At 57.1% G+C, this 57,359-nt stretch carries 53 protein-coding genes (2 of these 53 cut by a window edge); 24 read left to right on the top strand and 29 right to left on the bottom strand.

All coding sequences use genetic code 11. The features are described 5' to 3' along the window. The 3 genes from DSL70_RS14430 to DSL70_RS14420 all read left to right on the top strand — a co-directional run. Positions 1-383, top strand: the final stretch of a protein-coding gene (locus tag DSL70_RS14430) for an efflux RND transporter periplasmic adaptor subunit (RefSeq protein WP_205563270.1). 715 nt of this gene lie to the left of the window's left edge; the window shows 383 of its 1,098 coding nt (coding positions 716-1,098); its start codon lies off the left edge, out of view; its stop codon occupies positions 381-383. Further along, the gene (locus tag DSL70_RS14425; RefSeq protein WP_119308639.1) at positions 383-3,604 is read left to right on the top strand and encodes an efflux RND transporter permease subunit; all 3,222 of its coding nucleotides are present in this window, start codon (positions 383-385) and stop codon (positions 3,602-3,604) included. The genes DSL70_RS14430 and DSL70_RS14425 overlap by 1 nt, the downstream gene beginning before the upstream one ends. A 160-nt stretch (positions 3,605-3,764) precedes the next feature. Beyond that, entirely contained in the window at positions 3,765-4,574 is an 810-nt protein-coding gene (locus tag DSL70_RS14420; protein ID WP_245418224.1) for a PadR family transcriptional regulator, read from the top strand. Between the two features lie 134 nt (positions 4,575-4,708). Here DSL70_RS14420 and DSL70_RS14415 read toward each other — a convergent pair whose 3' ends face one another. From DSL70_RS14415 to rpiA, 7 genes are all read right to left on the bottom strand, one after another. After that, entirely contained in the window at positions 4,709-5,566 is an 858-nt protein-coding gene (locus tag DSL70_RS14415) for a CDP-alcohol phosphatidyltransferase family protein (RefSeq protein WP_119308825.1), read from the bottom strand. 102 nt (positions 5,567-5,668) lie between these two features. Beyond that, positions 5,669-6,370, bottom strand: coding sequence for a phosphatidylserine decarboxylase (locus DSL70_RS14410; protein WP_119308638.1), 702 nt, complete (start codon positions 6,368-6,370; stop codon positions 5,669-5,671). Between the two features lie 266 nt (positions 6,371-6,636). Continuing rightward, positions 6,637-7,287, bottom strand: coding sequence for a gamma-glutamylcyclotransferase family protein (locus DSL70_RS14405; RefSeq protein WP_119308637.1), 651 nt, complete (start codon positions 7,285-7,287; stop codon positions 6,637-6,639). 71 nt (positions 7,288-7,358) lie between these two features. Continuing rightward, a complete protein-coding gene (locus DSL70_RS14400; RefSeq protein ID WP_119308636.1) occupies positions 7,359-7,922 on the bottom strand; it encodes a GNAT family N-acetyltransferase in 564 nt (187 codons plus the stop codon). Between the two features lie 7 nt (positions 7,923-7,929). Continuing rightward, positions 7,930-9,309: a glutathione-disulfide reductase gene (gene gor, locus DSL70_RS14395; protein ID WP_119308635.1), complete on the bottom strand. Its 1,380-nt coding sequence runs from the start codon at positions 9,307-9,309 to the stop codon at positions 7,930-7,932. 276 nt (positions 9,310-9,585) lie between these two features. After that, positions 9,586-10,131 (bottom strand): DUF2059 domain-containing protein, encoded by a 546-nt coding sequence (locus DSL70_RS14390; RefSeq protein WP_119308634.1) that lies wholly within the window; start codon positions 10,129-10,131, stop codon positions 9,586-9,588. A gap of 48 nt (positions 10,132-10,179) precedes the next feature. Beyond that, on the bottom strand, positions 10,180-10,878 hold the full coding sequence (gene rpiA / locus DSL70_RS14385) for a ribose-5-phosphate isomerase RpiA (protein ID WP_119308633.1): 699 nt from the start codon (positions 10,876-10,878) through the stop codon (positions 10,180-10,182). A 326-nt stretch (positions 10,879-11,204) separates the two neighbouring features. Between rpiA and gph the strand changes: the two genes are divergently transcribed. After that, positions 11,205-11,882 carry a phosphoglycolate phosphatase gene (gph, locus tag DSL70_RS14380; protein ID WP_119308632.1) on the top strand — a complete coding sequence of 226 codons (678 nt, stop codon included), beginning with the start codon at positions 11,205-11,207 and terminating at the stop codon, positions 11,880-11,882. 104 nt (positions 11,883-11,986) lie between these two features. On the opposite strand, the gene DSL70_RS14375 is transcribed toward gph, so the two are convergent. After that, a complete protein-coding gene (locus DSL70_RS14375; RefSeq protein ID WP_119308631.1) occupies positions 11,987-12,643 on the bottom strand; it encodes a GntR family transcriptional regulator in 657 nt (218 codons plus the stop codon). A gap of 279 nt (positions 12,644-12,922) precedes the next feature. Then, the gene (gene fumC / locus DSL70_RS14370) at positions 12,923-14,314 is read right to left on the bottom strand and encodes a class II fumarate hydratase (protein ID WP_119308824.1); all 1,392 of its coding nucleotides are present in this window, start codon (positions 14,312-14,314) and stop codon (positions 12,923-12,925) included. 312 nt (positions 14,315-14,626) lie between these two features. On the opposite strand from fumC, the gene DSL70_RS14365 reads away from it, so the two are divergent. Then, complete coding sequence (locus DSL70_RS14365) at positions 14,627-15,220, top strand: DoxX family protein (protein WP_119308630.1); 594 nt, start codon at positions 14,627-14,629, stop codon at positions 15,218-15,220. 92 nt (positions 15,221-15,312) lie between these two features. On the opposite strand, the gene DSL70_RS14360 is transcribed toward DSL70_RS14365, so the two are convergent. Beyond that, positions 15,313-15,687 (bottom strand): DsrE family protein, encoded by a 375-nt coding sequence (locus DSL70_RS14360; protein WP_119308629.1) that lies wholly within the window; start codon positions 15,685-15,687, stop codon positions 15,313-15,315. Positions 15,688-16,107: 420 nt separating this feature from the next. On the opposite strand from DSL70_RS14360, the gene DSL70_RS14355 reads away from it, so the two are divergent. Together DSL70_RS14355 and nudI are read left to right on the top strand one after the other, a co-directional pair. Beyond that, positions 16,108-17,724: a fumarate hydratase gene (locus DSL70_RS14355; RefSeq protein WP_119308628.1), complete on the top strand. Its 1,617-nt coding sequence runs from the start codon at positions 16,108-16,110 to the stop codon at positions 17,722-17,724. A gap of 125 nt (positions 17,725-17,849) precedes the next feature. Then, entirely contained in the window at positions 17,850-18,275 is a 426-nt protein-coding gene (gene nudI / locus DSL70_RS14350; RefSeq protein ID WP_119308627.1) for a nucleoside triphosphatase NudI, read from the top strand. Positions 18,276-18,435: 160 nt separating this feature from the next. Here the strand turns inward: nudI and DSL70_RS14345 are convergent, their stop codons facing one another. Then, entirely contained in the window at positions 18,436-19,611 is a 1,176-nt protein-coding gene (locus DSL70_RS14345) for an autotransporter outer membrane beta-barrel domain-containing protein (RefSeq protein ID WP_162916710.1), read from the bottom strand. 758 nt (positions 19,612-20,369) lie between these two features. Between DSL70_RS14345 and DSL70_RS14340 the strand changes: the two genes are divergently transcribed. Further along, positions 20,370-20,972, top strand: a complete 603-nt coding sequence (locus DSL70_RS14340) for a L,D-transpeptidase (RefSeq protein WP_119308625.1) — start codon at positions 20,370-20,372, stop codon at positions 20,970-20,972. A gap of 115 nt (positions 20,973-21,087) precedes the next feature. On the opposite strand, the gene DSL70_RS14335 is transcribed toward DSL70_RS14340, so the two are convergent. Continuing rightward, a complete protein-coding gene (locus DSL70_RS14335) occupies positions 21,088-21,444 on the bottom strand; it encodes a gamma-butyrobetaine hydroxylase family protein (RefSeq protein ID WP_119308823.1) in 357 nt (118 codons plus the stop codon). Positions 21,445-21,670: 226 nt separating this feature from the next. Between DSL70_RS14335 and moaA the strand changes: the two genes are divergently transcribed. Continuing rightward, the gene (gene moaA, locus DSL70_RS14330; protein WP_245418222.1) at positions 21,671-22,702 is read left to right on the top strand and encodes a GTP 3',8-cyclase MoaA; all 1,032 of its coding nucleotides are present in this window, start codon (positions 21,671-21,673) and stop codon (positions 22,700-22,702) included. An 87-nt stretch (positions 22,703-22,789) separates the two neighbouring features. Further along, complete coding sequence (locus tag DSL70_RS14325; protein ID WP_119308624.1) at positions 22,790-23,797, top strand: DMT family transporter; 1,008 nt, start codon at positions 22,790-22,792, stop codon at positions 23,795-23,797. Between the two features lie 101 nt (positions 23,798-23,898). On the opposite strand, the gene apbC is transcribed toward DSL70_RS14325, so the two are convergent. Then, a complete protein-coding gene (gene apbC, locus DSL70_RS14320) occupies positions 23,899-25,044 on the bottom strand; it encodes an iron-sulfur cluster carrier protein ApbC (protein WP_245418221.1) in 1,146 nt (381 codons plus the stop codon). 279 nt (positions 25,045-25,323) lie between these two features. Here apbC and mobA point away from each other — a divergent pair, with 279 nt between their 5' ends. The 8 genes from mobA to DSL70_RS14280 all read left to right on the top strand — a co-directional run bounded on the left by mobA (position 25,324) and on the right by DSL70_RS14280 (position 33,769). After that, positions 25,324-25,980, top strand: a complete 657-nt coding sequence (gene mobA, locus DSL70_RS14315; RefSeq protein WP_119308821.1) for a molybdenum cofactor guanylyltransferase MobA — start codon at positions 25,324-25,326, stop codon at positions 25,978-25,980. Next, positions 25,973-26,542: a molybdopterin-guanine dinucleotide biosynthesis protein B gene (gene mobB, locus DSL70_RS14310; RefSeq protein ID WP_119308622.1), complete on the top strand. Its 570-nt coding sequence runs from the start codon at positions 25,973-25,975 to the stop codon at positions 26,540-26,542. The genes mobA and mobB overlap by 8 nt, the downstream gene beginning before the upstream one ends. A 273-nt stretch (positions 26,543-26,815) precedes the next feature. Continuing rightward, a complete protein-coding gene (locus DSL70_RS14305; protein WP_119308621.1) occupies positions 26,816-27,589 on the top strand; it encodes a transporter substrate-binding domain-containing protein in 774 nt (257 codons plus the stop codon). A gap of 472 nt (positions 27,590-28,061) precedes the next feature. Further along, positions 28,062-28,862 (top strand): ABC transporter substrate-binding protein, encoded by an 801-nt coding sequence (locus tag DSL70_RS14300; RefSeq protein WP_119308620.1) that lies wholly within the window; start codon positions 28,062-28,064, stop codon positions 28,860-28,862. A 67-nt stretch (positions 28,863-28,929) separates the two neighbouring features. Then, on the top strand, positions 28,930-29,637 hold the full coding sequence (locus tag DSL70_RS14295) for an ABC transporter permease (RefSeq protein WP_119308619.1): 708 nt from the start codon (positions 28,930-28,932) through the stop codon (positions 29,635-29,637). Further along, complete coding sequence (locus tag DSL70_RS14290) at positions 29,637-30,494, top strand: ABC transporter permease (RefSeq protein WP_162916708.1); 858 nt, start codon at positions 29,637-29,639, stop codon at positions 30,492-30,494. Before DSL70_RS14295 ends, DSL70_RS14290 begins: the two co-directional genes overlap by 1 nt. 237 nt (positions 30,495-30,731) lie before the next feature. Then, positions 30,732-32,804 (top strand): glycine--tRNA ligase subunit beta, encoded by a 2,073-nt coding sequence (gene glyS / locus DSL70_RS14285; RefSeq protein WP_119308618.1) that lies wholly within the window; start codon positions 30,732-30,734, stop codon positions 32,802-32,804. Between the two features lie 92 nt (positions 32,805-32,896). Continuing rightward, positions 32,897-33,769, top strand: coding sequence for an NAD(P)-dependent oxidoreductase (locus DSL70_RS14280; RefSeq protein WP_119308617.1), 873 nt, complete (start codon positions 32,897-32,899; stop codon positions 33,767-33,769). A gap of 225 nt (positions 33,770-33,994) precedes the next feature. Here the strand turns inward: DSL70_RS14280 and DSL70_RS14275 are convergent, their stop codons facing one another. Continuing rightward, a complete protein-coding gene (locus tag DSL70_RS14275; RefSeq protein WP_205563281.1) occupies positions 33,995-34,471 on the bottom strand; it encodes an Lrp/AsnC family transcriptional regulator in 477 nt (158 codons plus the stop codon). 172 nt (positions 34,472-34,643) lie between these two features. Continuing rightward, positions 34,644-35,306, bottom strand: coding sequence for a uracil-DNA glycosylase family protein (locus tag DSL70_RS14270; protein WP_119308819.1), 663 nt, complete (start codon positions 35,304-35,306; stop codon positions 34,644-34,646). 230 nt (positions 35,307-35,536) lie between these two features. Here DSL70_RS14270 and DSL70_RS14265 point away from each other — a divergent pair, with 230 nt between their 5' ends. Next, positions 35,537-37,018, top strand: a complete 1,482-nt coding sequence (locus tag DSL70_RS14265; RefSeq protein WP_245418220.1) for a sensor histidine kinase — start codon at positions 35,537-35,539, stop codon at positions 37,016-37,018. Between the two features lie 81 nt (positions 37,019-37,099). Here the strand turns inward: DSL70_RS14265 and DSL70_RS14260 are convergent, their stop codons facing one another. Then, positions 37,100-37,954, bottom strand: coding sequence for a DMT family transporter (locus DSL70_RS14260; protein WP_119308614.1), 855 nt, complete (start codon positions 37,952-37,954; stop codon positions 37,100-37,102). A 317-nt stretch (positions 37,955-38,271) separates the two neighbouring features. Next, the gene (gene cobT / locus DSL70_RS14255; protein WP_119308613.1) at positions 38,272-39,285 is read right to left on the bottom strand and encodes a nicotinate-nucleotide--dimethylbenzimidazole phosphoribosyltransferase; all 1,014 of its coding nucleotides are present in this window, start codon (positions 39,283-39,285) and stop codon (positions 38,272-38,274) included. Between the two features lie 259 nt (positions 39,286-39,544). On the opposite strand from cobT, the gene cobS reads away from it, so the two are divergent. Together cobS and DSL70_RS14245 are read left to right on the top strand one after the other, a co-directional pair. Then, entirely contained in the window at positions 39,545-40,408 is an 864-nt protein-coding gene (gene cobS / locus DSL70_RS14250) for an adenosylcobinamide-GDP ribazoletransferase (RefSeq protein ID WP_119308612.1), read from the top strand. Positions 40,409-40,571: 163 nt separating this feature from the next. After that, positions 40,572-41,258, top strand: a complete 687-nt coding sequence (locus tag DSL70_RS14245) for a retropepsin-like aspartic protease family protein (protein WP_119308611.1) — start codon at positions 40,572-40,574, stop codon at positions 41,256-41,258. 35 nt (positions 41,259-41,293) lie between these two features. On the opposite strand, the gene dusA is transcribed toward DSL70_RS14245, so the two are convergent. Continuing rightward, entirely contained in the window at positions 41,294-42,250 is a 957-nt protein-coding gene (gene dusA / locus DSL70_RS14240; RefSeq protein WP_245418219.1) for a tRNA dihydrouridine(20/20a) synthase DusA, read from the bottom strand. Positions 42,251-42,867: 617 nt separating this feature from the next. On the opposite strand from dusA, the gene DSL70_RS14235 reads away from it, so the two are divergent. Next, positions 42,868-43,653, top strand: coding sequence for a sulfotransferase family protein (locus tag DSL70_RS14235; protein WP_119308609.1), 786 nt, complete (start codon positions 42,868-42,870; stop codon positions 43,651-43,653). A 146-nt stretch (positions 43,654-43,799) separates the two neighbouring features. On the opposite strand, the gene DSL70_RS14230 is transcribed toward DSL70_RS14235, so the two are convergent. Genes DSL70_RS14230 through DSL70_RS14220 form a run of 3 tightly spaced genes read right to left on the bottom strand, consistent with a single transcriptional unit; the run spans position 43,800 to position 47,224 of the window. Beyond that, entirely contained in the window at positions 43,800-45,269 is a 1,470-nt protein-coding gene (locus tag DSL70_RS14230) for a cobyric acid synthase (RefSeq protein ID WP_119308608.1), read from the bottom strand. Positions 45,270-45,308: 39 nt separating this feature from the next. Further along, a complete protein-coding gene (locus tag DSL70_RS14225) occupies positions 45,309-46,094 on the bottom strand; it encodes a cobalt-precorrin-6A reductase (RefSeq protein ID WP_119308607.1) in 786 nt (261 codons plus the stop codon). Beyond that, positions 46,091-47,224, bottom strand: coding sequence for a cobalt-precorrin-5B (C(1))-methyltransferase (locus DSL70_RS14220; protein ID WP_119308606.1), 1,134 nt, complete (start codon positions 47,222-47,224; stop codon positions 46,091-46,093). The genes DSL70_RS14225 and DSL70_RS14220 overlap by 4 nt, the downstream gene beginning before the upstream one ends. A gap of 64 nt (positions 47,225-47,288) precedes the next feature. Between DSL70_RS14220 and cobA the strand changes: the two genes are divergently transcribed. Both cobA and DSL70_RS14210 read left to right on the top strand, forming a co-directional pair. After that, the gene (cobA, locus tag DSL70_RS14215) at positions 47,289-48,146 is read left to right on the top strand and encodes a uroporphyrinogen-III C-methyltransferase (RefSeq protein ID WP_119308605.1); all 858 of its coding nucleotides are present in this window, start codon (positions 47,289-47,291) and stop codon (positions 48,144-48,146) included. 13 nt (positions 48,147-48,159) lie between these two features. Next, positions 48,160-49,491 carry a cobyrinic acid a,c-diamide synthase CobB gene (locus tag DSL70_RS14210; protein WP_119308604.1) on the top strand — a complete coding sequence of 444 codons (1,332 nt, stop codon included), beginning with the start codon at positions 48,160-48,162 and terminating at the stop codon, positions 49,489-49,491. Between the two features lie 19 nt (positions 49,492-49,510). Here DSL70_RS14210 and cobM read toward each other — a convergent pair whose 3' ends face one another. From cobM to cbiQ, 8 genes are all read right to left on the bottom strand, one after another. Next, on the bottom strand, positions 49,511-50,287 hold the full coding sequence (gene cobM, locus DSL70_RS14205; protein WP_119308603.1) for a precorrin-4 C(11)-methyltransferase: 777 nt from the start codon (positions 50,285-50,287) through the stop codon (positions 49,511-49,513). Then, positions 50,284-52,146, bottom strand: a complete 1,863-nt coding sequence (cobJ, locus tag DSL70_RS14200; RefSeq protein ID WP_119308602.1) for a precorrin-3B C(17)-methyltransferase — start codon at positions 52,144-52,146, stop codon at positions 50,284-50,286. The genes cobM and cobJ overlap by 4 nt, the downstream gene beginning before the upstream one ends. Further along, on the bottom strand, positions 52,134-52,853 hold the full coding sequence (gene cobI, locus DSL70_RS14195; protein ID WP_119308601.1) for a precorrin-2 C(20)-methyltransferase: 720 nt from the start codon (positions 52,851-52,853) through the stop codon (positions 52,134-52,136). Before cobI ends, cobJ begins: the two co-directional genes overlap by 13 nt. Before the next feature lie 8 nt (positions 52,854-52,861). Then, the gene (gene cbiE, locus DSL70_RS14190) at positions 52,862-54,127 is read right to left on the bottom strand and encodes a precorrin-6y C5,15-methyltransferase (decarboxylating) subunit CbiE (protein ID WP_119308600.1); all 1,266 of its coding nucleotides are present in this window, start codon (positions 54,125-54,127) and stop codon (positions 52,862-52,864) included. 17 nt (positions 54,128-54,144) lie between these two features. Further along, on the bottom strand, positions 54,145-54,825 hold the full coding sequence (locus DSL70_RS14185) for a precorrin-8X methylmutase (protein ID WP_119308599.1): 681 nt from the start codon (positions 54,823-54,825) through the stop codon (positions 54,145-54,147). A gap of 59 nt (positions 54,826-54,884) precedes the next feature. Further along, positions 54,885-56,084: a sirohydrochlorin chelatase gene (locus DSL70_RS14180; protein ID WP_119308598.1), complete on the bottom strand. Its 1,200-nt coding sequence runs from the start codon at positions 56,082-56,084 to the stop codon at positions 54,885-54,887. A gap of 232 nt (positions 56,085-56,316) precedes the next feature. After that, a complete protein-coding gene (locus tag DSL70_RS14175; protein ID WP_119308597.1) occupies positions 56,317-56,964 on the bottom strand; it encodes an energy-coupling factor ABC transporter ATP-binding protein in 648 nt (215 codons plus the stop codon). Next, positions 56,948-57,359, bottom strand: the 3' portion of a protein-coding gene (cbiQ, locus tag DSL70_RS14170) for a cobalt ECF transporter T component CbiQ (protein WP_119308596.1). Its footprint extends 410 nt past the window's final position; 412 of the gene's 822 nt are visible here — the last part of the coding sequence; its start codon lies beyond the right edge, outside the window; its stop codon occupies positions 56,948-56,950. The genes DSL70_RS14175 and cbiQ overlap by 17 nt, the downstream gene beginning before the upstream one ends.

The raw sequence follows: 57,359 nt of genomic DNA, 5'->3' as shown, positions 1-57,359 counted from the left end.
TTGTCGAAGTCGAGATCCCCAATCCCGACCGCTCGCTGCGCGACGGCGTGACGGCCATTGCCAATCTCGCCCTGCCGCCAATCAAGGCCCATCTGATGAGCCCGGCATTGCTGACCCTGTCAGACGAGGGCATTGTCGGTGCCATGCAGGTTGTTGGCGATACAGCCCTGTTCGCGCCGGTCAATATCGTTTCCAATGACGAAAATGGCGTCTGGCTCACGGGGCTGCCCGACGAAGTGGACCTCATCACAGTTGGTCAGGAATATGTCAAATCCGGCCAGAAGGTGGTGCCCGTTCCCGCTGACGTGATGTCTGAGAACGGCACTGCGAACAAGACGGCCAGCAAGGCAGATGGCAAGACCAGTGGCGGGGAGCCGAACTGATGCAGAGCGCTCTTGAAACCATTCTGCGCGCCCGACGGGTCGTCATGACCCTGATGGTCGTGCTGCTTCTGGGCGGCATCCTCAGCTATATCAATGTGCCCAAGGAAGCGAACCCGGACATCGATATTCCGATCTTCTATATCTCGGTTTCACAGCAGGGTATTTCGCCCGAGGATGCCGTACGGCTCCTGGTCAAGCCGATGGAGAACAAGCTGCAGAGCCTTGACGGCCTCAAGGAAATGACCAGCTTTGCCTCGGAAGGTCATGGCGGGGTTCTGCTTGAATTCACGGTTGATTTCGACAAGGAATCGGCGCTTGCCGACGTGCGCGACAAGGTTGATCAGGCCAAGGCCGAGATGCCATCTGACGCAGATGAACCGACCATCTCCGAAATGAACATGTCGCAGCAGCCAACCCTGTATGTGACCCTGTCCGGCTCGGTGCCGGAACGGACGCTCTATCAGCATGCGCGCCAGTTGAAGGACGAGATCGAAGGCATTTCCTCAGTGCTGGAGGCCAATCTTTCCGGCAACCGCGATGAACTGCTGGAAGTGGAAATCGACCAGTTGCGGCTGGAATCCTACAATGTCACCCAGACCGAGTTGATCAATGCGGTAACGCTCAACAACCAGCTCGTGCCGGCAGGCTTTCTGGACAATGGCATGGGGCGGTTCAACCTCAAGGTTCCGGGCCTCATCGAGAGCGCACAGGATGTCTATTCCATTCCCATCAAGCAAAGCGGTGAAGGAGTGGTTACGCTCGGCGATATCGCCACGATCAAGCGGACCTTCAAGGACCCGACCACGATCACACGGGTGAATGGCAAGACCGCAATTACCATCGAAATCTCCAAGCGTCTTGGCACCAACATCATCGAGAACAACGATGCGGTGCGGCAGGTGGTCAAGGATGTGACCAGCGACTGGAACCCGGCCATCAAGGTTGGCTTCCTGCTGGATCAGTCCGAGCCAGTCAACGATACGCTGGGCTCACTCGAATCCTCCATCATGACGGCCATTGCCCTTGTCATGATGCTTGTGCTGGCGTCCCTTGGCTTCCGGTCGGCCCTGATGATCGGCATCGCTATCCCGACCTCCTTCATGATGGGTTTCCTCGTGCTGTCGCTGCTGGGCATGACGCTCAACACCATGGTGATGTATGGCCTCGTGCTGACCGTGGGCATGCTCGTTGATGGCGCCATCGTCATCGTGGAATATGCCGACCGCAAGGTTGCCGAGGGCATGCAGCGGCAGGAAGCCTATATCCGTGCAGCAAAACTGATGTTCTGGCCGATTGCTGCTTCGACCGGTACGACGCTGGCAGCCTTTCTGCCCATGCTGCTGTGGCCGGGCATTATCGGCGAGTTCATGAGCTACCTGCCGATCATGGTGATCATCGTCCTGTCCTCTGCCTTGCTTTCGGCCATGGTGTTCCTGCCTGTCATTGGTGGCTTCATCGGCAAGAAGAGTGCAACGCAGGAAGAAATCGAGAATGCCAAGCATCTTTCCGGCGGTCGCCATTTCAACCCCAAGGAAGTGACCGGCATGACCGGCGTCTACGCCCGCTTCCTGCATGTGCTGGTGCGCCACCCGGCGGGCAACATCATCGCCATCGTCGGTGTTGTCACGATCATGGCGTCGATCATCAGCCCGTTCTTCCTCGGACGGGAATTCAAGGCCGAGCTGTTCGTCAATGAAGAACCCCGCTATGCGATGGTCTATGTTTCGGCGCGCGGCAACATGTCCGCACAGGAGAGTCGCGACATCGTGAAGCGCGTGGAGGATGAAGTCCTGCAGGTCAAGGGCATCAAGGACGTGGTTGCCACTTCGGCGCCATCCGGCACGAGCGGCGGCGGCAACAGCCTCAGTTCGGACAGCAGCCGCCCGTCCGATGCCATCGGCTCGCTGGCGCTTGAACTCTCCGACTTCTGCTGTCGCAGACCGGCCGAAGAGATCTTTACCGAGATCAGGGACAGGACGGCACAGTATCCCGGTATTCTGGTGGCGGTGGCCAAGACCGAAGAAGGCCCTCCGACCGGCAAGGACATCAACCTCGAGATCACCTCGAACAATTACGATCTGGTCTCCAGCATTACCGGCATCGTGCGCAAGCATGTCGACGGAATCAGCAATCTGGTTGATATTGAGGACGGCCGTCCCCTGCCCGGAATCGAGTGGGAACTCAAGATCGACCGCGAACAGGCGGGCCGTTACAACGCATCCATTGCCACGGTCGGCTCGATGGTCCAGCTTCTGACCAACGGCGTCATGATCGGCAAATATCGTCCTGACGATTCCGAGGACGAGGTGGACATTCGTGTGCGTCTGCCCAAAGAGCAGCGCAACCTTGACCATCTTGGCGAGCTGAAACTTCCGACCAGCAACGGCATGGTGCCGATCAGCAACTTCGTGCAGACCGAAGCCAGGCAGAAGGTATCCTCGATCACCCGCAAGGATGGTCTCTATGCCATGAGCGTCAAGGCGACCGTGGATCAGAGTGACGGCACAACGGTTGATGCCAAGGTGCGGGAACTGGATGAGTGGATCAAGGCACAGGAATGGCCCAACGGCGTACACTTCAAGTTCCGGGGCGCTGATGAAGACCAAAAGGAATCTGGCGAGTTTCTCGGCAAGGCGGCGCTTGCTGCCCTGTTCATCATGGCGATGATCCTGATCACCCAGTTCAACAGCTTCTATCAAACGGCGCTGACGCTTATGACCGTGGTCTTCTCGATCTTCGGCGTGCTGTTGGGTATCGTTGTTACCGGTCAGACCTTCTCCATCATCATGACCGGTACAGGGGTCATGGCGCTGGCAGGGATCGTGGTCAACAACGCCATTGTGCTCATCGACACCTACAACCGGTTCCGGTCAGAGGATGTGGAAGTGGTTGAAGCCGTGATCAAGACGGCGGCCCAGCGTATTCGCCCCATCCTGCTGACGACGATCACGACGATTGCCGGTCTGATCCCGATGGCGACAGGCATCAACCTGGATTTCTTCAACCGTGTGATTGCCGTAGGCTCGATCACTGCGGCCTGGTGGATCCAGCTGTCAACGGCGGTGATTGCCGGTCTTGGCTTCTCGACCGTTCTGACGCTGATCCTCATACCGGTGCTTCTGGCCTTCCCGACCGTAACCCTGAAACCGATGTTCGGCTGCATGGGACGGTTGATTGGCCTCGGACGCAACCGGCCGCACAGCCCGGAGGCAGCTGAATAGTCGGTTTTCTCCAGCCAAGCGGTTTAAAAAGACAAGGCCCGTCAGCGGATTCACTGATGGGTCTTTTTTTGTTCGAAAATATATTGAAGATATATCTTGATAGTTTGAACGAACCGCGCTATTTAAGATATATCTTAGTTATATCTATTTGGAGAAACCAATGAGAGAACAGAATTTTCAAGAGATGCGTAGCGGCGGGCGTTGGCGCAATAACTGCGACAACCGCGGTCCGCATGGACGCATGAACGCCAATGGACGCCGAGGTGATGGCCCTGATTATGGACTTGCTGATGGATTGGGCGACGCCTTTCAAGGCGGTCGCGGCAACAGATGGCGTGATGAAAGTCGCTGTGGTCAGGAAAGAGGAAGAGGCCCCGAGGTATGGGGCTCTCCCGAGGGCGGGCCTTTCCATCCCGGCTTCATGGGCGGCGGCCCACGAGGGCGCCACGGCGGTCCTGGCGGTCGATCTGGCGGCGGTGGCGACGGCCGTGGCCAGCGACGTGGACGGTTTCTTGGTCAGGGTGACATCCGCCTTCTGGCCCTCGCCCTTATCGAGCAGGAACCCCGCCACGGCTATGATATCATCAAGGAAGTGGAGACCCTGACCAATGGCTCCTACGCTCCCAGCCCGGGTGTGATCTATCCGACCTTGACCTATCTGGAAGAAGCCGGGCAGTGCAATGTCGAGACGGAAGGCAACAAGAAGCGGTATGCCATCACTCCGGAAGGATCTACCCAACTGGAAGAACAGCGCTCAGAGGTCACTCGCATCCTCGATCTTCTCAAGGCGATGGGAGACCGGGCAAGGCAGGAAAGCGAAAGCAGCCAGCGGGCAGCTCCCTCCTTGCCGCTCAGCGTCGAGACCGCCCTTCTCAATCTGCGCGAGACCGCGGCAGAGCGGATCAAGCAGGACCCTGCGGCTTCGAGCAAGATCGTTCAGAAGCTGTTGCAGTTGGCCGAAGACCTCTAGCCAAGCCGACGCAACACATACTCCGGTCAACCTGACCGGAGACAAGCAAAGGCCCCTTTTCGCTACTCCCGGCGCGAAAAGGGGCCTTTGTCGTATCAATCATGATGCTACAAGGAGAGAGTGCCGTTGCGCCTCTAGTCGTCCTTGTCGTCTTCGGCACAATCCTTGGCGTCGGCCACCATGCCATCGGTGATCGGATTGTCATCGGGCATCTGACGGTCATGCAGGAACCAGGAGCGCCGCGCAAAGGGGATCGATGCCAGATAGACCGCCACAAGCACCGTCATGGTGATCCACGGATAGGAAAAGAGGATGGCAACAGCGGCCACGACACCAAGGATCAGCGGCAGCACATTGGCGCGTGGAATGCGCAGACCGATGGTCTTGCCCGAATAGGTCGGCAGGGTCGAGACCACCAGCATGGCAATGAGGATGGTGTAGATCAGCACCACCGGCGCGGCCAGATCCGTATGGGGCAAGCCCGACAGCTCCAGATAGATTGGCGCAAGCACCGCCAACGCTCCGGCGGGAGCTGGCACACCGACAAAGAAATTCTTCTTCCACGCAGGCTGGTTACGATCATCAAGCGCCACGTTGAACCGCGCCAGACGCAGCACCATGGCGATGGCGAAAATCAGCGAGCCGATCCAGCCGATCGACTGGAAGGCATGCAGGATCCAGACATGGAGGATCAGGGCGGGCGCAACGCCGAAATTGACGAAGTCCGTCAGAGAATCGAGTTCTGCCCCGAAACGCGACGTGCCCTTCAGCATCCGCGCCACCCGACCGTCAACACCGTCGAGAAAGGCAGCCGCAGCGATGGAGACCAGCGCCGTTTCAAACCGGCCATCGATTGCCATGCGGATGCCCGTCAGACCGGCGCACAAAGCCATCAGCGTCACCAGATTGGGCGCGATCAACCGGAAGGGCACCGCCTTGAAGCGCCGTCTCGGGTTTTCATCCGGATCAAAAGCCTGAAACGGATTGTTGATGCCATGATCTTGATCGTCTGCCATTTGGAACTTTGTCCTGCGGTTGGTTATGGCCGGGCCAGCGTTGCGAAAATCCGCTCTGCCGCCCCTGCCCGTCAGCAATTACTGCTCTCTGTGAGCGCCAATGTCGCCCTGTTCGCCTTCCATGTTTGCCAGAATGGATTCACCGGCGATCATGGTCTGGCCGACAACAACTGTCGGCACAATGGAGGACGGCAGGTAGACGTCGACGCGACTGCCAAAGCGGATAAGGCCAAAGCGTTCGCCAACCGGCAGTTCCTCGCCCTCACCTGTCCAGCAGACGATGCGGCGGGCGATCAGACCGGCAATCTGGGTTACCCCGACGGGACCATATTCGGTGTCGAGAATCAAGCTGTTACGCTCATTGTCCTCACTGGCCTTGTCGAGTTCGGCGTTGAGAAATTTGCCCGGCTTGTAAGCCACCTTGCGCACCCTGCCCTTGATCGGCGCACGGTTGACATGAACGTTGAAGACATTCATGAAAACGGAGACGCGCATCATTGGCTGATCGCTGAGGCCCAGTTCCTTGGGAGGTGTTGCCAGCCCGACGCCGGAAACGATGCCATCGGCCGGAGAAATGACGAGACCCTTCTTCAGCGGGGTCACGCGGGCCGGATCGCGGAAGAAGTAGCAGCACCACAGCGTCAGGAACAGGCCGATCCAGAACAGCGCCGAGACGAACCAGCCGAGAATGACGGTGATAACGGCAAAGATCGCGATGAACTTGTGCCCTTCGGGATGAATGGGAACCACACTCTTGCGAATGGAATCAATAATCGTCATGGTGCTCGGCCTTCCTTCGGTCGGAGGGGGTGCGTGCGCCAGATGCAGCAAGGCAAGCTGCCAGCGTGGTGCATGGATGCGATGGCATGCGCAGCCCCGGTTTGAACAAAGCTTTTAGCGAAAGTTTCCGGCGCCGCCAAGTCACCATAAGCATTCTTTGCAAGTTCCTGACGCTGAGCTGCCGTCTCACGGCCACTTTCATCGGCTGCGTCCTGCCAATCGCGCCCCTCTTGCAGGGGCAGGGGACACGCCTTTCCAAGCCGGTATCAGGGCAGCAACTGGTCTGGTGTTACCATGGGAGCGCCGGTGGTTGAAACATAGAGATCCACCAGCCGCGCCTCTTCCAGCGACAATTCGACACTGCGCGGGTAGAAAGGCCTGTCCCTGTCCTTGAGAATCGGTGTGTGCCAGCCATCAGTTTCCTCGACGAACCGCATCATGCCGACTTCGCCGAACTTGTGCAGAAAACCCTGCATGACCGCATCGATATAGGATTGCAGAATGGGGAACTTGGGGTCGGCCTTGCTGGTGAGGGCTGGCTGACCAACATAGATATAGCAATCGATCTGGTCTGGCAGCGGTTGATCGGCCTGGAAATCAGCAAGGTCGATCTTCACACGACTATAGTGCGCTTCCCTGATGTCCACCTGCGGCAGGTGGCTCTTCTGATCAAAGACCAACAGCCCGTCACAATAGGCACCGGGTTTCGGGGTTACCGAAAGGGCGGCCGCTCCATGCATCCCGAAGGCGCGCCGTTCCGGGCTGGCTTCCCAGATCGACCAGTGGCGACGATAGCCCTTGAGCCGTCCGGCCACACCAAAGCTTTCGCCATTTCTTGTTTTGTCATTGACCAGAGAGCCATAGCCGAAATAGGCAACCCAATCGGAAGGGTTTGCCAGAAGATCTTCAAATGTCACGATAATCTATCCAGTATCAGGGCGGGTAATGGCAAGCGTGTCGTTGACTTGGCTGAAAAGCATCAAACCGTTTACAAGACCTGCCGCATCACCATTTTAAGCAGATTGCGTTTCAACAGGGGATCATATTTCACCTTGCGTTCCATCACCTCAAGCCCCTGTTTGCGATAAAAGCTGCAAGCGCGGGTGTTTTGCGCAAAAACCTCCAGCGTCAAATGGTTCTGCCCCACCTGACGCAGCTTGCCGCGGGCATCCTCCATCAGAGCCGCACCCACCCCTTGCCTCTGCCAGAGCGGATCGACACACAGGTCCGACAGGTAGGAGGTGGAACAATCCAGCGCACAGAAGCCGACGACGGCTCCATCAGCCTTGGCAAGGGTCAGCAGATCATGCGGATCAGCCTGACCGGCAGCATAATACATCATGAAGGCATGGAGTTGTGCCTCCATCTGCGTGATGTCATTGGCAGAAAAATCAAAGGAATTGCCGCCGATCACGCTGCACCATGCGTCAAGGCCGCAGCGGGTCGCCGCATCAACATCGGCTCCGCACAACGGACCGAAGGTCAAATCCCCAGCCGAGAGAGACAAGGATGTTCCTCGCCCCTCTTCGTTGATGCTGTGCGGCAATGGCATGCTCGGATCACCCGTCCTTGCGCACGCGCCGGGACGGTTCCTTCATGGTGACGAGCTCTTCGGCTGCTGTTGGATGGACGGCAACCGTTGCGTCAAAGTCGGCCTTGGTCGCGCCCATCTTGATGGCGATGCCGAGAAGCTGGGACATTTCGCCCGCATCGGGGCCAAGAATGTGACAGCCGACCACCTTGCCGCTGTCAGCAGCGACGATGATCTTCATCAGCATCTTTTCGTCGTTGCCCGCCAGTGTGTTCTTCATCGGGCGGAACTTGGCCGAATAGATGTCAAGATTGCCGAAAGCCTCCTTGGCTTGCGCTTCCGTCATGCCGACCGTGCCGATTTCGGGCTGGGTGAAGACGGCGGTGGCGATATTCTCGTAATCCGTGGTGGTGGGATTGTTGTTGAACAGGGTTTCTGCAAGCGCAGCCCCTTCCCGGATGGCGACAGGCGTGAGGTTGACCCGATCCGTCACGTCGCCGACGGCGAAGATGTGATCCACGTTGGTGCGGTTATACTCATCAACCTTGATGGCACCGTTGCGACCAAGCTCAACACCGACCTTGTTAAGGCCAAGACCGTTGGTATAGGGCGAGCGGCCGATGGCCGAGAGCACCTGATCGGCCTCAAGCGTCCGACCGGCAATCGTCTTGACCGTAAGCCCGTTGCCGTGCTTCTCGACGGACGCCAGATTGTCCTCGGTGATGATGGTGATGCCGCGCCCTTCCATTTCCTCGTGCAGGGTCGCACGGATTTCGTCATCAAAGCCACGCAGAATTTCCTCGCCCCGGTAAAGCACGGTGGTTTTCGCGCCAAGGCCATTGAAGATGCAGGCAAATTCAAGGGCGATATAGCCAGCGCCAACGACGACAACACGCTTGGGCATTTCGTCCAGATGGAAGACTTCGTTGGAGGTGATGAGATGTTCAGCGCCGGGCAGGTCCTGCGGCATGTTCGGACGACCACCGGTTGCCACCAGAATATATTTGGCGGTTACGTGACGCTCCTCGCGGGACAGCCAGATCCGGTGCGGTGCCTGAATTTCGGCACGAGACTGGATGATTTCGACGTTATGACGTTCGAGATTCTTGATGTAGAGGCCATTGAGGCGATCGATCTCGGCATCCTTGCGCTGGATGAGCGTCGACCAGTCGAACGAGGTTTCACCAACGGTCCAGCCGAACCCGGCGGCGTCGGCAAAATCGTGGGAAAATTTGGACGCATAGACCATGAGCTTCTTGGGCACGCATCCACGGATCACACATGTCCCGCCGACGCGATATTCTTCGGCTACGGCGACCTTGGCGCCGTAGGTTGCGGCCATGCGGGCCGCCCGGACACCGCCGGAGCCCGCTCCGATCACAAACAGATCATAATCATAGTCGCTCATAGTCTTGCCTCTTCAATTTTTGACAGCCGCAAGCATCCTGATGCAAGGACGAACGGATACTCTTTTTCATGCTGCACCAACAGTCTCCCGGCTTGAACATAATGAGACTGGGCAGGAATGAAAGAGCCCGCGGAAAATTAATTCTCAACTTGCGCACGCACAAACGTATTCTTACCAAGCACGGCGACAGCCCGCTCGAGCCCGTGGCATGAAAAAGGCACGGCTCCCGTTCCGGACCCGTGCCTTATCAAATCGTGTCAAACAACCACAATCCACCTATTCGGAGAATTTGTAGCCCTTGGTGTTCAGCTGTTCCTTGGCTGCCTTGACGATGAGGTTCGTCATGATCGCGGTAAACTCCTGAAGGCCGCGAACGGATTCGCCAAGAATGCGCGGCTGGTAGCTTGCGAACTTCTGACCGGTCGGGGTCTTGAAGAAGGCCAGCACTTCCTTGAGTTCGTCTTCCTTCAGATAGCGCGTCCAGGCGATGGCAACCGACTGGGCCATCTGGTCATTGTCGTCCTTGTACTGCTGTGCAATTTCGTCGACAGTGGCAATGATGTCCTTTTCAGCAGACGGATTTTCGCGGATCAGCCACCGTTTGGAATTCATCACGACGTTTCTAAGCGCGTCTGAATAGGCAGGCAGTGTGCCGGTCTGTTTCACGACCGCAATGGCAGCCTGCAAATGCGTATCAACCGCGATCGGCTGGGCTGCATTGGCGTCTGCGGTCGTTTTGGCGTCCTGAGCCAAGGCAGAAGCAGACATGCCTGCGCAGACCACAACAGCCGACAGCATGGAAGCAAGGGCAGATTTTTTCATGTTTCAGTCCTTTTGCGAAAATCCTAGACTTTTCTCAAATTAGATGTCTCAGCAGGCAGGCTCGATAATCGACACACCATCTGCGCCAGCCACAACGGCTTTGGAGGCGATACCAATGAACAACCCGGTTTCCACAACACCCGGAATCGCCCGCAAAGCCGCGTCCAGACCCTCTACATCAGAAATACGGCCAAATGTGGCATCAATGATATAATGCTTGCCATCTGTCACAAAATTCGAGCCATCAGCGGCCTTGCGCAGGCTCAGCGAGCCTTGCATGCCATAATGGTCGCACACCTTCTGGACGGCAATCGTCGTCGAACCCAGCCCGAACGGCATCACCTCGATCGGCAGCGGAAACGCGCCAAGGGTGTCGACGATCTTGGACTTGTCGGCAATGACAATCATGTTGGCTGAAGCGGATGCAACGATCTTCTCGCGCAGCAGCGCACCACCGCCACCCTTGATCAGACGCATCTGCGGGTCGATTTCATCGGCGCCATCTACGGTCAGATCGAGTTCGGGGGTTTCCTCGAGCGTCGTCAGCGGCACGCCGTTCTTCTTGCACAATTCGGCGGTTCTCTCGGAGGTCGGAACGCCAATCACCTTCATGCCGGCGGCGACCTTTTCCCCGAGCAGTTCAACAAAGTGAAGAGCCGTCGACCCGGTTCCGATACCGAGCTTCATTCCATCCTCAACAAATTCCAGTGCGGCGGCGGCGGCCTGTCTCTTAAGCTGTTCACTCATGACTATAAACTTCTTTCTATTCGGTCCTGCGGGCCCGCTGCCTCACGTCTGCCTGACAGCGGCTTGGCTCCACCCGGGGCGGTTGAGCGGCACATGCTATGCACTTGCCTGCGGCCACCCTGCTCCGCTCATATCACGCCGCCGGCAGGACGCCAAGTGCCCTAAAGGGACTTGCGGTCAAGTGTGGTCGCGTTTTTCGAATAATCTGGATTTTTTGGCCATGATTTGGCAAATTGCCGTCAACCGACACAAGGCGAGTGCCTTCTCAACCGGGAAGCCATTTGCCTCACTATGTTACCTTATTCGAATTTGACGGAAACCAATTCATGACCGCTGGCCCCTTTTCCTGCATCCTGTTTGATCTCGACGGCACACTGGTGGATACCGCACCAGACCTGACAGGCGCACTCAACCATGTTCTGGCGCAGCATGATCTGGCCCCCTTCACTGTCGAGAAGGTCCGCAATACGGTCGGCTTTGGCGCCAGGATCACGCTGGAACGCAGCTTCGCCCATTATGATCACCCGGTCACGGATGATGAGCTGGATCTCGCCCACGCGCTTTTCCTCGCCCATTACAGCAGCAATATCTGCAAGGACAGCCAGCTCTTTCCCGGCGTCATGGAGGTTCTTAGCAGCCTCAAGGCCGACGGCGTTTCGATGGGGGTCTGCACCAACAAGACCGAACATCTTTCTGTCGACCTTCTGGACCAGATTGGCGTCGCTTCCTATTTCGACACCATCTGCGGCTCGGACACAGTGCCCAACAAGAAACCCCACCCGGACCACATCTACACAGCCATCAGCCGGGCGGGCGGGGTTTGCGAGCGAACAATCATGATCGGCGACAGCCAGGCCGATGTCGAAGCAGCAAGAGCTGCCAACATCCCGGTGATCGTCATGAGCTATGGGTACACGGCCACACCTTCAAGCCAATTGGGTGCAGACCTCGTGCTGGACAGCTTCGCCGATATCCCGAGCGCCCTTGCCAATTGGCCAGCCTGAGGGCTTGGCCAGTCTGAGGGCTTGGCCCCGTGCAGGTCCAGACCTGACAATCTCGCCCAAGCCTCAGGCTGCCGCGATCAATCTGTAAGGCAGAATAGGTGCGATCAGGCAGTTTTCCGCCGCTTCTCGACCGAGGCAAGCAGCTGTCCCTTGACCTGATTGATATGGTCGGACAGCAGCCGCCCTGCCAGATAGGCGTCCCTCATGTGGGCGGCGTCGATCATGGCCTGATGCTGCCGATGGGCAAGATCCTGCGCATCGCGTGACAGGGTGAGATGCAGCCGCACATAGCGATCGGCATTGTCGTGAACGCGTTTCAGCAACTTGATGGTGGTGGGCTTGTTGGCGGCGCGATAGAGCGCGACGTGGAATTGCCAGTTGAGCGGCCCCCAGTCCTTGACGTCGGCCTTTCGCATCGCGTCGAGGCATTCCTGCGCTTCGGCAAGATCCTCGTCCGTTATGGCGGCCACGGAATGCTCAAAAAGCCAGACCTCGATCATGGTGCGGATTTCGAACAGTTCCTCGATCTCTGATGGCTCCAGCCGGGTGACCTCTGCGCCCTTGTGGGAGACCAGCGTGATCAGGCCCTCTGCTTCCAAAAGCCGCAAAGCTTCGCGCACAGGAATGCGGCTCACTCCCAGCTGACTGGCAATTGCCTCCTGCCGGATCTGTTCACCTTCCTTGATTGCGCCATTCTGAATACGCTTGCGCAATTCGTCTGCCACAATGCTGGTTGTGGTTCGTCTTTGTATTTGAGCCATTTGGCCTGTTCCGAGTCTTTAATACGGCTCTTTCGCGGGGGATTGCCGTTCTCATCTGCAAGGTTCGTTTAAAACCCGAACCGAATTCATAAGAAAAAACTATCATGAAAAATTCGGTCTGGTCGAGAAAAAACGTATCAATACAGACTGGCGAAACTGACTTCGAAGGACCGTTGCCTATCTCTTTGCAGACCGTTGAAAAGCCTTTACTGAAATAGGCAACCGGATTTGTCATGAGAGGTGCCAACCACCCCGCAAGGCGCAACTATAAGCCGGGGCTCATTGCGGAGCGATCATCTTCTCCGGACGGACCCAACGATCATAATCCTCTGCCGAGACGTAGCCCAGCCTGACGGCTTCTTCCTTGAGGGTTGTGCCGTTCTTGTGCGCTGTTTTGGCGATTTTGGTAGCGTTGTCATAGCCGATGTGAGGTGCAAGGGCAGTTACCAGCATTAGCGAACGTTGCATCAGGGCACTGATCTGCTCTTCGTTGGCCTTGATGCCGACGACGCACTTGTCGGTGAAGCTGGTGGCAGCATCGGTCAACAACCGGATGGACTGGATGGTATTGTAGGCTATGATCGGCTTGAACACGTTAAGCTCGAAATGCCCCTGCGACCCGGCCATAGAAACCGCAGCATTGTTGCCCATCACCTGAGTACAGACCATGGTCATGGCCTCGCACTGGGTCGGATTGACCTTGCCGGGCATGATCGATGACCCTGGCTCGTTCTCGGGCAGTGAAATCTCGCCAAGCCCGGACCGTGGACCGGAGCCGAGCAGACGGATGTCACTGGCAATCTTGAACAGGCTTGCGGCCAGCGTGTTGAGCATGCCATGGGCTTCAACCATGGCGTCGTGGGTTGCCAGTGCTTCGAACTTGTTGGGCGCAGTGATGAAGGGCAATCCCGTGTAGGTGGCGACTTCTTCGGCGAATTTCTCGGCAAATCCGATTTTTGCATTGAGGCCAGTTCCAACTGCCGTCCCACCCTGAGCAAGTGCATAGAGGGCAGGCAGAGCGCTGGAAACACGGCGAATGCCATTCTCAACCATCGCGGCATAGCCGGAGAATTCCTGTCCCAGCGTCAGTGGGGTGGCATCTTGCAAGTGGGTGCGGCCAATCTTGATGATATCCTTGAAGTTCCCGGATTTTTCAGCCAAGGCGGCATGCAGCTTTTCGAGCGCCGGAATGAGATGATTGCGGATTTGCTCGGCTGTGGCAATGTGCATCGCCGTCGGGAAGGTGTCATTGGAAGACTGGCTGCGATTGCAATGATCATTCGGGTGAACAGGATCCTTCGAGCCCAGAACACCGCCCAGCAATTCAATAGCCCGATTGGAAATCACCTCGTTGGCATTCATGTTCGACTGCGTGCCGGAGCCGGTCTGCCAGACCGAAAGCGGGAAGTGATCGTTGAGCTTGCCCTCGGCCACTTCTTCGGCGGCGCTGATGATGGCGTTACCGATACGGGATTCGATATTGTCGAGCGCCAGATTGGCCCGCGCAGCCGACAGCTTGATGATACCAAGGGCCCGGATGATCGGCGCAGGCATGGTTTCTTCCCCGATCGGGAAATTGATGAGCGATCGCGCCGTCTGGGCTCCGTAATATTTGTCTGACGGAACGTCCAGGGGGCCAAAGGAATCCGTTTCCACGCGTATTTCGTTCATCTCTTTCTCCATCAGTTTATGCAAACAGGCTGTTTTCCGACCTTTGTCGGCAAGGCCTGTCAAACAGATGGGGGCATGAAAGCTGCAATTTAAGGGCAGTGGCGGGTCTAATTTTATGTCTGAAAATTCACCAAGACTCCGCACCAGTAATATGGTAGGTTATTTTACCTATATTGATAATTCCTCCAGCTATTCGCTGGACAATATTTTTGAATTTTCAATATTAATCAAAACAACACACAATATCAACTTAAGAAGACAAAAAAATCCTCAATACAACTATAAGTACTTCATACAAACAATGAGGAAGCCATGTCAGAGTCAGAGACTACACCGAGAAACATTACTTCTGAGACGAGCGAAGAGAAACTATACTTCCCCTCCCTGGCCCCGCTTTATGCCAACCTTGCCCAGCCGCTTGCGTGGACGGCTCTGCGTGTCGCCATCGGATTGGCACTTGCCTATTCGGGGTGGAGCAAGATCATGGCGCCCATGGCCATGTCCGGCTTTGTTGAGAGCCTGGGATTCTATCCCGGCTGGCTGTGGTCACCGCTGATGGCGGTTGCCAATTTCGCTGGCGGTCTGCTGATCGCGATCGGACTGTTCACTCGCCCGGCTGCCCTCGCCAATGGCCTGATGCTGCTTGTGACCCTTTATTATCACATTACGCATCCCTATCCCCCGGTCTTCCTGACCGAAGCGGGAATCGCGGCCCTGAGCGGCACGCCAGAACTCTTTACCGGCGGTGGCCTTGGCATGCTCAAGGACGGGGGCGCATCCTTTCTGGGCATGATGCAGGAAAAAGCCGTGACCAATTCGCTATTCTGGGCTGGCGGAACCTTCCTCTATGCGGCTTTCGGCGGCGGGCGCCTGTCCGTTGACCGCGTCATGAAAAAGGTCTTCTAGCGGCCCGCGTAGTGAGTTGATCTCTCGACGCCCCACACGAACAAAAAAGCCGCCCCTGTTCGGGCGGCTTTTTCGATCTGCGTTCAATCGGCTCAGGTCAGCTGAAGACTGCCTTTTGCCCCCATCAGCATCGGGATGACCTCTTCTGCCGAGATAACCTGCATGCGCTCGTCGATTTCCTCCTCTGCGACGCCATTGTGTATCATGCAGGCCTTGCAGACCAGAATCTGGCCGCCCTGCTTGAAGAACTCTTCCTGAAGCGGCAAGGCTGGCTGAAACGGAGCACCGATATCAATACCTTCCAGGGCCCCCTTCTTTGCCAGATGAACGGCATCCACCATCAGCATGATCGTGGCACTGTGCCCCTGTGCCAGAGCTTGCACCCCCATGGTATAGGCTACGGTCACCTTGTTGGGATCGTCGGCATTGCTGAACAGGGTGCTGACATAATCGGTTTGTTTGGCCATTATTTTGTCCTTGCAGAATTTTGAAATGGGATTTGAGCGGTGGGAAAATGACGCCCCGTTGCCCGTGATGGAAATCGGTATTTTATTTATTTCTTATATTAGAATATTTCAAGAGAACAAATTGACACAGTGCGCTCGATTGTGAATTGCCGCAGAAAAGGCAGCCAACACGGGGCACATGTGCAGTCCTGCCCCGCGCTTGCGGGAGAATGTGGATGAAACTGACCAAAATTTGGCACCGCTTTTACCATAAGAAGGACTTGAAATTGGGTACAAAGCCTTGCACTCATTGATTTGCGGATTCTCCTTTGCACAGAGGTGATACCGATCAAAGACAGATCACCCCATTGATGCAATCAGATCACCATATAACGGAAACGGGTGGCACCCCGTCATCGGAACTGCAAACAAGGACCGACAATGAGCACTAAAGCATATAAGCTCTTTCCTATGGGAAAGGATGAAACCACTTATCGCAAACTGACCTCCGACTATGTTTCGGTCGAAACGTTCAAGGGCAAGGACGTCCTTGTGGTCCAGGAAGAAGGCATTCGTCTTCTGAGCGAAACGGCATTCATCGATATCGCCCATCTTCTGCGCCCTGATCATTTGGCACAGCTGCAAAAAATTCTGGAAGACGACGAAGCAACCAACAACGACAAATTTGTTGCGCTTGACCTGCTCAAGAACGCCTGCATTTCTTCCGCAGGCATCCTGCCGATGTGCCAGGACACCGGCACCGGTATCGTCGTCGGCAAGAAAGGCAAGAATGTATGGGTGGAAGGCGACGAGGAAGCCGCTCTCAGCCAGGGCGTGTTCGACGCCTATGACAAGAAGAACCTGCGTTACAGCCAGCTCGCTCCGCTGACCATGTTCGAGGAAAAGAACACAGCCAACAACCTGCCAGCACAGATCGACATTTTCTCCGAAGGTGAAGACGCCTACAAGTTCCTGTTCATGGCCAAGGGCGGCGGGTCTGCCAACAAGACCTTCCTTTATCAGGGCACCCCTTCCCTGTTGACCAAAGACCGTCTGCTGGCCTTCCTTGAAGAAAAGATCAAGACGCTTGGTACGGCTGCCTGCCCTCCATACCATCTGGCGATCACGGTTGGCGGTCTGTCTGCAGAACTCAACCTGAAGACCACCAAGCTGGCCTCCGCTCACTATTATGACGAACTTCCGACCGAAGGGTCCGAGATGGCAAATGCCTTCCGTGATCTGGAAATGGAAGAGGAAATCCTGAAGCTTGCTCGCAGCACCGGCATCGGCGCCCAGTTCGGCGGCAAATATTTCTGCCACGACGTTCGCGTCATTCGTCTGCCGCGCCATGGTGCATCCCTGCCGATTTCCATCGGCGTTTCCTGCTCGGCTGACCGTCAATGCAAGGGCAAGATCACCAAGGACGGCATCTTCATCGAAGAGCTGGAAACCAATCCGGCACAGTATCTGCCAGAAGTGGACGAGGAAGCACTGGGCGGCGACGTCGTCAAGCTCGACCTCAACCTGCCAATGGCTGAACAGCTCGCGGTTCTGACCAAATACCCGGTCAAGACCCGCCTCAGCCTTTCCGGGCCGCTCATCGTGGCTCGCGACCTGGCTCATGCCAAGATCCGCGCTCGTCTGGAAGCTGGCGAACCGATGCCAGAATATCTTAAGAACCATCCGGTCTATTATGCCGGTCCGGCCAAGACCCCTGCCAACTATGCATCCGGCTCCTTCGGTCCGACCACCGCAGGCCGCATGGACAGCTTCGTTGACCAGTTCCAGTCCTTCGGCGGATCCATGATCATGCTGGCAAAGGGCAATCGTTCCAAGGCTGTCACCAATGCCTGCGCAAAACATGGCGGTTTCTATCTCGGCTCCATCGGTGGTCCGGCTGCACGCCTTGCCAAAGATTGCATCAAGAAAGTCGAGTGCATCGAGTATCCTGAACTCGGCATGGAAGCTGTATGGCGCATTGAAGTGGAAGATTTCCCGGCCTTTATCGTCGTCGACGACAAGGGCAACGACTTCTTCGCTGAACTGAACCTGGGATAATCTCGGCATTTCATTCAGCCGGAATATCTCCCACGCGTCTTGCAGGCCCGATCTTCCAAGGTCGGGCCTGTTTTTGATTTAGCTTCTTCCCGCTAGAATCGCCTACTCCAGAGAGGAAACCTACCATGCGTACAAGAACGATCCTTTGCCCCCTCATCGAAAATGGTGGTGCCTATCTGCTCTGCAAGATGCCTTCGCATCGTGGTGTCTTTCCGGGCCAATGGGCTCTTTCGGGTGGTGGTCTGGAGGAAGGCGAAACCATCGAGGCAGGGCTTCGCCGGGAAATTCGCGAGGAGCTGGGTGAGCAGTTGATCATCGACCGCGTCACGCCATGGACCTTCCGAGATGATACACGAACCAAAGCCTATCCGGACGGCACGACCGAAGAAATCTACATGATCTACCTGATTTTCGACTGCCATGCGGCCAATCGGGAGATTGCGTTCAACGAAGAGTTCGAGTCGGTAGCCTGGGTCCGTCCAGAGGACCTCGCCAGCTATGACCTGAACGAGGCAACGCGGATCACGCTGAAGGCCAAAGGGCTGTTGTGAACACCCGGCGGCAACCATGACTATACGCTTTGAAATCCGCCTTCTCTTCATGTTTTGCTTTAAAAAACAGATGGAACGGGCTGCAACAATGCAATTTCCATGAGATCGATGTCAGTCCGACCTCACAGATTGTTTCATCCAACCGGGCGAACTTGTTGATCTAGAATCGATATCTGAAACCGAGATTGGCAGCGTGGTTCTGTTCCTTGGCGGTAAAGGACAAGGCATAGTTGGCAGACAGGCTGACATTGTTTTTCATCGTCAGGGTTAGCCCTGTCTGCAGCTTGGTCACGTCACGGATCGGCGCCTCGCCCATAGCCTGATAGGTGCTGCCGGAATCAAATGACATCATCGACGTTCCGGACAACTGCCCGAATCGATGAATCCAGTAGGCGCCGAAGCTTGGGGCAAGGGCATAGTCACCCAGGAAAAAGGCCGTCGAAAGATTGAACCCGAGCTTGGTATTGCCGCTCCAGTAGCTGCTTGCCTTGGTATAGATCGCCGCACCAGCCAGTCCCTTCTCGCGAGCATCATCCTGATAGGCCCAGTCAAGCTGGACGCCTGCACTGGGCTGGATCACCACGCCGGACAGCACGGTGCGATAGCCGACTTCAAAGGCATTGGTGATCCGATGGTTCGTATAGTCGGATGTCATCAGGCTTTTTGTCCCGCCAGAGACGACGGACCGTTTGGTGTGGGTGAACTCCGGCCCGTAAAGAAGCATGTGGTCGATATAGGCGTGGCCCCATTCGACGCTGTTGGTCACACCCGCCTTGGCCAGTGTCATCTGGACGTGGCTGTCATTGACATCGGCAGAAACATTGACTCGGGCAAGTGCACCAATCACACCGAGCCGATAGAAAGCGTCGGAATAGATATCCATGCCGGACATCATGCCGCCGAAGGTCGCTTCCGCACTCGGTCCGCTGGCTGTTGCCTCCTTGCGCGACAAGCCGCCCATGGGCTTGATCCAGGCATAACGATCAAGCGGCGCCAGCGATGGCTGCCCCCCGTCTCCATAGGTGGTGGTGATTGCGCTGACGCCGGGTTCTTCCGAAAGACGGACAACATAGGAGGAAATATGGGAAGGCGCCCCACCAGAGCCCGATCCGGAAGGCGTTCCACCACCAAAGCCACTCGTGCCGCTGGCTGACATGATCTGTCCCACCAGACCTCCAATGGCGGTGTTGGCCGCAGAGGTGGTCGAAGCTGCGGTTGCGCCGGCCGATTGTTTGTTCTCCTTGTCGGTGGGATCATCCGGATCAACAATGACCGGGTCGCCACCGCCAGACTCACCCGGAGGATCCGTTTCATCGCCGCCGTCACAGTTGTGCAACCACCAGGCATGGCAATTTGCGTTATCAGAGTTATTGTCGTTTTCATTACCACTGGCATTTGACAATGAAGCCGAATGCGCCAGTTGCGGCAGCAAGCTGGTGGAACAGACTAGGATGAAAGCCAAATAACGCAAGCGCATGTTCAAACTCAACGAATGCCGCCTCCTTTTCAATTCAACCAGAGGCGTCAACCAAAGTGATATTCCCACCAGATTCGGCCCGCAAATCGATAAACCGGGCTGCAAATGGCAAGCAGGAAAGAATAACGAAAAACACAATTGAGAGTTTTGATAACACAACTCGCGTTGCGCGCAAACGATGGCACACAGTTTTGTATATCTCGAAGTTTAATTTAACCCCCTTTGACGCTTGCCGATCGGGTATTTGAGGAAACTTGCCCCCTTCACTCCATAAAATTACTTAGTATACTCGAATCAAATAGATTCTATCCCTAATTGCAGATGCAAGAAAATACACCAAACAAGCCACTAATCAGAAGTGATTATAGAGGCCTATTTGCGAGGGAGTGCAATTGCCTCGTCTTCGCCTGTTGCAAAATAACAACAAATTCGCATTCTTTCCTTAAAAACAAAAATGTGAACGCAACTTTTTTAAAAACGCTTGCGAAAACACGTCATATTTAGAAAATACCGTTAACACTCGTGTGGCAATGATGATGTCCGGCTTTGCTTCAACCGGGACAGCTCTCGGAGTTGTGCATGCAAAGTCAGACCAATTTTTATTTCGGGACTAACCAATGCGCAAACTGATCACTCTTGGCGCTGGACTGCTGCTCGGCCTGGCCGTAGCAGTAACAAACGCCAACGCTTCTAAATATTTCGACATGGAATCGCAGACCTGGAAAGACGTCAGCGGCTACGCTCACGGGGGCAAATCCCCGATCAAGCGCACCACTGTTTCCTATGACGGGAAATTTGCAAACTCTCCAGAGGGCACCATCGTCATCAACACCCAGGAACGCCGCCTCTATTACATCATGGGCGATGGCAAGGCCGTTAAATATGGCATCGGCGTTGGTCGCCCTGGCTTCCAGTGGACCGGCACCCATCGCGTGAGCCGCAAGGCTGAATGGCCGGGCTGGACTCCTCCTCCTGCAATGCGCAAGCGCGTTCCGAACCTTCCTTCCTACATGGAAGGCGGCCCGAACAACCCGCTGGGCGCTCGTGCCATGTATATCGGTTCCACCATCTACCGCATTCACGGCTCCAATGAGCCATGGAGCATCGGTCAGGCCGTTTCTTCCGGCTGCATCCGTCTTGCAAACGAAGACGTGATTGACCTTTACGAGCGCGTCAAGGTTGGCGCTCAGGTACATGTGATCCAGGCTACCCAGAAATAATCTGGCGGCCCCTCATCTGATTTGACAAAAGCCGGTCTCCCGCGAGATCGGCTTTTTCATTTGTATCAAAGCCAAAGTGCAGATGAGCACGAGACGCCCTTGCTCCACCGGGTAGTCAGCCGCGACTGAGGCCCTTGGCCTCGAGGTCCTTGAGATACTGGCTCCAGATCTCATCCATGGCCTCGCCGGAACGCTTGAAATAGTCCCAGGTGAAAAAGCCGGAATCATGCAGATCCGTGAAATGCAGCCGGACAGCATAGTTGCCGACCGGTTCCACCTTCATGATCTCGACATTGCGCTTGTTGCCAAGTGTCTTTTTCTGATCCGGACTGTGGCCCTGCACCTCGGCACTGGGCGAAGTCACCCGCAGGAATTCAGCCGGGAAGTCATAGGCGCTGCCGTCATCAAAGCGAATGCTGAGGGTCTTCTTGTCTTTCTTCAAGCGGATTTCGGTTGGCCATGCGTCCGTCATGTCTGGCATCCTTGTTGTGTTGCATCGAGGGAGCCACCCTCCGGCTGTCCCGGTCGGCGACAGAAGCGCTCCCATGATCGTGCTGTAAACACTCACATGTCTGTGAGAGCGCACGGTTAGGGCTGCGATTGCAGCATTCTGTGATTGACTTGGCAATGAGAGATGCGCAACCATCCCCCCTTGTTTAATGATGATGACCAGAGTCACATTTTGTTTCAAGGAAGAGATGATGCAATTTGAAGACGCAAGCACCCCGCAGACCGCTCCTTTGGTGGACCCCTTCGGGCGCCACATCGATTATCTGCGGCTGTCTGTCACGGATCGCTGCGATTTTCGTTGTGTCTATTGCATGGCCGAAAACATGCATTTTCTGCCCAAGGCCGAGATTCTGACGCTGGAAGAGCTGGACCGGCTTTCCACGGTCTTCATCGACCATGGCGTTCGGCGCCTGCGTCTCACCGGCGGGGAACCGCTGGTCCGCAGGGGCATCATGACGCTCATTTCCTCCCTGTCCCGCCATCTCGAATCCGGTGCCCTTGACGAACTGACCCTGACGACAAACGGCTCGCAGCTTTCCCGTTTTGCCGCCGATCTTTCCGCCTGTGGTGTTCGGCGCATCAATGTTTCCCTCGATACGCTGAGAGAAGACAGGTTCCGTGCAATCACCCGCTGGGGCCGGTTTGAGCAGGTGCTCGACGGCATCGAAAGTGCGCTTGCCCATGGCATCAAGATCAAGTTGAATGTGGTGGCGCTCAAGGGCGTCAATGATGACGAGTATGACGAGATGATCCGGTTTTGCCATGAACGGGGCATGGATATCACCTTCATCGAGACAATGCCGATGGGTGAAATCGATTTTGACCGCACCGACATGTATCTGCCCTTGTCCGACGTCAGGAAAGCGTTGCAAGGATCGTGGACGCTCTCGCCGTCGCACCACAAGACCGGTGGCCCGGCGAGCTATGTGACGGTCGAGGAAACTGGCGGCCGGATCGGTTTCATCACGCCATTGACCCACAATTTCTGCGAAAGCTGCAACCGTGTGCGGATCACCTGCACCGGAACCCTGTTCATGTGTCTTGGGCAGGAAGATGCAGCAGACTTGCGGAAGCCGCTGCGCCAGTCGGAAGGCAACGAACTCGTTATCAACGCAATTCGTCAGGCCATAGACAGAAAGCCAAAAGGCCACGATTTTGTCATTGACAGGAAAAACAATCGTCCTTCTATTGGCAGGCATATGTCCGTGACTGGCGGCTAGGCAGGAGATCCTCTGTCGGATAGACTCTGTTCCCGCCCAAGGCGCGTCACCATTCCCGTTCGGGCGTCCTCTTTAAAGGTCAATTTCATGGCAACTGGTCCAAAAGGCAGCGCGGCCAAGGCTTCGCATGCGAGGGTTAATCCCGGCGACAGGGGAAACATTTACGGCATTCTGGTCATGCAGGTGTCGGTTTTCAGCTTTGGCACAAACGACGTCTTCAACAAGCTTGTTGGCACCGGGCTGGCTACCGGACAGATGATCTTCTTTCGCGGCATCTGTGCCACCATCATGGTGTTGATGCTGTGCGTCATCCTGCGGCAGCTGCGTTACCTCTACCAGAGTTTTGACCCGATCCTGCTGCTGCGTGGCCTTTGCGAAACCTTCTCGGCCATCGGGTGTCTGGTTGCCCTCAAGTTCCTGCCACTGGCCAATGTCTATGCCGTTTTGCAGGCGATCCCGTTGGCAACGACGGCCTTTGCGGCTGTTTTCCTGCATGAAACCGTAGGCATACGCCGCTGGCTTGCGGTTCTGGTCGGCTTTGTTGGCGTGATGGCCATTGTCCGCCCCGGCCTCGATGGGTTCAATTTCTACTCGCTGTTCGCCGTGGCGGCCGTTATCTTCGCCGCAGCCCGCGACCTTATCACCCGCCAGATCAAACCGGAAATCTCGCTCTGGGTTGTTACCCTCACCACCATGATCGTCTCCACCATCGGCGGTGGCATTCTGGCGCTGTTCCAGATGTATTTTTCGGGTGATGAGGGCTGGATGCAGCCGACAACGATCAACCTGGTCTATATCGCGGGGGCCGCCCTGTTCCTCACGCTTGGACAGTATTATGTATCCATCGCCATGCAGAATGGGGAAGTGTCTGTTGTGTCCTCATTCCGCTATGTCTCCATGCCGATTGCGCTGGTCTACGGCTATCTGATCTGGGGTGAAGTGCCCGACAGCCTGACCTGGTTCGGCATCGTCCTCATTCTGGCCTCCGGCATCTACACCATTTTCAGGGAAAGAAAGGTCGCGCGTCTGCAGCGACAGGGAAAGAGATCGGGCAACCCGGATGAACTGGTCGCCGCCAGAACCGGCTTTGAATGAGCAATCTGCTCATGACAAAGGCCCGGCTCCTCGAGGAGGCCGGGCCTTTTTTGTTGGACAGGATGTGGGGAGCAGATGGTTCCTCTCCCACTTGCAGATCGCTATTCGATGACGATGGCCGGTGCCGGTCTCGTGACGCCGGCAATCTGCTTCATCATGGCATTGGCAATCTGCAGATAGACCGCGGTGTGATCGCTTTCCGGCTCGGCAACAATGATCGGCTCGCCAGCATCGGAACGCTCGCGGATTTCCATATGCAGCGGAATTTCGCCAAGAAACGGCACGCCGATTTCAGTGGCCGTGGCATGGGCGCCACCATGTCCGAAGATATCGTGCCGCGTGCCACAGGTCGGGCAGGAGAAATAGCTCATATTCTCGACAATACCGAGGATGGGAATGTTGACCTTGCGGAACATGGCGATGCCCTTGCGAGCGTCGATCAGCGCCAGATCCTGAGGGGTTGACACGATCACCGATCCGGACAGCGGCACCTGCTGGGCCATGGTCAGCTGAATGTCACCGGTTCCCGGAGGCATGTCGACAACCAGCACGTCAAGCTTGCCTTCGACGTCCCAATTGACATCGCGGATCATCTGGGTCAGTGCCGAGACGGCCATGGGACCGCGCCAGACCATCGGGGTATCGGGATCAACCAGCAGGCCGATCGACATGGCCATCAGACCATAGGCCTTGATCGGGTTCATCCGGCGGGAGTTGGCGACAGCAGTCGGCTTGTCGGTGATTTTCAGAAGACGCGGGATCGACGGGCCGTAGATGTCGGCATCCAGAATGCCCACCTTGAGTCCGTTGGCCTGCAGGGCAAGCGCCAGATTGACCGCCGTGGTCGACTTGCCCACTCCACCCTTGGCCGAGGAGACGGCAATGATCTGCCTGACGCCAGCGATGTCGATATGACTGGGGCCTTTTTGCTGTTGCGGTGCGGACGGTGCTCTGGGAGCCGCCTTTGGTGCGGATGAGGGACTTGAGGGCTGCTGCGCAGATGGCGCGCGCTCGGCGGTCAAAACCACCATCGCCTTGTTGACCCCTTCCATCCCCGCAACAGCGTCTTCTGCCTGTTTGCGCAATGGCTCGCAGGCTTCGGCCTTTTCAGCAGGAACCGAGATGGAGAACATGACGGTGCCATCCCGGATGATGATATCGGATACCATCCCTTCCGACACGATGTCGCCCGCCCCCGGGGCAGACTTTATCTGCCGCAGCAGCTGCAGGATCTTGTCTTCAGTCACGGCTTGCTCACTCTTGTTTTTCCAGAACACGACTCTTCGTCTTTCCTGATTTGCGATCTCTGTCCTCATAGCTGGAACGCTTTCGGTCCGGCGTCAAGGGTCAAGGATGACAAAGTGCAAATAAGTCGCCCTTGCGCTGGAGAAGGCGGCAGGCCTCCAAACCGCGAAGAGGTTGACGCCGGAATTTCGTTGCACCCTGTCTGACAGCGTGTTTAACATCCGGCATTCATGGATGAACGTGGGGCTTCCTCCTTACGTGTCACATCAGTCGAGGGCATGATGCACGAACAAACTTGCGGAACGGATGTCGTGGCCGTCTTGCTGGCGGGCGGGCGGTCCCAACGCATGCTCGGCAGGGACAAGGCGTTTGTTCCTCTTGCCGGTCGCCCCTTGCTGGAGCATTGCCTTGCAAGGCTCACGCCGCAGGTCGCAACGATTGTCATCAGTGCCAATGGCGATCCGGCATCCTATCCGACCGACTATCCGCTTCTGCCCGACGGCAACGATGACCATGCCGGACCGCTTGCTGGGATTCTGAAAGCGCTGCAGTGGGCACAACAGACGCAAGCCTCCACTCATGTGCTGAGTGTCGCCGTCGACACGCCGTTTTTCCCCGTCACTCTGGCAAAACGCCTTTGCGATATCGCTGAAACTGAGTCGGGGCGTCCGGTTCTGGCGATGTCGGGCGGGCGGTTGCATCCGACATTCGGCCTGTGGCCAGTGGCGCTTTTGGACTCGCTGGAAGCTTATCTGGCGGCGGGCGATCGCAAGATGATGCTGTGGGCCGAACAGCAGGGAGCGCTGTCTGTCACGTTTGAGCCGTTTGTCGGTCACGGACGGTCTGTAGATCCGTTTTTTAACATCAATACCGCTGAAGATCTCGCCCTGGCTGAAGGGCTACTCGCAGAAATCGGGAAGGAAGAAGGCAATGTCTGACAAGTCTGGCGTTACAGATGCCACCCAGTTGGCACAGATAGCAACCCATGGGCACAAGATTTTCGGTGTCACGGGCTGGAAGAACTCGGGCAAGACAACATTGGCAACCCGCCTCATCAAGAGCCTCTGCGACAAGGGCTATCGCATATCCTCCGTCAAGCACGCCCACCACAAATGCGACATCGACAAGGAAGGCACCGACAGCTACCGCCACCGCGAGGCAGGCTCGACCGAGGTGGCGCTTGTCGCAGCCGGAACCCGCTGGGCCATCATGCATGAATGCCGGGATGAAGACGAACCGCTGTTGAGCGATGTTCTGGCGCGGATGTCACCCTGTGATCTGGTGATTGTCGAAGGCTACAAGAGCGAGGCTTTCCCGAAAATCGAAGTCAGGCGCGCCAATGCGGTCAACACCACACCCCTTGCCCAGAAAGACCATCTGATTGTTGCCGTGGCAAGCGATGAACCGGAGAAAATGGACGCAACACACGGCCTGCCGATGTTCCAGATCGACGATGTGGAAGCGATGGCCGAATTCGTTATCAACACCATGAAACTCTGAGTTTGTAGCAAAAACGACATTTTGCAGCGAGATCGGCAATACGACAGGGGATTATGCTTCATTTCGGCAAATTGCCAATCCTCTGCTCATTGTGCTGCCTGATACGCAAAATTCTTATTGTTATGGCTTGAGGAATGGTCAAAGACTTGCCTCATGCGAGACAGGTGATCAAAACCATCCGTCGGGCAGCGCGTCTGGCCTTTGCCAACCATGCCCGCAAATGGTTCCTGGAGGACCTCGCCGAACTTTCGACTTCGCAATGGGACAAGAGTCATGAAACTCACGAAAAAAATTGCAATTGCTGCAGCTGCTGCGCTGATGGCATGCAGCGCGGCTTCCGCCGCGGAAAAAATCCGCGTTGGCATCGATGGCGCCTACCCTCCGTTCAACCAGCTTTCTGCTGCGGGTGAACTGAGCGGCTTTGACGTTGATATCACCAACGCCCTGTGCGCGGAAATGAAGGCGGACTGCGAGTTTGTCATTCAGGATTGGGATGGCATGATCCCTGCGCTGATTGCTGGCAAGATCGACGCGGTTGTTGCTTCGATGTCGATTACCGAAGACCGCCTGAAGAAGGTCGACTTCTCCAAGAAATACTACAACACCCCACCGGCCGTTGCCGTTCTCAAGGACAGCGACCTCAAGGGCACAGACATCAGTGAGCTGGCTGGCCTGACCATTGGCGCACAGGTCTCCACGACCCACGCCAACTATGCCGAACAGAAAATTCCCGACATTGATCTGAAGCTCTATCCGACTGCTGACGAATACAAGCTTGATCTGGAATCGGGCCGCGTTGATGCTGTCATCGATGACGGCGTTGTGCTTTCCGAGTGGGTCAAATCCGAAGCTGGCGCCTGCTGCAAGATCCTGATGCAGTTGACCCCGGATCCGAAGATCAACGGCGAAGGCGCTGGCATTGCCGTGAAGAAGGGCAACACCGAGCTGGCCGACAAATTGTCGGCAGCCATTGCCGCCATTCGCGCCAACGGCAAATATCAGGAAATCAACGCCAAATACTTCGATTTCGATGTATACGGCGACTAAGCTGGCCTAGCCACACATGCAGACGTGAATGCCGGATACCCATGGTGTCCGGCATTTTGCTATCCAGATCGAATTTTCTTGCCGATTTGCCGTAAGTTCGAGTCTCTACGCTCCGCCAAATTCGCCAATATTGCACAAATTTTATACTGCCCAGACAACCATGGCGATAACCGACGACAAGAACCCTCGCCAAATTTGAAAAATTTCACCAACTACGCCAAATTTCGTTTCGCTACGACATCCAAAAATATGCTTTTATTTCACATTCGTCTATAATTTGGGCAAAATTCGCCGCCTTACCCGATTTCATGGGATTGCCTGTTGTCAAGTCCGGCAAAATAGTGGGAATATGCCACCAAGCGGCTAGGGTCCGCCCAATCCAGAGAAGCCCTGAAAGGGCTCTATATTGTGTATGACCATTGGCTGATGCCGCGGTCGAGATGTTTATACAATATACAAGAGGGAAAATATTATGCGTCTTTTCACGAAATTTGCAGTCGCTGCAACCGCTTTGATGATGGTTGCCGGTGGCGCACAGGCTGCTGATAAAATCCGTATCGGTACCGAAGGTGCCTATCCTCCGTTCAACGAACTGACCGCTGACGGCAAACTGATCGGCTTCGACATCGACATGGCAAACGCGCTGTGCGAAGAAATGAAGGCCGAATGCGAATTCGTCGTCCAGGATTGGGACGGCATGATCCCTGCCCTGATGGCTGGCAAGTTCGATGCGGTCATCGCATCCATGTCCATCACTCCGGATCGTCTGAAGAAGGTCGACTTCTCCAAAAAATATTACAACACGCCGGGTGCTCTGGCTGTTCCCAAGGACTCCAAGCTCGCCGCAATCGATCCGAAGGATCTGCCTGCTGCCGTTGCTGAGCTCAAGGGCCTAACCATCGGTGCACAGTCTTCTACCACCCACTCCAACTTTGCCGAACAGAAGCTGCCGGACACCGAGCTGAAGCTCTATCCGACCTCTGATGAATACAAACTCGACCTCGAAGCAGGCCGTCTTGACGGCGTTACCGACGACGTTGTCGTGCTCGACGAGTGGGTAAAATCCGAATCTGGCGCCTGCTGCAAGATCCTGGGCACCTTCCCTGCCATTGAAGAAATCTACGGTCAGGGCGCAGGTATCGCTGTCCGCAAGGGTGAAACCGAGCTTGCCGATCGCTTCTCCGCTGCCATCAAGGCAATCCGTGCCAATGGCAAATACAAGGAAATCAACGACAAGTATTTCGACTTCGACGTCTATGGTGGCGACGAATAATCGATACGGTTGAAAACAAGCCCGGCAGCGACCCTGCCGGGCTCTTTAGTGAAGCTGGCAATTCAATATGGATTATTATCTGACCCTTCTCTCCTTCGGAGCCACAGGCTGGGGCGACGAGATCGCCCATGGTGTGCTCTTTACGGTCTCGCTGGCCATATGCACCCTGCCGGTTGGCTTGTTCATGGGCTTTTTCCTGGCCCTTGGCATCAACTCCAAAGAACCGAGCATTCAGAGAGCAGCAAAGCTGTTCACCATCATCTTTCGCGGATTGCCCGAACTCCTGACCCTGTTCATCGTCTATTACGGTGGCCAGATCCTGCTCAACCTGCTGTTTCAGCATGTGCTGGGCATGGAAATCGAGGTCAACTCATTCCTCGCCGGGATGATTGCCCTTGCCTTCGTCTTTTCTTCCTATGCCAGCGAAGTGTTTCTGTCTGCCTTCAAGGGCATTCCGCAGGGACAATATGAGGGCGCCTTTGCGCTGGGCCTGCCATGGTTCAAGACCATGCGTCTGGTCATCGTGCCGCAATTGATCAAGCTCGCCCTGCCCGGTCTTTCCAACCTGTGGCTCATTCTGCTCAAGGACACGTCTCTGGTCTCCATCATCGGACTGACCGACACAATGTTCGCAACCGGCCTTGCAGCCCGCAACACCAAGGAAGCCTTCTTCTTCTTTGCGCTGGCTTGCGTGGTCTATCTCGCGCTGACCTTCGTCTCCTCCATGGCGCTGGAAGCCATCGAAAAGCGTGCGCGCCGCGGGGAGGTTCGCTGATGACCATTCAGACAAGCTATGTTGCCAAGACGCTTCTGGAATCCAGACCCCGCCCGGAAAGCATGCGTGAAAAGCTGCTCAGCGGTCGCAAGATCACTGGCTATGTGCTACTCGCCATCTGGGCCGTGTTCTTCCTCAGTATCGCCGTGTTTCTTTATGTCAGCTACGATCCCGATTATATGAGCCGCTACCGGCCGAAGTATCTCTATGGCTTTCTGACGACCATTGAACTGGTGGCCATGTCCGTTGCGCTCGGAGGTATCCTGTCTCTGCCGATCGCCTTTGGCCGCATGTCGAAGATCAAGCTCTTCAACAGGATGGCCTTCGGCTATATCTATTTCTTCCGCGGCACTCCGCTGCTGGCGCAGCTGTTTCTGCTCTACTACGGCTTCGGCCAGTTCCGCCACTTCTGGCAGGACATCAACATGTGGTGGCTGTTCCGCGACAGTTGGTCGATTGCACTGCTGTCCTTTACGCTGAACACCGCAGCCTATCAGGCGGAAATCCTGCGCGGAGCCATCATGAACGTGCCCAAGGGCCAGATTGAAGGGGCTCAAAGTCTCGGACTGCCGAAATTCGTCACCTTTTTCAAGATTATCCTGCCGCAGGCGCTGATTGTTGCTCTGCGCCCCTATGGCAACGAATTCATCCTGATGATCAAGGGTTCCGCCGTTGTGTCGATTATCTCGGTCTATGACCTGATGGGCGAAACCCGCCGCGCCTTCTCCCAGACCTATGATTTCCAGGCCTATATCTACGCGGCCATCTTCTACCTGATCTGCGTCGAGATCCTGCGCCGCCTTTGGGATCTCATCGAACAGCGCCTGACGCGACACCTGAGGCGCGACAACGGCTGACGCACATCGATACGGCAGGCTCGGGCAAGGGAGAACAGCTCCGCTCGGGCCTTGCAGCCTCCGTCCTACCCTGCCGTTCCCTCTACAGGCAAATTCCGGCAGGAAGAGCCGAACTGGCTTGTGCGCTTTATGGCTGACTTTGCCCAAACAGACATTTTATCAGTGACAAAGCCGCCTCGGCTTGCTAGTTCAAAAACCCAAAGACAATTCCTGTTTCTGTTGTAAATCGAGAAGACCATGCCAGACCTTCTGCTTGAGCTATTTTCCGAAGAAATCCCGGCCCGCATGCAGCGCCGGGCCGCTGAAGATTTGAAAAAACTGATCACCGGGGGTCTGGTGGATGCCGGTTTGACCTACGAGGGTGCACGCGCCTTTGCCACCCCGCGTCGCCTGACGCTTTCGATCACCGGCCTCTTGGCTTCCTCTCCCGATATTTCGGAAGAGCGCAAGGGCCCTCGCGTCGGCGTGCCGGAACAGGCCCTGCAGGGCTTTTTGCGCAGCGCCGGACTTTCCTCCATCGATGAAGCAACCATTCAGTCCGACCCCAAAAAGGGCGATTTCTACGTTGCCGTGATCAACAAGCCGGGTCGCAAGGCCGAAGAGATCATTGCAGACCTCGTTCCGGATGTCGTGCGCAAGTTCCCATGGCCGAAAAGCCAGAAGTGGGGTGTTGCCGGTGAAGGCGCCCTGCGCTGGGTTCGTCCGCTGCATTCCATCGTCTGCACCCTTTCCACGGAAGGCGAAGGCTCCGAAGTCGTGCCATTCTCTGTCGAGGGCATCGTCAGTGGCAACGAGACGCAAGGCCATCGCTTCCACGGCAAGGAAAGCTTTGCCGTCAAACGCTTTGATGACTATGAAGCAGGTCTGCGCGCCCGCAAGGTGATCCTTGACCTTGACGAACGCAAGGAGATCATTCTCAACGACGCCAAGACCCTCGCCTTTGCGCAGGGGCTTGAGCTGATCGAAGACATGGGCCTCCTTGAAGAGGTCGCAGGCCTTGTCGAATGGCCCGTTGCCCTGATGGGGTCCTTCGAGGAAGCCTTCCTTGCCATCCCCGAGGAAGTGATTCAGACCACCATTCGCGAAAACCAGAAATGTTTCGTGTTGAAGGACGCGAAGACCGGCAAGCTGGCAAACAAGTTTGTTCTGGTGTCCAACCTGATTGCTCCCGATGATGGCAAAACCATCGTCGCCGGCAACCAGAAGGTCGTGCGCGCCCGCCTGTCCGACGCCAAGTTCTTCTGGGAAACCGACCTCAAGACCGGCCTCGAAACCCGCCTCTACAAGCTCGACAGCATGGTGTTCCATGAAAAGCTCGGCACCCAGAGCCAGCGCGTTGCCCGTCTGGTGGCGCTGTCTGAAGCTCTGGCACCCAAGGTTGGTGCCGATGCGGCCCTCGCCGCGCGCGCCGCAAAGCTCGCCAAGGCCGACCTTGTCACAGACATGGTATTCGAATTCACCGAGCTGCAGGGCCTGATGGGCCGCTACTATGCTCTGGCACAGAACGAAGACCCGAAAGTCGCCGACGCCATCGAGATGCATTACAAGCCGCAGGGCCCGAGCGACGAAGTACCGACCGAGCCGGTATCCATTTCCGTTGCCCTCGCCGACAAGCTGGACCTTCTGACCGGCTTCTGGGCCATTGACGAAAAGCCGACCGGTTCCAAGGACCCGTTCGCCCTGCGCCGCGCCGCTCTTGGCGTCATCCGCATTCTGGAAGAAAACGATATCCGCCTGTCACTGCTTGACAGCTTCAAGACGGCCCGCGCCGACTTTGCTCAGGGCGATGACCTTCTGTCCTTCTTCGTCGACCGCCTCAGCGTCTATCTCAAGGACAAGGGCGCTCGCCACGATCTGCTCGATGCCGTGTTCGCCCTTGGCGGACAGGACGATATCGTGATGATTTCCAAGCGCGTCGAGGCTCTGGGTTCGTTCCTTGCCAGCGACGACGGGGCCAACCTGCTCGCAGGCTATCGCCGTGCCGCCAACATCCTGCGCGCCGAAGAGAAAAAGTCTGGCGCCAGCTTTGAAGGGCTCGTAGAGGGCGCCCATCTGCATGAGCCAGAGGAAGTTGCCCTCGCCGCCGCCATCGAAACGGCCCGTGTGGCCGCCGAAGAAGCCGTGTCGACCGAGAATTTCGAAGCCGCAATGTCGGCGCTTGCCACCTTGCGCGCGCCGGTGGATGCCTTCTTCGAGAAGGTTCTGGTCAATGACGAGCGTCCCGAGGTTCGCGAGAACCGGCTGAAGATGCTCAACCAGATCCGCGCCACCACCCTGACGGTGGCAGATTTCTCGAAGATCGCCGGCTGAGATTTTGCTAATTGATGAAGGGCGGCTTATCGAGCCGCCCTCTTTGTTTTCTGGAACCCCGCGTTCCGCTCCAGCGATATGAGGTATTTGATATGGCCAAAGTTACATTTCTCGGTCTCGGTGTCATGGGCTACCCAATGGCCGCTCACCTGATGCACAAGGGTGGACATGAGGTCACCGTCTATAACCGTACCGCTGCCAAATCGGAAAAATGGGTTGCCGAACATGGTGGAGCCATGGCCTTGACGCCAGCCGCCGCTGCGGAAGGTGCCGACTTCGTGTTCAGTTGCGTTGGCAACGACGATGATCTGCGCGAAGTGACCATCGGTGAAGACGGGGCTCTTTCCACCATGAAGGAAGGCGCTATTTTCATCGACAACACAACCGCCAGCGCCAAGGTTGCCCGCGAGCTTTATGAAGTGGCCAAGGCTCAGGACGTCGGTTTCATCGATGCGCCAGTTTCCGGCGGTCAGGCTGGCGCGGAAAACGGCGTGCTCACCGTCATGTGCGGTGGAGATCAGGACATTTTCGACAAGGCCAAGCCGGTCATCGAATCCTTTGCCCGCATGGTCGGCCTGATGGGGCCTTCCGGCTCTGGTCAGCTCACCAAGATGGTCAACCAGATCTGCATCGCCGGCCTCGTTCAGGCACTGTCGGAAGGCGTTCACTTCGCCAAGGAAGCCGGGCTTGACGTTGCCGCTGTGATTGATGTGATCTCCAAGGGTGCCGCCGGTTCGTGGCAGATGGAAAACCGCGCTGCGACCATGGCCAAAGGCGAATTCGAGTTTGGCTTTGCTGTCGACTGGATGCGCAAGGACCTGTCCATCGTACTTGACGAAGCCCGCAGCAATGGCGCTCACCTGCCGGTAACCGCCACTGTCGATCAGTTCTACAGCCAGGTTCAGGCCATGGGCGGCAATCGCTGGGATACGTCTTCCCTCATTGCCCTTCTTGACCGGAAATAGGTTTCAGTGAACACGGCTGCCGCCCATGCTATCTCTGGCGATGCGCTTGGCTTTGCTCCGCAAAGGCGCATCTGGTGGGCGGCAATCGTTGGGATACGTCTTCCCTTATTGCCCTGCTCGACTGGAAGCGGCGACAGGCGGAAAGAGATCGGATGCAGATAAGCCCGCGCCACCACGGCTGCGGGCTTTGTCATTTTCATAGCATCAGTCTGGGTGCCCGGAAGGTCACCGCACTTCCTTGTCTGGCAGATAGTTGAGCGGCAGAGCGGTGGTATATTTGATTTGCTCCATTGCAAAGGTCGTTGAAATATCGCCGACCTCTATGCGCGAGATCAGCTTCTTGTAGAAGGCGTCATAGGCATCGATATCCGGAACGACGACCCGCAGCAGATAGTCCACCTGCCCGGCCATGCGATAGAATTCCACCACTTCAGGGAAATCTCTGATAACGTCGGCGAAACGTTTGAGCCAGTCGGAGGAATGCTCATTGGTGGTGACCGCAACAAAGGCAGTCACCTTGGTGTTCACCTTTTCCGGGTCGAGCAGAACAACGCGACCGGTGATCACGCCTTCCTCTTCCATTTTCTGAATGCGTCGCCAGCACGGCGTGGTTGACAATCCTACCCTGCGTCCGATTTCTGCTACGGGCATTGTGGCATCTTCCTGCAGAATTTGCAGGATGCGCCGATCCAAACGATCCAGCATGGTTCTCTCCGATCCCTTCCCTGAACGACCTCCCTTTTGGGCAAGACAAAAAATTACCCCAAATCAGTCATAAGAAACATGCTACCGAAAGAATATTCTCAAATCAATCAGGTAAATGTCACCAAACACCTCATTCTTTAGGAACTCCTCCAGACTGAGCAAAACCATTTCACCGTGTAGTGACAAGGTGCCTTTGAACTTCTTCCTTGAGCAGCGGCAGGATTTCGCGCTCGAACCATGGATTTTTCTTGAGCCAGGCCGTATTGCGCCAAGACGGATGGGGCAAGGGCAAGACGCGGGGGCTATCTGACCCATTCCAGAAGGCCTGTGCTGCCTTTACAGTCTCGGTAAGCGATTTCTTTCGCAGAGAGCCAAGATGATAGCGCTGGGCATATTGCCCGATGGCAAGAACCAGCTCGATCTGCGGCATGGCAGCAAAAATCCGGTCATGCCAGAGGCGGACGCACTCCTTGCGCGGCGGAAGATCGCCGCCCTTGGCGTCATACCCGGGAAAACAGAAGCCCATCGGCACAATGGCAATCAGGCTCTGATCATAAAAGGTTTCCCGGTCGATCCCCATCCAGTCCCTCAAACGGTCCCCGGAAGGATCGTTAAAAGGAATGCCGGTCTGGTGAACACGCATGCCCGGCGCCTGTCCGGCGATGCAGATTCGAGCGGTCGCCGACAGACGAACCACCGGCCTTGGCAGGTGTGGCAGCGGGGAACCTGCGGGCTCCGAGACACAGGCGCGACAGCGAGAGACCTCCTCCTCAAGCGCCGTTAAAGTGGCGCCAAGAGCAGAGGTCGAGGGCTGTGGTGGTTTCTGGTTCAAGCCGTTTTCCGATTCCAAAACTGGTCGATGTCCTTCAACGGGTTCAATGACTTAAAACTATCCGTTCAGAAGGCATTTTGCAATTTACCATTCATTTACCAACTTTTTCAGCGGGATCTTAATACAAATGGGAAATGATGCCTTTCGGAGCAATTTGTATAAAAATAAAAAGGGCGTCAGGCATGACCGGTGTCTTCAACACTGATCGGTCAAAAGGGGATTCACGAGAAGTGAACAGCGCTCGCGCAGCAAAAAGGCGCGCCGTGTTGCGCACCGTTCACGACGTGCGTGAACAGCTCAACAACAAGAATGGCTACCGCCCCTCCTTCCGCCATGAACTGATGATGATGTATGCAGAGAACCGGATCTCTGCAGCCTTTGCCATTCCGGTTCTGTTTCTCATCTCTGCAGCGATTTCCACGCTCTGGACGACCCCCATCTATTCGCTCTTCTGGCTGATCGCGGCCATATTCACCCATTCAGCGAAGACCATCTTTGCCAGGAGCTTCGTGCATTATTCCGGCAATGACATCGCGCTCAATGTCTGGCAGCGACGCTTTCTGTTTCTGGAAGCTGTTGACGGCATCGTCTGGGCGGCCATCCTGTTGCTGCCGACGGCAAAGGACGTTGGCTATCTGGAGGAATACCAGTTTGCCGTGATGCTGGTGGTCATCGCGATCACGACCATGCTGAGCTTCCCGATACCGGCGGCGGTGTGGGCCGGTTCCCTGCCCATTGCGCTGGTGATCAACCATTCCATTCTCATTCACACGCGGGAGATCGACACGACCCTGTCGCTGATGTCGATCGGCGCCATCGTCTTTTTCATCCTTCTGTCGAAACGGCTTTACAGCTCCACTGTCGCCATGCTGAATTTCCGACTGGAAAAAGACTATCTGATCACCGAGCTGGAACAGGCCAAGGCGATCTCTGATGAGTCGCGTCGTCAGGCCGAGGAAGCCAACACGGCCAAGAGCCGCTTTCTGGCAACCATGAGCCACGAGTTGCGCACGCCGCTCAACGCTATTCTCGGCTTTTCGGAAATGATGAAAAGCGAAGTCTTCGGGCCGATGCCGAACGAGAAATACAAGGAATATGCCAACGACATCCACGCTTCCGGCTCGCATCTGCTCAATCTCATCAACGAGATTCTCGACCTGTCCCGCATCGAGGCCGGTCGTTACAAGCTCAATGAGGAAGCGGTAACATTGGCACTGGTCGCTGAAGACTGCGAAAACCTGCTGCGGATCAGAGCCAAGGCCAAGGACATCTCCATCGTTCTGGATGCCGATCAGACCTTGCCGAAACTGTGGGCGGATGAACGCGCCGTGCGGCAGGTCATCCTCAATCTGCTGACCAACGCTGTCAAATTCACGCCCAACGGTGGGGTCATTACGCTGACCGTCAAATCCACCGAGGATGGTGGTCAGATGGTTGCCGTCAAGGACACTGGGATCGGCATTCCCGAGCATGAAATCGCGACGGTTCTCAGCGCCTTCGGTCAAGGATCGGCGGCCATTCAGAGCGCCGAGGAAGGTTCCGGGCTTGGGCTTTCCATCGTTCAGGCGCTGGTCTCCATGCACGACGGGTCATTCGACCTCAAGTCGGAATTGCGCAAGGGCACGACCGTCACCGCAAAGTTCCCGCCGAGCCGCGTCATGGATGTCATCCAGCCCAAGAAGCCGCGCATCCTGCTCAAGAGAGCTGGATAGCCCCCCCTTCCCGCGTATCGCAGAAACACATAAGGCAGGTCCAGGGACTCCGCGACCAGCTTTTTTTATGCTCAACAAGGCTCAGGCCGAAGCCAGGATCGAGACGCCTGCCAGAATGACGCAGGACCAGGTAAGCCGGCTCCTGAGGTTCCCCTCTCCCAGCACAAGGCTACCCAGCAGCACTGTCAGCACGACGCTGACTTCGCGGATAGGGGCGATGTAGGTCACGGGCGTGAAGGTCATGGCAACTAGGGCCAGAATGTAGGCAAGCGGGTTGAAGAGTGCGATGACGAAAAGCCCCGGCTTGTGCTTGCGCCATAGTTCGGCTACCGAGCTTTTTCGCTTGGCAGCGACCGGTGCCAGCAACAGCATCCGACCGAATGAAGAGCTGTAATCAAGCAGTAGCGGCGGCAAAGCAAGAACCGAGACGGCATAGGCATCCCAGACCGTATAGCTGCCGATCAGGGTTCCAGCCCCGACACCGAACAACAGCGACGTGATTTGCTCGGCCGAGCGCACCTTGAGACCGCCAGCCAGCATCATAACGCCAAAGATGATGACCAGAGCGCCAAGCCCGCCCTGAAGCGTGGCGTGTTCACCGAGCAGAACTATGGCGAAGATAGTCGACAGCATGGGGCCCGTCGCCCGCGCAGTCGGGTAGACCACGGACAGATCGCCGGTGCGATAGCCCTTTTGCAACAGCAGGAAATAGCCCAGATGAATGATGCAGCTGCCGACAATGAAACTGATCCCGACGAGATCAATTGTCTCCATTGTCAGGGCAAAATAGATCGCCAACGGGCTGTAGATGACAACGGTGATCAGGGAGAACAGCCAGACCAGTTCCGGTCCGGCGTTGATGCGTTTGACAAAGAAGTTCCAGGTGGCGTGACAGACAGCAGCGGCCAGAACGAGCATAAATCCGAGGAGTGACATGGAATACCTTTAAACGATTGGTTTGGACACACGAGTTACGTGCCTTGTCCATCCCCCCTAGATTTTTCGTCTTTCAGGTGTCTGCCCACTCGGGCTCATAGCAGCGCTCGGTCCAGACCTGCACAAGCAGCGGAACCCTAGCTGAACATGGATAAGCCTTTGAAAGCTATCAGCCAGCTTCCGACCTGTAAATATCGAAGCGCGACAAAGTACACAGGAAGGCCCGAGATGAGCATTCACAGACAAAAAAGACAAAGCCGGCATGAAGCCGGCTTTGCATGGATTTGATTATCCGGGGCAATCCCAGACGAAGTGGCTCAGAGCCCGACGTCGGCGAAGGTTGCCATCCCGTTGTGCATCTGGCAGGCGGCTTTGGCAAGGCCAGCCACAACGGCAGCACCGGTGCCCTCGCCGAGACGGAAGCCAAGGTCGACAATCGCGGTTTTGCCCATTGCATCAAGAGCGCGACGGTGAGCACCTTCAGCAGAGCAATGAGAGAAGACACAATGGTCAAGGGTGCGTGGATCAAGCTTGTGCAGCACAGCAACAGCGGCGGTGGTGTTGAAACCATCAACGATCACCGGCACATTGTTGATGCGGGCAGCGAGCACAGCGCCACACATGGCGGCAAATTCGCGACCACCGAGGCGTGCCAGCACTTCCAGAGGCTTGTCCAGATAGTCCTTGTGAGTGTCGAGTGCCTTGTTGACGAGGTCGATCTTGAGCTGCAAGCCCTTGTCGTCAACCCCTGAACCGCGACCGCACCAGTCCTCAGCGGTGCCGCCAAACAGGGCACAGAAAAGAGCTGCGGAAATCGTCGTATTGCCGATGCCCATTTCACCAAGGCAGAGCAGATCGGTTCCACCTGCGATGGCTTCCATGCCGTAGGCCATGGTTGCCACACAGTCCTTCTCGGACATGGCTGGCTCAACCGTGATGTCGCCGGTCGGATGTTCGATCGCCAGATCGAAAACCTTCAGCCCCAGATCGAAGGCCGTGCAGAGCTGGTTGATGGCAGCACCGCCCTGAGAGAAATTATCGACCATGATCTGGTTCAGCTCATTGGGGAACGCCGAGACGCCGTGCTTGGCGATGCCGTGCTGGCAAGCGAAAACAGCAACAAGCGGACGCAGGATCTGCGGCTTTTCATTGTGCTGCCAGACAGCGACCCATTCGGCCAGTTCTTCAAGCTTGCCGAGCGATCCGGCAGGTTTGGTCAGCTGTGCGTCGCGGGCACGCACCTTGGCGCGCAGCTCTTCATCTGCAGCCGGCATCTTTTCCAGCAACGCAAGGATATCGTCAAAAGGAAGGGCGGAAGAAGTGGAAATCATTTTGGACTACCTTCATTTCTCTGTCTGGACTGCAGTCGCCCAGCTTTGGCAAAGCTGCAGAAATAATGCCAATCCGAATTCACAGCCGCTGTTGCAATGAAGTGCACAGCGGACTCAGCTGAATGGCACACAGCCGTGAAAAGCACTTGCCTTGCCTTGCCGAATTTGCTCATTTCAGATCAATCTCGCAACGAGGTATACTGAGCGTCCAGACGCTGAGCAATACGCAATTGCCACCAAAGCTCCCCAGGGGGATCAAATGTCCGAAATGTCCACGCCAAATGGAAAGCCGTCTCCTGTCAAACAGATTATCAGATATCTGATGTTGTGGCGGCAGGACATACTGGATTCGCTGGCTTTCTTCACGCGTCTGCCGGTCCCGTCCTTTCTTGGCAAGGCCAGTCAGGATCTGCCCAAGATGCGGCGCACCTCGCGGGCAATGCCGATCATCGGCCTGATTCTCGCCTTTCTGGCCCTTATTCCGGCAACCCTGTTTGACGCCATCGCATGGACGGCACCGTTGCCATCTTTCCTGCTGGCATGCATGACCATCGTCACCATGTCGATTGTTACCGGCGGGCTGCATGAAGATGGCCTTGCCGATGTGGCGGATGGCTTCTGGGGTGGGCACACCATCGCTCGCAAGCTGGAAATTATGAAGGACAGTCGCCTTGGCAGCTATGGCGCAACGGCTCTGTGCATGTCGCTGCTGATGCGGATCAGCATCGTTTACTACTTGTTCGAGAATTATGGCGTCACCAAAGGCGGGATCGCCTATCTGGCTGCCGGGGCAGTCTCTCGCGTTCCGTTGATGCATGTCTGGCACACCCTTCCGGCGGCGCGTTTGAGCGGGCTTTCCGCCAGCCTCGGGCGACCCTCCACCACCTCCTACACCATAGCCATCGCGCTGGGCGGGCTTGCCACTGCGCTGATGGTCGTCCCCGTATTCGGGCTGGCCGCCGGGGTTTCCTCTTTCGTGATGATCATTCTGGCCAGCCTGATGATGGCAAGGCTGGCCAATCATCATATCAAAGGCCAGACTGGCGATGTCCTTGGTGCTTCGCAACAGGTCGGGGAAATCTTTTTCGGCATCGGCCTGCTTCTGTTTGCCTCTGTCGGATAAGGCTGCGCCCCAATCCGGCGGCGTCTTTCTGCCTCATTTCCTCTCAGCCCCCCCCTGTTTGCTCTTCTTGCATGGGGCCGTTTCATGTCAATTTTGTCATCCATGGATTTGACATAATGTGTGCCCTATATGAAAGGCAGCCTGATCAAACGGGAGAGGTGCCATGCTCTATGTCTTGCTAGGAATTGTCGTCACTTCGGTTGTCGTGCTGATGGTCAACCATCAGTCAGGCGAACTGTTTGGCTACCCGATCGAGGCTGTGGGCAGCGTGGCCCTGCTCTCCACGCTGTTGCTGTTTCTGCTCTCCCAGCGCGGCAGCGGACGCCGGTCTGCCCCCTTGCAGTCACTCAAATACTTCCTTGTCTGGGCAGGCATCGGCTTTGTCATCGTGCTTGGCTACAGCTTCAAGGATACCGGTCGGATGCTGTTTGAGCGAGTGGCCGGGGAACTCATGCCGGGCGCGGCGGTTGTCACCAACAGTGGCGAAGTCTTCTTCCGGCGTGCAGCAGATGGGCATTTTCAGGTGAGGGCTGACATCGACGGCACCACGGTTCCGATGTTGCTGGACAGTGGAGCGAGCGCTGTGGTTCTGACCCGTTCCGACGCGGAAGCCATAGGCATCGACACATCAAGTCTGGCCTATCTGTCGCCGGTCAACACCGCCAACGGGCAGGCCTTCACGGCCCCCATCACGCTCTCTCGCATTTCGGTTGGTGGAATCGAGGCCCGCAATGTCAGCGCCATGGTGGCGCAGGAAGGCGCTCTAAGAGAGAGCCTTCTGGGCATGACCTATCTGAACCGTCTTGGCAGTTGGTCGGTAGCAGGCGATCGCCTGACGCTGACACCCTGAAGGCTCTGCCCTAAGGCAAAATCGGCTCAGATTCATTATCGCAACGCGGCAAGGGCCTCATGCACCAGAGCCGAACTTGCCCCCGGCTTGACGGCTTCCACGGTCAGGATCTGACGCCAGCGCTTGGCTCCCGGTCGCCCCTGAAACAGGCCGATCATATGCCTCGTCACCTGACTGACGCGCCCTCCCCTCGCCACATGGGCATCGATATACGGGATCATAGCCTCGGCGGCGGCAAACGGATCAACCGGCTCCCCTAGCCCGAAGACCTGCGAGTCGACCTTGGCAAGCAAGGCCGGGGTCTGATAAGCGGCACGGCCCAGCATCACCCCATCGACATGTTGCAGATGATCAAGGCTCTCTTCAATGGTCTTGATACCGCCATTTATGGCGATGTGGACATTGGGCAAGCGCTGTTTCAGACGATAGACCCGGTCATAGTTAAGCGGCGGGATGTCCCTGTTTTCCTTCGGACTCAACCCTTGCAGCCAGGCCTTGCGCGCATGAACGGTGAGCCCGTCGCATCCCGCAGCGAGAACCTGATCGACCAGAAGGTCCAGCGCTTCCTCTTCATTCTGCTCGTCGATACCGATCCGGCATTTGACCGTTATCGGCACCTCGGTCACCTTCTTCATTGCCTCGACACAGCGGGCAACAAGATCCGGTTCCGCCATGAGGCAAGCCCCGAAGCGGCCGGACTGCACCCGGTCTGACGGACAGCCGACGTTGAGATTGATCTCGTCATAGCCATAGTCAGCGCAAATGCGCGTAGCCTCCGCCAGATCATCCGGGTCGGACCCGCCCAGCTGCTGCGCAACCGGATGCTCCTCGGCATCAAACCCAAGCAGATGATCGCGATCACCATGAATGACCGCCTGCGCCGTCACCATCTCTGTATAGAGCAACGCCTTCTTCGAGAGCAGCCGATGAAAATACCGGCAATGCCGATCCGTCCACTCCATCATGGGTGCAACAGAGAACACCTTGGTCATTGATTTATATTGTTCCTTCATATTTTCCAATGACTTAGATCTCTTCTCATTGTCGCATATTCCTGCTGATTTCTGACTATTTCGCGCATTTTTGCGTATCTAGCACGAATTACGCGTGTTGAAAACGGCGGATTCGTGCTGCAGGGGGCTTTGTCAAAACCAAGCGGATAAAATGGAACTGTGGGCTGTTGCACCCGGAGATTCATGAGACGTGATGGCAGGTTTGTCCATCGAGAGAGAAATGCATCTGGCCACAAACAAGGGGCTGAACACTCGGGTCTCCCCTCAAACAGCCCATTACACCATGCCCATATGGAAGCCATCTTTTCAATTGCCAAGCCAGCTTGGAGACTGCACTGCTGGCATGCCTTAGGACCATGAGCGCCTAGCCTGCGGCTTCCCATGCAGACCTGTCATGGATCCGGTCAGCAGCTAAGAAACACGCATGGTATGGGCGTCACTCGGCTTTTCGCGACAGCTTTTACCACCTCCAGTTGCCATTCCGTAACAATCCACTAATTTGTTGTTATAAGAAACTCTCTTTGCACCCAAATTCTGCGGATTTCTTTTGGAGACCAAACTTCAAGTTGTTATGTTTATGGAATAGCGAGGTTTTTATGGAATCGGAAACGAAAACTCACCAACAAAGCTCTCCAGCCGTTCGTATCCCATCGGAACAATACAATAGTGATCCGCAGATTTCGTCGTTGCTATTCATCTGCGGTCTTCATCGCAGCGGTACTACGTTACTGGAAAGGTTATTGGTCTCATGTTTTGAGATTTCATGTCTTCGGGCGGCTGTGCCTGAAAGCGAAGGCCAGCACATGCAGGACGTTTATTCCCCAGCAGTCAATTTCGGAGGCCCGGGCAAATTTGCGTTTAGTCAAGCGATGCAGGATGAACTGAAGTCTATCGATGACTACGAGGCTTGCCGTTCCAGAATCATGCATGGTTGGAACAAGTATATTGTTGGGAACTATCCGACACTTATTGAAAAGTCACCACCAAACCTGACGAAGATATGGTGGTTGCGTCATGTCTTCCCCGGAAGCAAATTCGTAATATTGTCCAGAGATCCTCGTGCCGTATCTGCAGCTACGCAGAAATGGAGTGGAACATCATTGCCAGAGCTGATGGCCCATTGGAACTCGGCTTACTCACAGGCGCTTGAAAATTTTGACGAAAAGGACTGCATCATCGTTCGATACGAAGATCTGACAAACGATTACATCGGAGCGTTAAATAAAATCGGAAATTTCTTCTCACTTTCCAAACGTCAAAGCACCGAGACTATAGAAACTCGCTTTTCACAAATAGCAAATTCAAACGACAAATACATCAAGCAACATGATGGCATCTTGTACGGGCATGGAATTTGGGAGAAATTCGGCTATTCCGTGTAACGTGATACTTGCTATGTTTTTCACAATTATGTTGCACAAATATTACACAAGGCCAGGAACACGAGGATGGCAGAAGACAGCGAAGGCCGAAGAGCAGAAGCATATCGCCTTTGTGGCTCGGGACGAAATGAGCGCAAAGCCGGTTGTCAGACGCCTTTGCTAGCCACCCGGATAAGTCCTTCAACGTCCATATGCTCGGCAAAATGATCTGCCAGTGCGTCAAGGGTCTGTTCGACGCCCTGCTGGTAGCTGTGGCCGGAAGCCTTGTGGCCGAGGGAGCCAAGGAAGGCCGCGCGGAATCCGTCGTCGTTGAACAGCCCGTGGATATAGCTGCCCATGATCCGTCCATCCGGAGAGGTAGCCCCCTCCTCCTTGCCCTCGATCATTAAGATTGGCCGGGTCCGGTCGGGGCCATCGCTGCGCCCGACATGGATCTCATAGCCATGCATCGGCGCACCGCTTGCGATATGCGCACCGGAAACCTGAACCGTCCGCTTTTCGCCCGCCATGACGGTTTCAATATCAAGCAGCCCCAGCCCTTCGCAGATTGCGCCCTTTTCGGTCTCTACCCCTTCCGGGTCCATGATACGCTTGCCCAGCATCTGATAGCCACCGCATAGCCCAAGCACAGAGCCGCCACGCCTTGCTATGGCCTTTATATCGATGTCCCAGCCTTCGCTCTGCAAGGCCAACAAGTCACCAATGGTCGACTTCGATCCTGGCAGAATGACCAGATCACTGTCGAGCGGGATTGTTTCGCCGCGCTTGACCATGGTGAGCGCAATGCCGGGTTCGGATTTGAGAGCATCGAGATCGTCGAAATTGGCGATGCGTGGCAAGACGGGCACGGCGACTTTCAAAGCCCTGTCCGACCGATTGGCAGGCCCTTCGCGACCCAGATCCTCGCTATCCTCGGCAGGCAGGCGCACGGCATTGTCAAACCACGGCAGAATGCCAAAATCCGGCCAGCCGGTCTGCTTGGTGATGATGTCAAGGCCCGAGGTGAAAAGCGAGGCGTCGCCGCGGAACTTGTTGATCACATAGCCCTTGATGAGTGCATTGTCGGAAGCGGAAAGCATCTGCTGCGTGCCAACGAGGGAAGCGATGACGCCGCCCCGGTCGATGTCGCCAATCAGGATCACCGGCAGCCTTGCCGCTTCGGCAAATCCCATGTTGGCAATGTCGCCCGCTCGCAGATTGACCTCGGAGGCGCTGCCCGCGCCCTCCACCACGACAAAATCGGCGCTATCGCTAAGAATGCGATAGGATTCCATGACCGATTGCAACAAGGAATGCTTGCTCTGGCTGTAGTTGCGGGCCTGCATCTGGCCGACCACCTTGCCCTGCACCACCACCTGACTGCCAACATTGCTCTGTGGCTTGAGCAGCACCGGGTTCATGTGCACGCTCGGCTCCAGCCCACAAGCCAGCGCCTGCAAAGCCTGAGCCCGGCCGATCTCGCCGCCTTCCGCCGTCACGGCCGCATTGTTGGACATGTTCTGCGGCTTGAACGGGGCCACCTTGTAACCCTGCCGTTTGAGATAGCGACAGAAGCCTGCGACCAACATCGATTTGCCGACGTTGGACCCGGTTCCCTGAAACATGATGGCTGGCATTGAGGGTCTTCCTGAAAGTATGTTTGGGCGGGCGGCGGGTCAGTGCGCTTCCGGTGCGTGATCGATCCAGGTCAGAACGGCTTCCAGCTCGCTGAATTCAGGGCAATCGGGAAGCGTCGGGCGCTTGACCATGATGACGGGTATGTGCAGCTCCCGTGCAGCGAGAATCTTGTAGGATGCCTTGCCGGAGCCGGAGTTCTTGGTCACCAGATAGTCGATGTCATATTCCTGAAACAGGGTCATTTCCTCTTCCATCGACCGTCCGGGCATGCCCTGAATGAAAGTTGCGGAATGGAACAGATGCTCCTCGGCCTCGGCGATGGAGCGGATCACAAACCTGCAATCCTTACGGCTCGCAAAGGGCGCGATGGATTGGCGACCGACGGACAGGAACACGGTCACGCCCGAAGGCAAGGCAGCGGCAGCATCGGAAAGCCGGTCAACGACCGTCCAGCTGTCATCGGGAGTTTCGGTCCATTCATGCCGAACATAGCGGGCCAGCGGAACGGCACCCGCTTTCGACGCTTCGATGGCGTTGCGCGAAATGACTGTTGCATAGGGGTGGGTCGCATCGATCAGCAAATCGATGTCATGCTCTTCCATATAGTGCCGCAACCCTTCGGGGCCACCAAAGCCCCCCATGCGAAACTGGAAATGGTCGCTGTCAAACCCCATGCGACTGCGCAGCACTTCCTCGGCCTTGCTGCCGAGCACACCGGCCAGCGAATAGGTGACGTCGTGCTCCGTCGACTTGATCAGGGTTTCCAGCAACTCTCTGGCCTCGGCTGTGCCACCCAGAAGGAGAATATGGCGCGGTTTCGTCATGGAGCAGGCTCCAGTTGGTCGTAGGTGAGAATCTCGGACTGCCCGAGCAGTGTACCATCCCTCGCAATTACGACAATATCGAGAGCAATGGTGCAAGGCCCGAGAATTCCGAAAGCAGCGCGTTGTGCTTCGGATGCCACAAGGGGAACGATGCTGATCCCGACGGCATCGCAAAGCTGCAGGACGGCGAGAGCCGTGTTGGCCTGTCTTGCCTGTGCCACCAGCTCCACATCGCCACCGAGCGAGGCAATCCTGTCGGCCAGCCAGTCGAAGTCGACCTGACTGCGGCCCGAGTGCAAATCCATGTGACCTTGCGCCAGCTTTGTCAGCTTGGCAAAACCGCCGCCGATGGTCACACGCGCCACCGGATTGCGGCGCAGATATTTCAGCATGCCACCGACAAAATCGCCCATGTCGATCATGGCATAGTCCGGCAGATCAAAGAGGCTGCGCACGGTCTTTTCCGACGTGGAACCAGTACAGCCTGCCACATGCCCCTGCCCTTCGGCGCGGGCTACATCGATGCCGCGCTGGATGGAATGGATCCAGGCCGAACAGGAAAAGGGCACGACAATCCCCGTGGTCCCCAGTATGGACAGGCCACCGACGATCCCGAGCCGCGGGTTCCATGTGTGTTTGGCCAGCTTCTCGCCATTGCGCACAGAGATGGTAATGTCGACATCAGGTGCAAAGCCATGTTCGGCGGCCAACGTCTGCACTACTTCGCGCATCAATTGGCGCGGCACGGGGTTGATGGCAGGCTCACCAACAGCAACGGGCAGTCCGGGCCGGGTCACCATACCCACGCCCTCACCGGCAAAGAAGCGCACGCCAGCCCCTTCCGGGCCAAAACAAACCCTGGACAGAATGAGTGCACCGTGAGTCACATCGGGATCGTCACCGGCATCCTTGATGATTCCGGCCTCCGCATAATCTTCCGCCAGCGTCTCGCAATCGAGCACGAATGAAGGCTCCTGACCCTTGGGCAAAACAATCGAAACGGGGTCCGGGAAGTGCGATGTAACCAGAGCGTTCAACGCCGCTTTCGTTGCGGCAGTTGCACAGGCTCCAGTTGTCCAACCGCGCCTCAAATTTCCCTCATTCGGTGCTTTTTCAGTGTAATCTGTCATGTACTTAGGTATATAGTGGAGCACATCCAGACGCTACATCAAAACAGCCAGAGACTTCAGTTAAATGCAGAATTCCACGACCCCGGATCCCTACAGCCAAATCCTCTTTGATGGACTGCCCGCGTTCGAACCGGGCTGGGTCTGGCTGGTTGGTGGCGGGCCGGGAGATCGCGGTCTTCTCACCCTTCATGCGGTCAATGCCTTGCGACAGGCCGATGCGATTGTTTATGACGCTCTGGTCGATGAGGCGCTATTGTCCTTTGCGCGTCCCGACGTGATTGTCGAGTTTGCAGGCAAGCGTGGTGGTCGCCCCTCCTCCAAGCAGAAGGATATCAACCTGCGCCTGATCGAACTGGCAAAGGAAGGCAAGCGGGTGTTGCGCTTCAAGGGTGGCGATCCATTCATTTTCGGGCGCGGCGGCGAGGAAGCCCTGCAGCTGGTCGAGGCAGGTGTCCCTTTCCGTGTGGTTCCCGGCATCACGGCGGGAATCGGCGGGCTGTGCTATGCAGGCATTCCGGCCACCCACCGGGACATCAACCAGTCCGTCACCTTCCTTACCGGCCATGATCATACCGGCGAAATGCCAACCGCCCTCAACTGGGATGGCATCGCCAAGGGCTCGCAGGTGATTGTCATGTATATGGCCATGAAGCATCTGCACGGCATTACCAAGAAACTGCTCGACGCAGGACGCGACCCGGAAGAAGGCGCTGCGGTCATCTGCAATGCGACCACTCCGCAACAGGAAGTGCTGACCTCGACGCTTGCCCATATTGCGGACGATGCACTCAACTCGAGCATGAAGCCTCCGGCGATTGTCGTGATCGGCAATGTGGTCAAGTTGCGCGATGGTCTCGACTGGCTCGGCTTTGCCACCGAGGGCAAGCGTCTTGTCTCCGACCCTCTTCACAGCAAATCCTGATGCGTGACGCCTGATGTCCATTGCCACCGACAAGCCCAGAGGCCTGATTCTTGCGGCCAGCAGCTCCAATGCAGGCAAGACCACCCTTTCTCTGGGGCTGCAACGTCTCCTCGTGCGGCGCGGGCTGGCCATTGCCCCGGCAAAATGCGGCCCGGATTATATCGACCCGGCTTTTCATGCAGTGGCGTCCGGTCGCGCCTCGATCAATCTAGACCCATGGGCCATGACCACCGAAGACCTCACCACGCGGGCGACCACCCAAGCGCTGACGGCGGACCTGCTGTTTGTCGAAGGCGTGATGGGGTTGTTCGATGGGACCGTCAATGGGCAGGGGTCCACTGCGACGCTCGCACAGGCTCTCGGGCTGCCGGTTATCCTTGTCCTTGACGTCAAGGGACAGGCCCAGACCGCAGCGGCTATTGCCAAGGGCATCAGTTCCTACGACCCGAATGTCACGATTGGCGGCGTTCTGCTCAACCGTGTCGGCTCAGCGGCGCACGAACATTTGCTCCGCGAGGCATTTGCTTCTCTTGATCTGCCGATTGTCGGCGCCGTGCGCGGGTCCGACCAGTTGCAGCTGCCTTCCCGCCATCTCGGGCTTGTCCAGGCGGCCGAACACGATGCGCTTGATGGCATGATCGACCGGATCGCTGATCATATGGCACCGGATGTTGACCTCGATGGCATTCTCGGCATTGCGTCAGAGGTCACACCCAATCAAGACGGAGCAGCTCCGCTCCAGCGTCTGGCTCCCCTCGGCCAGCGCATTGCCATTGCCCGCGACGAGGCCTTCAGTTTCATCTATCCCCATCTCCTCAATGACTGGCGAGATCAGGGGGCTGAGTTGTCATTCTTCTCTCCCCTTGCGGATGAGGCTCCCGCCGAAGAGGCCGATGCCATCTATCTTCCGGGCGGCTATCCGGAATTGCATCTTGAGCGGCTTGCCTCTGCCCATGCTTTCCGGGACGCCATGCAAACGGCTGCCGCAAAAAGCGTGCTGATGTTCGGGGAATGCGGTGGCTATATGACCCTTGGGCGCTCGCTCATTTCCGCTGATGGGGTCGAAGTGCCGATGCTTGGTCTGTTGCCGGTCACCACCAGCTTTGCCAATACCAAACTGTCGCTTGGCTATCGCAAGCTCTCGCATCGATCGGCTTTGCCATGGGGGGGCGAGCTTGCCGCCCATGAGTTCCACTATGCCACCATCCAGTCGATGGACGAGGCCGAGCCGCTTTTTGCAGCCCGGACCGCCGCTGACAGGGAGCTGCCATCAATGGGGCAACGGGTCGGATCCGTTCACGGCTCCTTTGCCCATATCATCGCCCCATTGAAAACCACTTATTGAGGAGAGAGGCGTTTGCCTCTCAGCCCTTCTTGCTTGCCTTTTTCGGCAGACGCAGGATGTGTTCGAAGTCCGCGTCATAGAGCTTTGACTCCTCGAAGTCCTGAGCCCCGAGCGCCGGTCCCACCAGAATGAGCGCGGTACGGGTCAGCTTGGACGCGCGGATCTTCTCCTTGAGCGTGCCAAGCGTTGCCCGGATGAACATCTGGTCCGGCCAACCGACCCGGTAGGCGATGATGGCCGGGCAGTCCTCACCATAATGCGGGATCAGTTCCCGCTCGATATGGGCAGCATTGCGGACCGAGAGATGGATTGCCATGGTCGCGCCGGACTGGCCGAGAATATCAAGGCTTTCCCGTTCCGGCATAGAGGAGGACTTCATGGCGGTGCGGGTGAGGATGATGCTCTGGGCAATGCCGGGGATGGTCAACTCGGTGCCAAGCGCTGCCGCTGCCGCAGCAAAGGCCGGAACGCCGGGCACGACCTCATAGGGAATGGCCAGCGCATTGAGCCGCCGCATCTGTTCGGCAATAGCGCCATAGATCGACGGGTCACCCGAATGCACCCGTGCCACGTCCTTGCCTTCGGCATGAGCCTGTTTGATGTCCTCGATAATTTCATCAAGGTTCATTGCGGCGGTGTCCTTGACCAGCGCACCTTCGGGGGCTTCGGCGACCGTTGCCTCGGGCACAAGCGAGCCTGCGTAGAGACAGACCGGGCAGCGCTGGATGAGTTTCAGCCCGCGTACGGTGATAAGGTCCGGCGCTCCCGGGCCGGCTCCGATAAAATAGACAGTCATTCCCTGTTCTCTCCGTCAATTCTCTTTGCATATCCGCGCGGGGTGTAGGCCATCCAGCCGTCATCGCCAACCGTGCGATCACCCGACCGCAAAGCCCGTGACTGGGAAGACCCGACTAACACCACCGTCAGCATGTCGACTTCCTCGATGTCCAGTGTTTCGAGGGTCCGAATTTTCAGCTCTTCATCAGGGCGGCCAAGGTTGGAGGCCAGCAGAACCGGCGTTGTGCCCGGGCGCTGAGTAAGCAGGATTTCCTTTGCCCGCAGCAGCTGGGTCCGGCGTTTCATCGATACAGGGTTGTAGAAGGCAATGACGAAGTCACCGTCTGTTGCCGACCGCACCCGCTGTTCGATGGTTTCCCATGGCGTCAGCAGATCCGACAACGAGATGGTGCAGAAATCGTGGCCCAGCAAGGCCCCGAACCGGGCGGAAGCGGCCTGCAACGCCGAGATTCCCGGCACATGGGTGAGCGCCGCCCGCTTGGCAGCATCGGATACGCCGCCATTGTCTGCATCGCGGTCCAGCAATTCCATGACCAGCGCGCCCATGGCATAGATGCCACCATCGCCCGAGCAGATCAGCGCCACGTCATGGCCCTTGCCAGCTTCTTCCAGCGCATAGCGGCAACGATCCTTCTCGCTGCCCATGGGGAAATCGCACCGGCGTTCGTCGTCGGCCATCGGACCGAGCAGATCGAGATAGAATTTATAGCCGACCAGCTTTTCAGCCTGCGCGATGAAGTTCGTCGCCTGCGGTGTGCGCCAATAAGGCGTACCGGGACCAATGCCGATGACAGCCAGCGAGCCACGTTTCTTGCCCGGCAGCTGAGCTGTGAACGGGCGTGGAGAAAGCCCAATGGCGCAGGTGGCCTTGTCGGATTTGACCTTGGCCACCAGCAGCGCCCCTTCAGCGCCCACCGCAGCAAGAGCCGCCCCTTCGGCCACACCATGGCAGCCGACTTCGGCAAAGACCACTTCGGACGGTGTCTTCAAACGACCCTTCTGGGCTTCAAGGTCTTCTGCCGTAAAGAACCGGGCGGGAACCCCGAAGTGGGCCGCTGCGGCGTGAATGGCAGCTTCGTCCATCTTTACATCAATGGATGCCAAAAGACCGATGGCTTCCGGGGCAAGGCTGTTGTTGGCAAGAACCGTCTCTATATGGCCGATGAGATCAGCCGCCGCGATGCCACGTTCACAGCCGACGCCGACCACCAGCTTTTGCGGACTATAGGTAAGGCTTGTTGCGGCGCTTTCCTCCGGCACAGGAGCAAAGCTTGCCTGAAGGCTGATGGGAGCCTGGTCGGCGCGTGCCAGATCGCTGCCATCAAGCCAGCCCAGATCGGAGGAAACCGACACCGCCTCCCCGTCCACGATCCGCGCCATGACGGCAGCGGCCTTTCTGGCATGTTGCAGCTTCCAGCCCTTGGGTGGATTATCGAGCGCCAGCTGATAGCGGCAATCCCCGGCAGTGGTCACGGCCGCATGCGCCTTGAGGGCTTCGGCCAGCAGACGGGCCAGATCATTGGCGCCGTGATGACCGCCCAAAAGCGGCACAACGGAGGAGCCATCTCGGGCAACGGCCAGCACCGGTGGCTCGTCGAACTTGCTATCGAGCAGCGGTGCCAGAGCACGAATGATGATGCCGCTGGCGTAGAGCGCGACGATTGCCCGCCGCTCGGCAAAAAGCCCCTTGAGATGGGCAAGACTGTCGGCAAACGCGACATCGAAGCCCTCGATTTCGCCCTTGCCGTGCAGCTCTACAGGGTGTCCGGCGCGTTTGAGGACTTCCCTGATGGAGACAGCCAGCCCGCTGGCAGCTGCGCTCGGGCAGACAACCGTAACGGGGATCAGTTTTTCCATGCTTCATCTCCGTCATAGATCAGGATCATCGAGAAATAGGGTGCTGTGGCTTCGACCAGTTCGGCCAGCGGCAGGGCCTTTTCATTGGCAAGAGTTGCCCGCTCGACATAGCCTGCGCGTGCCATCAGGCCGAGCCGATCAATGAGAGCCCGCAGGCGCGGCAAATGACGCCCGACCTTCATGATGGCAAAGGAACCGCCAAGCGACAGGCGCGCTTCCAGTTCTTCGTCAGACATCGGCCCGGCCAGCACCGTCAACACGTCATTGCGGCTCACGAGCGGCTGTTTGAGGCGACAGGCGCAGGCTACAATGGAGGTAACCCCGGGGATGATCTCCGTTGCGAACTCACCGGCCAGCCGGTCATAGAGATACATGAAGGTGCCATAGAAGAAAGGGTCGCCCTCGCAGAGGAACACCACGTCGTGACCCGCCTCCAGCTCGGCGCGGACGTCCACAGCGCCAATATCATAGGCGTCCTGTGCGGCCTTGCGCTCGGGGCGCATGGGAACGGCAATGGGGATTTCCCTCGTGCCTTCGGCGATATGCTCACGGGCAATGTCGCGGGCAAAGCTGTCGCCGCCTTCCGGCGCCGGATAGGCGATGACGGCTGCATTGCGGATCAGTCGGGCGGCCTTCAGGGTCAGCAGCTCGGGATCGCCGGGGCCGACGCCAACCCCGTAAAGGGTGCCTTTTGTCGTCTTGTTCATTGGCTCTTTCATTGGCTCTTGGTCTCGTTCTTGTCTTTGGCGGCTTTGGTGAAAGCCCATTGCGTAACCGGCATGGAAGATTTCCAGCCGAAATAGGGTCCGACGGGGGCGGCCTTGGAGATCGCCAGTCTGGTCAGCTCGCCACCATGGGCCTCGAAGCACTCCATGAGCAGGCGTTCGGAACCAAGGGTGACGGCATGGGCGACCAGTCGGCCGCCGGGTTTGAGGCGCGCAAGGCAAAAGTCAACAACCTGCGGGGACAGGCCGCCGCCAATGAAGACAGCGTCCGGTGCCTCCTCGCCTTCAAGCCCTTCCGGTGCCGTGGCGGCGATGAGCTTGAGGGACGGAACCCCGAGGAAGGCAGCGTTGTGTTTGGCAAGCGCCCGACGCTTTTCCTGCGGCTCGATGCCGATGGCGCGACAGGAACGATGGCAGCGCAGCCATTCGATGGCGACAGAGCCGCAACCGGTTCCGACATCCCACAAGAGCGCGCCGGGATGGGGCATCAGCTTGGCCAGGGCACTGGCGCGGATGTCCTGTTTGGTCATCTTGCCGTCATGCTCGAAAGCATCGTCAGGCAGGCCCGGCTGCTGCGAGAACCAGCGGTCGAGATGATCTGGCAGCGCAATCGCCAGCACGTTGAGATCGGCGAAATAATGATCTTCCCTGCCGATTGCCAATGTCTGGGCATCCATGGCCACGATGCGTTCCTTGTCGCAGCCCAGACGCTCCAGCACAGTCAGCTCCGCGTCATGGATACCACGGGCGCAGAGATGCTCTGCCGCCTCTCTGGGTGAGGCTCCATCGCGGGAAAGCACCAAGAGCCGCGCTCCGGGCAGATAGTGGGGCATCAGCGTCTGGATGCTGCGACCATGAATGGTCAGCTTGGCCGTCTTGTCGAGTGCCCAGCCTAACCGGCTGGCGGCAAGGCTGAACGACCCAGGATAAGGCAGGATGCGCATGTCTGCACGGGAGAAGCGTTGCGCCAGCGTGCCGCCAATGCCGAAATACATCGGATCACCGCTGGCCAGCACAACGACATTCTGACCGCGCAAGGATTCCAGTTCTTCGAAGGTATGGGCAAAGGGCTTCGGCCAGCCCTTGCGGAGCGCGTTGGCCGTGAGGTCATCGGGCAGCATAGCCAGATGCCGTCGGCCACCATAGATCACATCAGCCTCGGCGAGGAGTTGCCACGCCAGATCGCCAAGGTCATCAACCCCGTTGGCACCGATGCCGATCACGCTGAGCCATGGGCTTGTCTGTTCTGTGTTCATGTGTCCTTTCCTCCCCGCTACATCGGTCTGTCGCTCTGGCCGAGCGCGGCGATGGCCAGAGCGTTGACCGCAGCGCTGGCCATCGGCGTTCCGCCCCGGCGACCAAGCATGGCGATATAGTCAAGACCCAACTCGGTCGCCTCATCGACAAGCGCCTGTTTTGACTCTGCAGCACCGACAAAGCCGACCGGGAAACCCAGCACCAGCGCCGGACGGCCTGCGCCCTCCCGTACCATCTCCAAAAGACGGAACAACGCCGTGGGTGCATTGCCAATGGCGACGATTGCGCCTTCCAGATGCGGCCGCCAGAGTTCCATGGCAGCGGCGGAGCGCGTCGTCTCCATCTTCTCCGCGATGAGCGCGACTTCAGGGTCGGTGAGGGTCACCAAAATCCGGTTGGCAGCGAGGGTTTCCCCTTCGGCAAAGAAGCGCTGCGAAATGCCACCCGCTACCATTCTCGTATCCACAAGAATGGTCGTTCCCCGCCTCAACGCAGCAATGCCCGCATCGGCCGCATCCGGCGAAAAGCGCATGTCGGCGACGAGATCGGTCATGCCGACAGAGTGCATGAGACGGACCGCGACGGGTTCCATTGCCTGAGGCAAGGTGGCCAGCGCATCGCCAGCCTCCTGCCGGATGATATTGAAGGAACTGGCATAGATCGCCGCCGGATCCTTCTCGTAGTTATAGAAGGTCATCTGTTTCCATCCACCCTGATCCGGGCGCGCCAAGGACCGGGCCTCGGCTCGCGGAAGGATCAGTCCTTTTTGTACATGCTCTTGGGACCAAGCGGATGATCGGCCTGCGGATATGGATGGTGATGATGATCGTGTCCATCCCCATGAGAGTGACCATGGTCGTGACCGTGATGATGGTCGTGCTCATGATCGTGGTGGTGATGGTCGTGATCATGATCGTGAGAGTGTCCATGATCATGGCCGTGACCATGGGAGTGAACCTGGCCGTGGCCATGATCATGGTGGGAATGCTCCGACGAAGGGTGATGCTTGAGACATTCGTTGGTGCATTTGTTATCTTCGCAATATTCGCAGTCCTTGGTGTCCACCCCTTCCACATGGTGGTGGTGGCTTTCCTGCCTGAGGCCGACCTCGGCCTCGAACCCCAGAACCTGCGCACGGTATTTGCACATCTGGCAGTTCATGTTGTTGGTTCCCTCAAGGATTTCGGCAACGCGATCCTCAAAGGTTTCAATAACGTAGTCCTGATCGTTGAGGTAACCGGCCTTGGCGAACTGGATGTCGGGATGGCGTGCGGCAACTTCATCGGTGAAATTGTAGATGCGGCGGACAAGAATGCCGGTGAAGAGGAAATACGGGAACACGATGATGCGCTTGTAGCCAAGCTTGGCGGCATGTTCGAGGCCCGGCTCGACCAGCGGGAAAGTGACGCCCGAATAGCAGACTTCACCCCAGCCAAAGCCCATGCCTTCCCAGAGCATCCGCATCAGCTTGTTGACGTTGGAGTTGGCATCCGGATCGGAGGCACCGCGGCCAACGACCATCAGCAGCGTATCGGTGATGGCAACCTCGCCTTGCTCGGCGTCGGCGGCATCCATTGCTTCCCTGATGCGGGCACCGGCGGCCTTGATCATCTTGAGGTCAAGGCCGAGTTCGCGGCCATATTCGATGGTTATACCCGGTGTCTTGGCCTGATAGGCATTCAGAACGGAGGGAATGTCATTTTTGGCATGACCGGCTGCAAACAACATGCCCGGCACGGCCAGAATGCGGGTGCAGCCCTGAGCCACGAGATTATCGAGCCCTCGGGACAGCACCGGGTTGGCGAATTCGAGATAGCCATAGTCGACGGGCCAATCGGGGAACCGTGGCCGCAGCCGTTCCGCCAGCTTTGCAAACTGGTCCACAGCCTCCTTGTTGCGGCTGCCATGGCCGCAAATCATCAGGCCTAGTTTTTCTTGCTTGTCGGAACTGGTCATTCTGGTCCCCTGTGGTTCTTTCATCTGGAGCCGCTCGGGCTCGCTGGTTGATCATCAGCAGGGCAAAAGACCATGGCCATGGAAGCCGGAAGTCTCTTTTCGTCCTGCAGGTCAGTCTTGGCCTCCGGATTGGATCTGCCGCACTGACGTGGTTTTCAGCTTCCGTCATGGGGAAGCGCTGCATAGTCTGTCTTATCCGGCCGCGTCAAAGCCACCGGTCGGGAATGGTCGGTCAACTGATCCGGCCACTCTCCATGGTTATGGTCCTTGTCACGACCTGCTCACGGAAGGCCCTGTCGTGGCTGACAATGATCATGGCCTGTGGCAGGGACTGCAAGATCGTCACAAGGCGGTTCCGCGTGTCTTCATCGAGATCATTGGTCGGCTCATCCAACAGCAGGATATCCGGCTTCATGGCCATCACGGTGGCCAGCGCCACCAGCCTTTTCTGGCCGCCGGACAGGCGATGGGTGATGCTGTCCTTGAGCGCCGTCAGATTGAGCAGTGCCAGCGTTTCCTCGACAATCGTGCGCGCATCAGCCCGACTGTAGCCCAGGTTGAGCGGACCGAAGGCAACGTCTTCCTCCACCGTCGGGCAGAACAGCTGATCATCCGGATCCTGAAACACCAGCCCCACCCGCCGCCGCAACAGGCGGAAATCCTCTTCGGTCTCGAAGCCGCGCCCGAAAGCAGAGATGGTTCCAGCCTCGGCCTTGTAGAGACCAACGAGCAGGTGTAACAGCGTGCTTTTGCCTGCGCCGTTCACCCCCACCAGCCCCAACCGTTCGTCGGCCCTCAGGGTCAGCGAGACGCCATCAAGGCAGCGCTCCCGGCCAAGATAGGCATATCCCAGTTCGTTTGTCTCAAGCAGCACCGACATGCATAACCTCCAGTGCCATGAGAGACAGGATGAACAGGAAGGACAACAGCGCGAAGGCACAATCCTTCCGCGTCAGCGAAAACTCCTTCAGCAGATGGAACTGGCCGTTGAAACCCCGGCATTTCATCGCCATCAGAATGCGCTCGGAGCGTTCGAAGGAACGGATGAGCAGCATGCCCACCAGATAGCCGACACTCTTGTAGGTGTGCAGGCTGTTGCTTGGCGCAAAGGCGCGGCATTTCATGGCGGTCCGCAAACGCTTGTATTCGGTGTGCAGCACTTCGATATAGCGCACAGTGAACAGCAGCAGATGCACCAGACGCTCGGGCACCCTGAGGCTTGCCAGAGCGTGACCAAAGGTAACCGCATCGATGGTCGCGATCAGCGGCAGGGTC

This window comes from Cohaesibacter haloalkalitolerans, assembly GCF_003574655.1.
Lineage (GTDB): Bacteria > Pseudomonadota > Alphaproteobacteria > Rhizobiales > Cohaesibacteraceae > Cohaesibacter > Cohaesibacter haloalkalitolerans.
Note: the sequence above shows the minus strand (reverse complement) of the source record. Positions and strands in the feature narration are given on the sequence as shown.

Coding starts and splice junctions, on each gene's coding strand:
- DSL70_RS14300 (WP_119308620.1), top strand. CDS start 28,062: ATGCGTCTTTTCACGAAATTTGCAGTCGCTGCAACCGCTTTGATGATG.
- dusA (WP_245418219.1), bottom strand. CDS start 42,250: ATGACCAAGGTGTTCTCTGTTGCACCCATGATGGAGTGGACGGATCGG.
- DSL70_RS14235 (WP_119308609.1), top strand. CDS start 42,868: ATGGAATCGGAAACGAAAACTCACCAACAAAGCTCTCCAGCCGTTCGT.
- cobT (WP_119308613.1), bottom strand. CDS start 39,285: ATGATTTCCACTTCTTCCGCCCTTCCTTTTGACGATATCCTTGCGTTG.
- DSL70_RS14360 (WP_119308629.1), bottom strand. CDS start 15,687: ATGGCCAAACAAACCGATTATGTCAGCACCCTGTTCAGCAATGCCGAC.
- DSL70_RS14290 (WP_162916708.1), top strand. CDS start 29,637: ATGACCATTCAGACAAGCTATGTTGCCAAGACGCTTCTGGAATCCAGA.
- DSL70_RS14365 (WP_119308630.1), top strand. CDS start 14,627: ATGTCAGAGTCAGAGACTACACCGAGAAACATTACTTCTGAGACGAGC.
- mobA (WP_119308821.1), top strand. CDS start 25,324: ATGCACGAACAAACTTGCGGAACGGATGTCGTGGCCGTCTTGCTGGCG.
- glyS (WP_119308618.1), top strand. CDS start 30,732: ATGCCAGACCTTCTGCTTGAGCTATTTTCCGAAGAAATCCCGGCCCGC.
- DSL70_RS14245 (WP_119308611.1), top strand. CDS start 40,572: ATGCTCTATGTCTTGCTAGGAATTGTCGTCACTTCGGTTGTCGTGCTG.
- DSL70_RS14210 (WP_119308604.1), top strand. CDS start 48,160: ATGTCCATTGCCACCGACAAGCCCAGAGGCCTGATTCTTGCGGCCAGC.
- DSL70_RS14180 (WP_119308598.1), bottom strand. CDS start 56,084: ATGACCAGTTCCGACAAGCAAGAAAAACTAGGCCTGATGATTTGCGGC.
- DSL70_RS14400 (WP_119308636.1), bottom strand. CDS start 7,922: ATGCCATTGCCGCACAGCATCAACGAAGAGGGGCGAGGAACATCCTTG.
- nudI (WP_119308627.1), top strand. CDS start 17,850: ATGCGTACAAGAACGATCCTTTGCCCCCTCATCGAAAATGGTGGTGCC.
- gph (WP_119308632.1), top strand. CDS start 11,205: ATGACCGCTGGCCCCTTTTCCTGCATCCTGTTTGATCTCGACGGCACA.
- cobA (WP_119308605.1), top strand. CDS start 47,289: ATGCAGAATTCCACGACCCCGGATCCCTACAGCCAAATCCTCTTTGAT.
- DSL70_RS14420 (WP_245418224.1), top strand. CDS start 3,765: ATGAGAGAACAGAATTTTCAAGAGATGCGTAGCGGCGGGCGTTGGCGC.
- DSL70_RS14185 (WP_119308599.1), bottom strand. CDS start 54,825: ATGACCTTCTATAACTACGAGAAGGATCCGGCGGCGATCTATGCCAGT.
- DSL70_RS14225 (WP_119308607.1), bottom strand. CDS start 46,094: ATGACGAAACCGCGCCATATTCTCCTTCTGGGTGGCACAGCCGAGGCC.
- DSL70_RS14280 (WP_119308617.1), top strand. CDS start 32,897: ATGGCCAAAGTTACATTTCTCGGTCTCGGTGTCATGGGCTACCCAATG.
- cobI (WP_119308601.1), bottom strand. CDS start 52,853: ATGAACAAGACGACAAAAGGCACCCTTTACGGGGTTGGCGTCGGCCCC.
- moaA (WP_245418222.1), top strand. CDS start 21,671: ATGATGCAATTTGAAGACGCAAGCACCCCGCAGACCGCTCCTTTGGTG.
- DSL70_RS14340 (WP_119308625.1), top strand. CDS start 20,370: ATGCGCAAACTGATCACTCTTGGCGCTGGACTGCTGCTCGGCCTGGCC.
- DSL70_RS14425 (WP_119308639.1), top strand. CDS start 383: ATGCAGAGCGCTCTTGAAACCATTCTGCGCGCCCGACGGGTCGTCATG.
- DSL70_RS14220 (WP_119308606.1), bottom strand. CDS start 47,224: ATGACAGATTACACTGAAAAAGCACCGAATGAGGGAAATTTGAGGCGC.
- cobJ (WP_119308602.1), bottom strand. CDS start 52,146: ATGGAAAAACTGATCCCCGTTACGGTTGTCTGCCCGAGCGCAGCTGCC.
- DSL70_RS14410 (WP_119308638.1), bottom strand. CDS start 6,370: ATGACGATTATTGATTCCATTCGCAAGAGTGTGGTTCCCATTCATCCC.
- fumC (WP_119308824.1), bottom strand. CDS start 14,314: ATGAACGAAATACGCGTGGAAACGGATTCCTTTGGCCCCCTGGACGTT.
- mobB (WP_119308622.1), top strand. CDS start 25,973: ATGTCTGACAAGTCTGGCGTTACAGATGCCACCCAGTTGGCACAGATA.
- rpiA (WP_119308633.1), bottom strand. CDS start 10,878: ATGAGTGAACAGCTTAAGAGACAGGCCGCCGCCGCCGCACTGGAATTT.
- DSL70_RS14355 (WP_119308628.1), top strand. CDS start 16,108: ATGAGCACTAAAGCATATAAGCTCTTTCCTATGGGAAAGGATGAAACC.
- DSL70_RS14305 (WP_119308621.1), top strand. CDS start 26,816: ATGAAACTCACGAAAAAAATTGCAATTGCTGCAGCTGCTGCGCTGATG.
- gor (WP_119308635.1), bottom strand. CDS start 9,309: ATGAGCGACTATGATTATGATCTGTTTGTGATCGGAGCGGGCTCCGGC.
- DSL70_RS14335 (WP_119308823.1), bottom strand. CDS start 21,444: ATGACGGACGCATGGCCAACCGAAATCCGCTTGAAGAAAGACAAGAAG.
- DSL70_RS14375 (WP_119308631.1), bottom strand. CDS start 12,643: ATGGCTCAAATACAAAGACGAACCACAACCAGCATTGTGGCAGACGAA.
- DSL70_RS14390 (WP_119308634.1), bottom strand. CDS start 10,131: ATGAAAAAATCTGCCCTTGCTTCCATGCTGTCGGCTGTTGTGGTCTGC.
- DSL70_RS14230 (WP_119308608.1), bottom strand. CDS start 45,269: ATGCCAGCCATCATGTTTCAGGGAACCGGGTCCAACGTCGGCAAATCG.
- cobS (WP_119308612.1), top strand. CDS start 39,545: ATGTCCGAAATGTCCACGCCAAATGGAAAGCCGTCTCCTGTCAAACAG.
- DSL70_RS14175 (WP_119308597.1), bottom strand. CDS start 56,964: ATGTCGGTGCTGCTTGAGACAAACGAACTGGGATATGCCTATCTTGGC.
- DSL70_RS14325 (WP_119308624.1), top strand. CDS start 22,790: ATGGCAACTGGTCCAAAAGGCAGCGCGGCCAAGGCTTCGCATGCGAGG.
- DSL70_RS14295 (WP_119308619.1), top strand. CDS start 28,930: ATGGATTATTATCTGACCCTTCTCTCCTTCGGAGCCACAGGCTGGGGC.
- cobM (WP_119308603.1), bottom strand. CDS start 50,287: ATGACTGTCTATTTTATCGGAGCCGGCCCGGGAGCGCCGGACCTTATC.
- cbiE (WP_119308600.1), bottom strand. CDS start 54,127: ATGAACACAGAACAGACAAGCCCATGGCTCAGCGTGATCGGCATCGGT.
- DSL70_RS14260 (WP_119308614.1), bottom strand. CDS start 37,954: ATGTCACTCCTCGGATTTATGCTCGTTCTGGCCGCTGCTGTCTGTCAC.